Raw genomic sequence first — 56413 nt, forward strand, 5'->3', positions numbered from 1 at the left:
AACGTATCAAAAGAGCACCGCCTTTTCCCCTCCCCCCTCTGCGGAAGAGGGAGACGCGCGGAGCCGCCTTCGCCTCTCCGAGGGAAATGTATGCATCCCGTAGCCCGCTCGGGAGGGGCCAGAGGAGGAGCGCGCTTGCCCGGTGGCTTGATGATCCTGCAAACACCTTGAAAGGGGCTGGGCCGCGCCCGTTCGCTGGCTTTCAGGGCCGAGCCCTGACGTTCCTTGCCGAGGCTTTGTCCTGAACGCGCGAGAGGTCTCGATCCACTGCGGTCGTCCTCGCCGCGGCGCACCGCCCCCGGTAGACCATGCCGGACGGTCGTATCGCGCCGGACGGACTTGCCGAGAGACGCGTCACGCAACCGTGCATAACCCTGTCAGAGAAGCCGGTTCGAGAGCGGTCACCCCGCCTATCCCGCCAACGGCAGCGGCGCGATCCGCGCCGGCGCAGCGGCGCTCTTGCGGTCCAGCAGGCCCGGTGGCGGCACGGGCGCCTCGATGGTGCAGACCACGCCGGACGGTTCGTAGTTCAGCGTCACCGCGCCGGCCAGCTCGCGGGCCAGGCTGCGCTCGATCAGCCGGGAGCCGAAGCCGGTGCGGGTCGGCTTCTTGACCGGCGGCCCGCCGCGTTCGGACCAGCGGAGGTACAGAAGCGTCTCCTCCTCGCGCCGAACCGTCCACGCAATGTCCACCATGCCGCCATCGGCCGAGAGCGCGCCGTACTTCACCGCGTTGGTGCCCAGTTCGTGCAGCGCCATGGCGATCGACAGGGCCAGCCGCGGTGCCAGCCGCAGGGGCGGTCCGGTGACCCGGAACCGCGAGGCGCGGCCATCGCCGGATTCGAGCGGCCGGATCGCGTCCGCCACCACCGCCGACAGTTCGGCGCCCTCCCAGCTCTCGCGGGTGAGCACATCGTGAACCCGGGCCAGCGCCAGCAAGCGCGCTTCGAAGGCGGCACGCGCGGCATCGGCCTCCGCACCTTCGAGCCCGCGCAGGGACTGCACGGCGATCGACTGCACCGTGGCCAGGGTGTTCTTCACCCGGTGATTGAGTTCGTGGATCAGGAGCAGCAGGTGCTCCTCGGCGTTCTTCGCGTCGGTGATGTCGATGTTGCAGCCGGTATAGCCGAGGAAGTTCTGATCGTCGTCGAGGCGCGGCACGCCCTCGCAGCGCAGCCAGCGCGCGATTCGATCCCGGTCGAGCACGCGCACCTCGAGGCGGAACGGCACCCGCGCGTCGAACGCCTCCGAGAAGGCTGCTCGAAACGCTTCGAGATCATCCGGATGGATGATCCGCGCCCAGCCCTCCTCGGCGAGTCTCGCCGCCCTGATCCCGAACATGTGCTCGAAATGCAGATTGGCGAAGCTCACCGCGCCGGTCTCGTCGGTCATCCAGATCAGGGCCGGCGCCGAATCGGCCATGTGCCGAAACCGGGCCTCGCTCTCGCTGAGCGCCGTCAGGCCCCGCCGCGTCTCGGCGAGCGCAAGGTCGCGCTCCTCCTCGCGGGTGCGCAGGCGGAGCGAGGCCTCGGACAGGACGAGGGCGAGGCGCTGGATCTCGTGGACCGGCGAGGAGATCCGCGGGATGGCCTCACCCCGCGCCAGGGCGGGCCCCGTGGCGGCCAGCAGCCTCAAGGGGCGGGAGACCCGCGACCACAGATTGACGGCCAGCAGCGAGGACGTCGCAAGCACCAGCAGGCCGAAGCCCGCGAAGGCCCAGACCCAGCGGCGGACGCGCGCGTCGACCAGAGCCTGGGGGATACTGGTGGCGACCATCCAGCCGGTGAGGCGGGAGCGGGCCTCGATCACCACGACCGGCTTGTGCTGGCGGTCCTGGCCCTCCCAGACCCCCGGTGTCGCGGATTGGACCTGCCGGAGGCTCGCGAGCCGCGGGCGGCCCACCACCGCATCGGGATCGGGCAGCCGCGCCAGCACGATGCCGTTGCGGTCGCTGATGCCCGTCGTCCATCCCGGCACGACCTCACGCGACAGGATGCCCTGAAGGCGGGACAGCGGGACGGTGAAGCTCAGGATGTATCCGACCTCGCCGTCGATCATCACGGGCACGCCGACCGCGTAGGAGGCTTCGTTCGCGGAGGGACCCGGCACGAAGCCGCTCACCATGGCGCGCTGCGTGCCCTTCGCCAGCTCCTGATCGAAGGGCAGCCCCACGACCGGCAGCGGCGCACCGCGCGGCACGCCGGTATTGACCATCGCCTGGCCGTTCGGCCGCCTGAGCAAGACATCGAGATCGATGGACTCACGAACGAGCCGCGCCTGCGCGTCGAACGCTTCGAAATCGCCCTGGCGGATCCGCGGCGATGTGGCCAGCGTCTGCAGCACTGAGACGAGACCCGCCGTATCGCGGTCCAGCGACAGGCCGATGCCGCGCACGTTCTCACGCGCGTCCTGCTCGAAGCGCGCCCGCTCGGCCGACGCGTAGCGCATCAGCAGAATGCCGGTGAACAGGAGGCCCGGCCCGATCAGTGCCACGACGAGGGCGATCAGATAGACCTGCGTCGAGAATCCGTTGCCGGCGAAACGGTGAAGCCGCCGAGACAGCCAGGACCGGCGTGCGGGGATCACCGCCGGGACGTCGCCGCCCCCGGCCTGCCGCTGCGGACTCAAGCGGGGCCCGTCCCCGGCCCGCGGTGCCCCGCAGGCTCCTCGCCGTTCCCTCGCCTCATGGCCGGTCGATATGGCCGAGATCGCGCGCCGGGTCGAGGTGGTCTCGCACCCGCTGTTTGAGCGCCTTCACGTCGGGAAAGCCGCCATCGCGCACCCGCTCCCACACCAAAGCCGTGCCGATCTCGATGCGGAACGCGCCGCCCGAGGCCGGGATCAACGCGACCTCCCCAAGATCGTCGCGGAAGGTGGAGAGAAGCTCCTGCGCCATCCACGCGGATCGCAGAAGCCAGTTGCATTGCGTGCAGTAGGTGATCGCCACGCGCGGCCGTTGCGCCCGGCTCGCGCTGTCCGACGTCACGTCGCTACCGGGATTCACGCCCGCTGGCCCCTCGTGCATCCCGGCACAGCGCACCGGGGCGGCGAACTTGTCAACCATGGGACGCGGAAGAACCTGCGACTTGGGCGTCGCCGGGGCCGTGTCGGCGATGTCGTGAGCCGCCTATGCGTCATGGCTGTCGTGAAAGGTTCTGTTCCGCTTCACTGGTTCGGATGGATAGTGTGCAGGACGAGATCCAGTTTTTCCGGTCGCAGTCGCGAGCGCTGGCTCAAAGCTCGCCCTCCGTGATCGACCGCGTCCACCGGCCAAGCGCAAGAACATCGCGAACCGCGCTTGACGTTCTGGCCCGCCGCGCCCTAGAAGGCCCGCCACCGGTTCGCCGCGCTGGAAAAGCGCGACCGACACGTCTGCCTTGACGCCGGTACGGACGGTTAGCACAGCGGTAGTGCGTTCCCTTCACACGGGAAAGGTCGCAGGTTCGATCCCTGCACCGTCCACCATATCCCCTCAAAGCTCTGACAAACATGTCGGTTTGCCACCCGTAAGGCCCGTGCTAAGGCCGGATCATCGGCGAATGCACAAGCTTGGACCCGGCCCGAACCGGGTCGCAGGTTACCGGCAGGGGAAGGGCGGAAACAGCGATGAAGGATATCCTCGACAAGCTCGAAGAGCGCCGGGCGCAGGCTCGTCTCGGCGGTGGTGAGAGGCGCGTCGAGGCGCAGCACAATCGCGGCAAGCTCACCGCAAGGGAGCGCATCGAACTCCTCCTAGACCATGGGTCGTTCGAGGAATTCGACATGTTCGTGCAGCACCGCTCCACGGATTTCGGCATGGAAAGCCAGAAGATCCCAGGCGACGGCGTGGTGACCGGCTGGGGTACGATCAACGGCCGGACCGTGTTCCTGTTCTCCAAGGACTTCACGGTGTTCGGCGGCTCCCTGTCTGAGGCCCACGCGCAGAAGATCGTGAAGGTCCAGGACATGGCGCTGAAGATGCGCGCCCCGATCATCGGCATCTTCGATGCCGGCGGCGCGCGCATCCAGGAAGGCGTCGCGGCGCTCGGCGGCTACGGCGAGGTGTTCCGCCGCAATGTCATGGCCTCCGGCGTCATTCCGCAGATCTCGGTGATCATGGGCCCGTGCGCAGGCGGCGACGTCTATTCGCCGGCCATGACCGACTTCATCTTCATGGTCCGCGACACGAGCTACATGTTCGTCACCGGCCCCGACGTGGTGAAGACCGTGACCAACGAGGTCGTGACCGCCGAGGAGCTGGGCGGCGCCAAGGTCCACACCACCAAGTCGTCGATCGCGGACGGCTCGTTCGAAAACGACGTGGAGGCGATCCTCCAGATCCGCCGTCTGCTCGACTTCCTGCCGGCCAACAACATCGACGGCGTGCCGGAACTCACGAGCTTCGACGATGTCGAGCGGCTCGATTCGTCCCTCGACACGCTGATTCCCGACAACCCGAACAAGCCCTACGACATGGGCGAGCTGATCCGCCGCGTCGTGGACGAGGGCGACTTCTTCGAGATCCAGGCGACCTACGCGCGCAACATCATCACCGGCTTTGCCCGGATCGAGGGGCGGACCGTCGGCTTCGTCGCCAACCAGCCCCTGGTCTTGGCGGGCGTGCTCGATTCGGATGCTTCGCGGAAAGCCGCGCGCTTCGTGCGCTTTTGCAACGCCTTCGGAATCCCGATCGTGACCTTCGTGGATGTGCCGGGCTTCCTGCCGGGCACAGCGCAGGAATATGGCGGCCTGATCAAGCATGGCGCAAAGCTGCTCTTCGCCTACTCACAGGCGACCGTGCCGCTGGTGACGATCATCACCCGCAAGGCCTTCGGCGGGGCCTACGACGTGATGGCGTCCAAGCATGTCGGCGCAGACGTCAACTACGCATGGCCGACCGCCCAGATCGCCGTGATGGGCGCCAAGGGTGCGGTGGAGATCATCTTCCGCAGCGAGTTGGGTGACCCCGAGAAGATCGCGGCGCGGACAGGCGAATACGAGGATCGGTTCCTGTCGCCGTTCGTGGCGGCCGAGCGCGGCTACATCGACGAGGTGATCATGCCGCATTCCACCCGGCGCCGGGTCGCCCGGGCGCTCGGCATGCTGCGTACCAAGAAGATGGAGCAGCCCTGGAAGAAGCACGACAACATCCCGCTCTGAGGGGGACAGCGAACCGGCGATGCGTGCCGCCGGCCTCAGCTCCGATCGCTGTGCTCGATCACGGCGCAGAGGGTCAGGGGTCCCTTGTCGGGCGAGACCATCGCCGAACACGTGATCCGGGCACCGCCGAGATCGACGTTGCTGTGGCGGAGCCGAACCGCGGCTGCCTGAGCCTTGTGCGCGGCTTCGGTGATCACCTGGGCATCGATCCCGGTCACGGCATGCCCGGCGTGACCGAACGTGTCGTAATAGGTATCGGGCGGATTCGCGCCGCGATACTGCGCGCCGACGGAGGAGAAGTCCGGTCCGCCGCAGGCCAACGTCAGCGTCATGTCGGGACTGGCTGAGAAGCTGGCGTAATCGCTGCGGCGCTCGGTCGCCTGCGCCGATGTCTCGGATGTGACGCGGTCGATGAGTGTGTCGCAGGATTGGGCCCGGGCGGATCCGGACGCCGCGACGAGGCAGGAAAGGGCGAAGAGTGGTATAAGGGCGCGCATGGCAGGCAGGTAGCGCGGCGTGCAGCGGACGACGAGCGGCGCGTCATTCGGGCGCGGAGCTGGTGCATCGCAGCCCTTCGACTCCCCCGAGGTCGCTCAGGCGTCAGGCGCCGGGGCGGTCTGCCCGAGTTCGAGGAGCACGATCTCCGGCGGCACACCAAGCCGCACCGGGATCCGGCTCATGCCGAAACCGCCGGACACGATCATGTGGCGCCGGTCCTGCACGATGTGCCCGTACGCGTAATCATGGCCTTGGACCTTGCGGATCGCGGGCGAGCGTCCGAACATCCGCACCTGTCCACCGTGGGTATGCCCGGCCAGGGTCAGTGAGAATCGGTCCGGAAGGGTGGCGAAGATGTCGGGTTCATGCGCCATCAGGATCACCGGCGCCGAATCGGTAATCGCCGCCAGCGTGCGCGGCACGTCCGCATGGCTGAGCGTCTTCCAGCTACCCATGAAGGGCTGCTGGTCGGCGAGGCCGGCCAGCCAGAACGGGCGTCCGTCCTTGATCAGGCGGACGGCCTGATTCTCCATCACCGGAATTCCCCGCGCCTCCAGCAAACGCTTGGCTGCGGGCGTCCCGCTGCGGGCTGCCTGGACGGTCTCATCATCCCACCAATCGTGATTGCCGAGGATCGCGTGCGTGCCCAGTGGGGCCTTCAGCTCCGCCATCATCCGGGCGAACTGGGTAAGTGGCAGCTTCCGCCATGCGATGAAACCCGCTGGGTAATCGCCGAGCAGAAGCACGAGGTCGGGCTTGAGCGCATTGGTGGCGTCGACGATCTCGGCCACCCGGTCGAACGGCATGTAGGGCTCGCAGATATGGAAATCTGCGAGCACCGCCACGCGCAGGCGCAGAGCCGGATCCCAGCGCGGGAGGGCCGGCGCGTAGGAGGTCACGACGAGGCGGCGCAGCGGCTCGATATCGAGCGCATAGACGCCCGTCGCCGCCGTCAGACCGAGTCCCGCTCCGAGGCCGGTCAGGAACTGCCGTCGGCTCGGCAGAGTCAGCATCGCGCCATGTCCGTTCGCTCTGTCGTGTGCCGAAGTTCCGTTAGGCATGCAGTCCGGCGAAAGCGGGGCGTCGCCACCGGCCTTAATGCAACACGGCCGGTTCAAGAAACCTGAATACCCCTGACCGCAGCGTGACAGGCGGTCTATAAGACCCTGACCCATCCACCCAAGAAGATCCGAAGACAGATGTTGAACCGTCCCTTGCGCATCGGCACCCGCGGCTCACCGATGGCGCTCGCGCAGACCGGGATGGTGCGCGATCAGATCGTCGCGGCCAATCCAGGTCTGGAAACCGAACTCGTTGTCGTCACCACCGTGGCCGACAAGATCCTAGATCGGCCGCTTTCCGAGATCGGTGGCAAGGGGCTGTTCACGAAGGAGCTGGAACAGGCCCTGTTCGCCCAAGAGGTCGATATCGCGGTCCACTCCATGAAGGACGTGGAAACTTGGCTCCCCGACGGTTTGATCATCGCCTGTATCCTGAAGCGCGACGATCCCCGGGACGCCTTCCTGTCACCGCATGCCGACGGTCTAGCCGGGCTGCCCGCGGGGGCTCGGGTCGGCACCTCGTCGTTGCGCCGGGGTGCCCAGGTTCTGATGCGCCGCCCGGATCTGCAGGTGGTGCCGCTGCGCGGCAACGCCAACACGAGGATGCGCAAGCTCGAAGCGGGCGAGTGCGACGCGACCCTGCTGGCCCTGGCCGGCCTCGAGCGTCTCGGGCTCGAACACATGGCCCGCAGCATTCTCAGCGTGGAGGAGATGCTGCCGGCCGTGGCGCAGGGTGCACTCGGCATCGAGTGTCGCGCGGCGGACGGCGCGGTCCGCGATGTGCTGGCGCCGATCGCCTGCGCCCGGACCACGACCGCTATCACCGCCGAGCGCGCCCTCCTGGCCGAGCTCGATGGGTCCTGCCGGACGCCGATCGCCGCTCTCGCGCGAATCGAGGGCGAGACCCTGTCGCTCGACGGCCTACTGTTCCTGCCGGACGGGAGCCGGCACTGGTCGGTGTCGCGCCAGGGACCCGCTGCCGAGGCCGAGCGGATCGGCCGTGAGGCCGGCGCGGCCCTCAAGGCCGATGCGGGCGAGACCTACACGCGCGATCTCAAATAGGACGGTGCTCGCCTCCCCCCTGCCCTTCCTGGGGAGGCGAGCACGTCAGATCAGGGCGTTGAATTTCGCGGCGGCTCAGGACGGCGCGGATCGGCCGAAGGCTTCCCGCTCACGCATCCGTTCGATGAGATCGAGGACGTGGACGACCCGGCCAGTCACGTTCCACCACGGACGCAACGCGGGCCGATTGTCCCGAGAGCTTGGCGGTTGCTGCGCGACCGCCTGGATCAGGAACAGCGTCTGCGGCAGCGCAGGAGCGGCAAAATCCACTTCGTCCGCCGAAGCCCGAAGCGACCGGGCGATCAGCGCGAGCTTGCGGGTACCGCTGACGCGGGCACGGCGAGTGACCGTGTCGTGGTTGGCGATTGCGATCTCGCGCCCGATCTCACGGTAGATCAGGCCTGCGGCGCGGATGGCCGGCCGGCACCGCGGCGGAAGCTGGGCGATCCCGGCTTCGGCGCGGCGGTACAGTCCGTCAGCCTCGGTTAACAGCCGTGCGACGAGGCCGGCGAGCGCCGGGCTCGGCCGGGGATCGGCCAGGAATGCGTCGGGGTCGAGCCCGGCCGCCCGCATCCAATCGAGCGGCAGGTAAATCCGGCCCATGCGGGCATCCTCGCCGACGTCGCGGGCGATGTTGGTGAGCTGCATCGCGGCCCCGAGGTCGCAGGCGCGGGCCAGGGCCTCGGGCGTGCGCACGCCCATGATCAGCGCCATCATCGCGCCGACCGAGCCGGCCACCCGCGCCCCGTAGGCGTGGAGCGCGTCGAGATCGGCGTAAAACCGCCCCTCGGCATCCCAGGCCAAACCCTCGATGAGCGCGCGGGGCAGCGCCTCTGGAATCGCGAAGGCGGTGACGATCTCCGCGAAGGCCCGGTCGGCGGGGGTGTCGGCGGGTTCGCCAGCATAGGCTCTGCCGATCCGGTGATCAAGGCGGGCCACAGCGGCGTGACGGGCCGCCGCGCTCGGCGCCTCGTCGACGAGATCATCCGAGTAGCGGCAGAACGCATAGAGACCGTAAGCCGCCTCGCGGACCTCCCCGGGCAGGAGCTGCCCGGCCGCGAAGAAGCTCTTGGAGCCGTGACGGATCGCGACCCGACAGGCGGTCCGGTCGGCGGCGGCGGCGAATTCAGGCGGTAACGCGGGCATCGGGAACCACGCTGTCGAGGACGCGGGCGGAGGAGAGCACGCCGGGCAAGCCGGCGCCGGGATGCGTACCCGCTCCGACCAAGTAGAGATTGCGCACATGGCCGTCGCGGTTGTGCGGGCGGAACCATGCGGATTGCGTCAGCACCGGCTCCAGCCCGAAGCCGGAACCGCGATAGCTCAGGAAGTCGTCCTGAAAGTCCTGAGGCGTCGTCACCCGGGAGGTCACGATCGCATCCGTCAGACCCGGGAGCAGACTCGTCTCCAGGATCCGGGCGATCCGGCGCCGGTACGAGTCCGCGAGCGTCTGCCAGTCCTGTCCGCCAGCGAGGTTCGGTACCGGCGCCAGCACGTAGAAGGCATCGCATCCCGGCGGCGCGAGGCTCGGATCGGTCGCGGTGGGCCGATGCAAGTAGAGGCTCGCATCCTCGGCCAGGACCTTGCGGTCGAAGATGTCGGACAACAGCCCGCGATAGCGCGGTCCCAGCAGGATCGTGTGGTGATCCACCTCTGGGTAGCGGCGCTTCGTGCCGAAATACCAGACGAACAGGCCCATGGAAGAACGGGCGCGACGAAACCGACCCGGGCTCCAGCGTTGCGCCTCTGGCAGAAGGCGCGCATGCGTCACCGCCGAATCGGCGTTCGAGACCACGAGATCGGCCGCGATCGTCTCGCCGCCTTGAAGCTCGACCCCGGTCGCCGTGCCGTTCTCGACGCGGATGCGCGCGACCTCCGCACCGAGCCGAACACGTCCGCGCTGGCTGCGGATCAGGCGCACCAGCCCGTCGACGAGCTGTCCGGTGCCGCCCATGGCGAAATGGACGCCCCAGCGGCGCTCGAGATCCGCGATCAGGCAGTAGATCGCGCTGGCCTGGAACGGATTCCCGCCGATGAGCAGCGGATGGAAGCTGAACACCGTGCGCAGTCGCTCGTCGCGGATGAAGCGCGCCACCACATTGTATACAGAGCGGTGGCCCGACAGGCGGATCAGGTCCGGGGCGATCTTCAGCATCGCCCCGATCCGCCCGAACGGGACATGGCCGAGCCGCTCGAATCCGATCTCGCAGACGGCCCGGCTGTGGGCCATGAAGCGCTCGTAACCGGCAACGTCGTCCGGCGCGAAGCGGGCGACCTCGGCACGCATGCGGTCGGGATCGCCGCTATAGGCGAAGGACGATCCGTCCGCGAATTGGATCCGATAGAACGGGTCCATCGGGACCAGCGTCACGTCGTCGGATAGGCGCCGTCCGGCCAGCGTCCAAAGCTCCTCGAACAGCTGGGGCGCGGTGACGATGGTGGGTCCGGCATCGAAGGTAAACCCGTCCTGCCGGTGGACCCGCGCGCGGCCTCCCGCCTGTTCCAGGCGCTCCAGCAGCGTCACACGGTAACCGCGGGCGCCGAGCCGGACGCCCGCGGCGAGACCGCCGAAGCCCGAGCCAATGACCACGGCATGCGGCCGCCGATCGCGGACCTGTTCAACGCTGTGATCGACCGCGAGTGTCAGCATGGCTTGACACTATGGCGGCGTTTCGATGGGACGCAAGGGCCTGGGCCCAACAAGCGTCACCATGTGCATCCGCGATAGGATCGGGCCGAGCTATGTGTGGATTGCGTCAAGCCGCTGCGCCGCAGAAATATTGCGCCCGCGCCACGATTCTTCGCCGGTTCGGCGCTATAGGGCCCCGACGACTCTGGGATCGGATAGGAAACGGGACGCGTGATGGACGATCGCGGTCAGACCATCTTCGTGGCGGGCCACCGGGGCATGGTCGGCTCGGCGATCGTGCGGTGCCTGCAGGCGCAGGGCCGCACGCGCATCCTCACGGCCGATCGGCAGAGCCTCGACTTGACCGATCAGGCCGCCGTGCGCCGCTTCTTCGCCGAGCAGCGCATCGATCAGGTCTACCTCGCCGCCGCCAAGGTCGGCGGCATCCACGCCAACAACACCTACCCGGCAGAATTCATTCACGACAACTTGGTGATTCAGACCAATGTCATCAACGCGGCCCATACGAGCGACGTCGACCGGCTGCTGTTCCTGGGCTCGTCCTGCATCTATCCCAAGTTCGCCGAGCAGCCGATGCGCGAGGACGCGCTGTTGACCGGTCTGCTGGAGCCGACCAACGAGCCCTACGCGATCGCCAAGATCGCCGGCATCAAGATGTGCGAGAGTTACAATCGCCAGTACGGGCGGCGCTATCGCAGCGTGATGCCGACCAACCTGTACGGGCCCAACGACAATTTTCACCCCGACAACGCCCACGTGCTGCCCGCGCTGATGCGCCGCCTGCACGAGGCGAAGGCGGCGGGCCGAGACAGCGTCGCGGTCTGGGGCACGGGCCGGGCGATGCGCGAGTTTCTGCACGTGGACGACATGGCGCGCGCCAGCGTGTTCGTGATGGGCATGGACGATGCGGTCTACGCGGCCAACACGCACCCGAACCTGTCGCACATCAATGTCGGCAGCGGAGTGGACTGCACGATCGCCGATCTGGTGCAGATGCTGGCGCGAGTGATTGGCTATGAGGGCCGCCTCACATTCGATGTGACTAAGCCGGACGGCGCGCCGCGCAAACTGATGGACATGTCGCGGCTGGCCGCGATGGGCTGGCGGCCGGAGATCGGCTTGGAAGACGGCCTGCGCCAGACCTACGGCTGGTTCCTCGAACATCAAGCCGAAATTCGCGGCTAGGGCCCTCTTTGCTGCAGCGGCAATCGGTTCGACGCACGAGGGCGCGCTGCAATAGGGTCCTCAGAGCGCCCTCCCCGGCGGACGCCGCCGCAATCACGCCAATCGATCAACCGGCAGGAGAGAGGGACCATGGCCCAGGGGCCGTCCGACGCCGACGAACACGCCCGACGGCAGAAGTTCGTGAAGACATTCCAGAATTTCGACGCGCGAACGCGTTTCCCGGCCCCCTACGTTCAGTTCGCGGGGAAGCCGTTGACTGCCCTGCCGGAAAAAGGATGGCGCTACGACGGCCTCGGTTATTTCAACACGGCCCACGCGGAGGCACGGCCCGCCTCGGAGACGCTGCGCGTCTTCGTCGTTGGCGACAGCACGCTTGTCGACGGGCAGGTCTTCGCCGACACGGTGCCTGGGCGGTTGGAAACGGGGCTGAAGCGGGTCCACGGCGAAGGTGCGCGCGTCTATAACTTTGGTGCGATCTCAGCCTGCCTGAACCAGATGATTGCTCTGATCACGACCCGACTGATGGATCTTCAGCCGGACGTGATCCTGATCGTCGGCGGCGGAACCGATATCTTCCAGCCGTGGAGCTTCGATCCGCGGGCCGGTTTTCCGTTCAATCACTTCATCAATGAATGCCTGCACGATTTCGTCTTGGATTCCGGGCGAACCGAGGCCGAAACGGAGCTGCTCTCCTATGAGAATTTGCAGGCGATGATCTTCAGTCGTCTTGAGAATCTGCGCGCGTTGACCAACTGGCAGTCGGACATCTGGGAATGGGAGGTGGTCCGCCAGTTCGAGTTGTCGCTGAAGCGTCTCACCCGTCTCGCCCCCGGCATCGGCGCGCCGACGCGCTTCTATCTTCAGCCTACCGTCGTTCGCAAAACCGAGCGTGTGGCCGAGGAAGCGAACGCCGCGTCCGGAACCTTTCTGGCCTATCTCGGCCGCCAGTACGACCGCTTCGAGGGCGTGCTCGGCCGCCTCGAACTCGCGACCGACGCGCCTTTCACGGTGCGCGACCTGAGCCGGCTGTTCGAAACCGATGGCCGCTCCCTGTTCACCGACATCGTGCACGTGACGTCGGAGGGCCGGCAGATGATGGCGGACAGGCTTCAGGCGGACGTCGCCGAGATTCTCGGCATTGCGTCATCCGCCTGACCCATGGTGGCGCCGATCGTCTTCATCGGGGACTCGATCACCGAGCAATGGGGCAATCTCCGCGCCAAGACCTTCGCGGCCCACGATCTCATTTCCCGCGGCGGATCGGGCCAGACCGCGCGTTGGATCACCATGCGGTTCCGCCGCGATCTGGAGGAGACGGGTGCGAAGGGCGTCCATCTCCTCTGCGGGGTGAACGATATCGGCCGCAACGAGGGGGTGTTCGTGCCCGCCGACGAGATCGCCAGGATCATCGCCGGCATGCTCGACGAAGCGCGAGCCATGGGCGTGACGGCGTGGGTCGGCTCGATCATGCCGGCTGCCCGGATCCCGTGGAACCCGGAGGTGCCGGATGCTCCGGCGATGATCGCGGCGGTCAACACATGGCTGCGCGACCACGCGCATGAACACGGGGCGACCTACATCGATTACCATTCCGTGCTGGCTGACCCGAAGGGCGGCTTGCGCCGGGCCTACGGCACGGACGGGCTCCACCTGAATACCGCCGGCTACCGGGCGATCGAACCGCTGATGCTGGCTGCGTTGGGCCGCGTCCAGCCGGACGCCGCTGTCGCAGACGTGCGCAGGGCCGCGCGGGGGCGGATCGTCGGGCTCATCGTGGCAGCGGCGGCGGTTCTGGCCGCCGTCGCCACCCTGGCCCTGATGACCCGCTGATCAGACCCGGCGCACGGCCCCATGGGCTGCGCTGGTCGTGAGCATCGCGTAGGCGCGCAGGGCAGCGCTGACCTTACGCTTGCGGGGTTTCGCGGGCTGCCAGCCCGCTGCCGCCTGCGCGGCGCGGCGGCGGTCGAGTTCCCCTGCATCCACGTCGAGCCGGATGCTCCGGGCCGGGATGTCGATCGCGATGGCATCGCCGTCGCGCACCAAGCCGATCAGGCCGCCCTCGGCCGCCTCCGGAGAAACGTGGCCGATCGAGAGGCCGGAGGATCCGCCGGAGAACCGCCCATCCGTCATGAGGGCGCAGGCTTTCCCGAGGCCCTTCGATTTCAGGTAGCTCGTCGGGTAGAGCATCTCCTGCATGCCGGGGCCTCCGCGCGGGCCCTCGTAGCGGATCAGCACCACCTCGCCGGCCGTGACCTTGCCGTTGAGGATGCCGTCGACTGCCGCGTCCTGGCTTTCGAAAACCCGGGCCGTGCCGGTGAAGGTCAGTATCAAGGTATCGACGCCCGCGGTCTTCACGATGCAGCCCTGCTCGGCGAGGTTGCCGTAGAGCACCGCGAGGCCGCCATCCCGCGAATAGGCGTGCGCGGCATCGCGGATCACGCCGCCCGCGCGATCGATGTCGAGTTCGTCGGAGCGCGATTCCTGGCTGAACGCCACCTGGGTCGGCACGCCGCCGGGCGCGGCGCGGTAGAAGGTCTGGACCGAGGCGGACGGGGCACCGCGTACGTCCCAGCGGGCGAGCGCCCCGGCGAGAGTCCCGGCCGAGACGTTGCCCACCGTGGTATCGATCAGGCCGGCCCGGTCGAGTTCGCCCAGAATGCCCATGATGCCGCCGGCCCGGTGGACGTCCTCCATGTGAACGTTGGCCACCGCCGGGGCGACCTTGCACAGCACGGGGACCCGCCGCGACAGCCGGTCGATATCGGCCATCGTGAACGGCACCTCGCCCTCGTGGGCGGCGGCCAGCAGCTGCAGCGCCGTGTTGGTCGATCCGCCCATAGCGATGTCGAGCGTCATGGCGTTCTCGAAGGCCGTGAAGTTCGCCACCGCCCGCGGCAGCACGCTTGCGTCGTCCTGCTCGTAGTGGCGGCGGGCCAGATCGACGATGAGGTGGCCGGCCTCGATGAACAGGCGCTTGCGGTCGGCATGGGTGGCAAGCACCGAGCCGTTGCCCGGCAGGGCCAGCCCCAGTGCTTCGGTGAGGCAGTTCATCGAGTTCGCCGTGAACATGCCCGAACAGGAGCCGCAGGTTGGGCAGGCCGAGCGCTCGATGACCGCGACGTCTTCGTCGGAGATCCGATCGTCGGCGGCCGCAATCATGGCGTCGACGAGGTCGACCTTCCTGGCGATGCCCGGAAGTTGCACCTTGCCGGCCTCCATCGGGCCGCCTGAGACGAACACGGTCGGGATGTTTAGGCGTAGGGTCGCCATCAGCATACCGGGGGTGATCTTGTCGCAATTCGAGATGCACACCATCGCGTCGGCGCAATGCGCGTTGACCATGTACTCGACGGAATCGGCGATCAGCTCCCGCGATGGCAGCGAGTACAGCATCCCGTCGTGGCCCATCGCGATGCCGTCATCGACCGCGATCGTGTTGAACTCTTTGGCGACGCCGCCCGCCGCTTCGATCTCCCGGGCCACGAGCTGGCCGAGATCCTTCAGATGGACGTGGCCGGGCACGAACTGCGTGAACGAGTTCACGACCGCGATGATCGGCTTGCCGAAATCGGCATCCTTCATGCCGGTGGCGCGCCAGAGGCCACGGGCGCCGGCCATGTTGCGACCGTGGGTGGTGGTGCGGGAACGATAGGCGGGCATCGGCAGATTCGACCGTTTCAAGGGTGCTGGGCTTCTGCGCCCCCACTGGTCCGCCTGCAAGCGTCGCCGAGGGCCATGCATCCGTGGCATGCTCCCGGCGGATAGCGAAGCGAAGGCGACATCGCACGATGCAACAAACGGATTTCCTGCGGCGGGTCATCGATCAGGGAACGGGCCGCGCCGAGGCCGACCTCGTCCTCAAGGGCGGGCGGTTCCTCGATCTCGTCACCGGCGATCTCGTGGTGTCCGATATCGCAATCTGCGGCGACCGGATCGTCGGCACCTTCGGGACGTATCGCGGGCGGCGCGAGATCGACATCGCCGGCAAGATCGTGGTGCCGGGTTTCATCGACACGCATTTCCACGTCGAATCCTCGCTGATGCCGCCACAGGAATTCGAGCGGTGCGTCCTGCCGCACGGCGTCACCACGGGGATCTGCGATCCGCACGAGATGGCCAACGTCCTCGGGGTCGACGCCTTCGCGTGGTTTCTCGCCTCCGCGGAGACGCTGGCGATGGACCTGCGGATGCAGCTATCCTCCTGCGTCCCGGCCACCGACCATCTCGAGACCTCAGGCGCCCGGATCGGGGTCGCCGATCTCCTTCCCTTTGCCGCCCACCCGAAGGTAATCGGGTTGGCCGAATTCATGAACTTCCCAGGTGTGCTCGCGGGGGATCCGGGGGTGCTGGAGAAGCTTGCCGCCTTCCAGGGCCGGCACATCGACGGCCACGCCCCCCTCCTGCGCGGTGAACGTCTGAACGGCTACATCGCGGCCGGCATCCGTACGGAGCACGAGGCAACCACGCCCGCGGAAGCGCTCGAAAAGCTCTCGAAGGGCATGACCGTGCTGATCCGGGAGGGCTCGGTCTGCAAGGATCTGCACGCGCTGGCGCCAATCCTTACCGAGCGAACCGCGCCATTCCTGGCCTTCTGCACCGACGATCGGAACCCCCTCGACATCGCCGAGGAAGGACATCTCGACTTCATCATCCGCACGGCCATCGCGCTGGGCGCGCCGCCGCTTGCCGCCTACCGGGCCGCCTCGTGGTCGGCCGCGCGGGCCTTCGGCCTACACGATCGCGGCTTGGTGGCGCCCGGCCAGCGCGCCGACTTGGTCGTGCTCGATGATCTCGAAACCTGTGCGGTCTCCCGGGTCTTCGCAGCGGGCCGGCCGGTGGAAGAACCACTGTTCGCCGGCCGCCCATCGGTCGCCCCGATCGGCCGCAACAGCGTCAGGGCGCGGTCTGTCACGGCAGCGGATTTCAACGCGCCGGGTTCCGGACCGTCGACGCCGGTGATCGGCGTTGTCCCGGGCCAGATCATCACCTTGCGTCACGACCTGTCGCTGCCTTACGCGGGCGGCGAGCGGCACGTCGATCTCGCCCAGGACGTCATCAAGGTCGCGGTCGTGGAGCGCCACGGACGCACAGCGCCGGGCGCGCGCGGGATTGGCGTCGCCTTCGTGAAGGGGTTCGGCCTGCAACGGGGCGCAATCGCGTCCTCGGTCGGGCATGACAGCCACAACATCACGGTGGTCGGCGTCGAAGAGGCCGACATGGCAGTGGCGGTGAACCGCCTGGGGGAGATCGAGGGCGGCTTCGTGGTGGTGGAGGGCGGCCGCGTGCTGGCCGAGATCGCCCTACCGCTCGCTGGCCTCATGAGCCTGATGCCATCCGACGTGATCCGGACGGATCTTCTCACCCTGCGCGCCGCCGCGCAAAGCCTCGGCGTGGTGCTGCCCGAGCCGTTTCTCCAGGTGGCGTTCTTGCCGCTGCCGGTCATCCCGCACCTCAAGATCACCGATCGCGGCTTGGTGGATGTCGATCGGTTCTGCCTCATCGATCCTTGATTTTAGATTGCGCACAATCTAAATTGGGACTATCCAGAGGCTCGCCGGCCCCTAGTTGGCGACCCTCATTCGCAACAGGAGATCCGCATGTCCGTAGACGTGAAGTACCGCACGACCGCGACTGCCACCGGGGGCCGCGACGGCGCCGCCCGCACCGCCGACGGCAGTTTCGAGGTCAAGCTCGCGACCCCGAAGGAGCTTGGCGGCGCCGGCGGTCCGGGCGCGAACCCGGAGCAGCTCTTCGCATCGGGCTACTCGGCTTGCTTCCTCGGCGCGATGAAGGCCGTAGCGCCCTCACTGCAGCTCAAGGTCCCGGCCGACACCAGCGTGACCGCCGAGGTCGGCATCGGCCCGCGCTCCGAAGGCGGTTTCGGCATCACCGCCGATCTGACGATCAGCCTGCCTGGTCTCGACCACGCCGATGCGCAGAAGCTCGTGGACGCCGCCCATCAGGTCTGCCCGTACTCGAACGCCACCCGCGGCAACGTCAATGTCGGGCTGAAGATCGCCTGAAGCATCTACCGATGCGGGCTTCGCTTAGGCGAAACCCGCATCGAAGGCGCCGCAGGCCATCTCTCCGGATGGAGCCTGCCGATTCTCATGCGGCCTTCCGACTAGACTTTCAGCAACGCCATTCAATGCGACGCTCAAATGCTTCGCCGCGTTCACTGACGGCGGCTCGATCCCAGCTTCACTCGGCCGCGCGCAGTGTCGGTGGTCCGCGGACCTCCTCCACCGGCTCGGCTTCGGTTCCTTCGTGCGCGGCATCTACGGTCGCCGGCTTGTCCCCATAGGAGAAGCGGTGGGCCAGCCGGTCGAGGTAGATGTAAATCACCGGCGTCGTGAACAGCGTCAGGATCTGGCTGACGGCCAGGCCACCGACCATCGCGTACCCCAGCGGCTGCCGGATTTCGGATCCGGTCCCATGGGCGAACATCAGCGGGATGCCGCCCAGCAGCGCCGCCATGGTGGTCATCAGGATCGGGCGGAAGCGCAGCAGGGCAGCCTTCCGGATTGCCTCTTCGGGGCTGAGACCCTCCTCGCGCTCGGCCACGATCGCGAAGTCGACCAGCATGATGCCGTTCTTCTTCACGATGCCGATCAGCAGGATGATCCCGATGAGCGCGATCAGGCTGAAATCGTACCCCGCCCACATCAGCACCGCGAGCGCGCCGACGCCGGCAGAGGGCAGCGTCGACAGGATGGTGATCGGGTGGATGAAGCTCTCGTACAGGATGCCGAGGATCAGGTAGACCACGAACAGGGCCGCGAGGATCAGCAACGGCACGGTCGAGAGCGATTGCTGGAACGCCTGGGCGGTGCCCTGGAATCCGCTCATCACCGTGGGCGGCACCTGCAACTCGCGCATCGCCTGCGCGATCGCCTCGGTGGCCTGCCCCAGCGCTACGTCGGGGGCGAGGTTGAAGCTGATCGTCACCGCCGGAAACTGGCCCTGATGGTTCACGGCCAGCGGCGCCACCGGCACGGTCGTCCAGTGCGCGAAGGCTGCGAGCGGCACTTGCCCACCGCCGTTGGGCGCCTTGATGTAGATCTTGTCGAGGCTTTCGACCGTACCCTGCAAAACGGGCAGCACCTCCAGCACCACGTGATAGCTGTTGAGCTGTGTGAAGTACTGGGCGATCTGCCGCTGGCCGAACGCGTCGTAGAGCGTGTCGTCGATCAGCTGGGGCGTGATGCCGTACCGAGAGGCCGCGTCGCGGTCGATCGACAGGGTCAGGGTCGTGCCGCGGGTCTGCTGGTCGGTGGCGACGTCGCGCAGCTCGCGCAGGGTCTTCATTTTGTCGAGGATTTTCGGCGCCCAGGTGTTCAGCTCACCGAGATCTGGATCCTGAAGTGTGTACTCAAACTGCGTGCGCGAGGTGCGCCCGCCGGTGCGCACGTCCTGCGTCGCCTGGATGTAGGTGCGGATGCCCTCAACCTGTTCGAGTTTCGGGCGTAAGCGCCCGATGACCTGGAAAGCATTGACGTCACGTTCGTCGCGCGGCTTGAGCGTGATGTACATCCGCCCGGAATTGAGTGCCTGACCATTGCCGCCGAGCGACATGCCGACGGTGGCAATCGCCGGATCGGCCTGGACGATGGCGCCGACCTTTTCCTGCAGCGTCTTCATCGCCGAGAACGAGATATCTTGCCCTGCCTCGGTGACGCCGATCATGAAGCCGGTGTCTTGCTGCGGGAAGAAGCCCTTCGGGATCGCCACGAACAGGTAGCCGGTCAGCGCCAGCGTGGCGAAGAAGACCAGCAGCGTCACCTTGCGGAAGCGCAGGGCCACGTCGAGGGCATCCTCGTAGACGGACAGCAGCCAGTCGAAGCCGGCCTCGCTCATCCGGTAGAGGCGGCCGTGCCGCTCGGCGCCGTGAGCTTTCAACAGGCGCGAGGCCATCATCGGTGTGAGCGTCAGCGACACGAAGGCCGAAACCGCGATCGTCATCGACAGCACCACGGCGAATTCGCGGAACAGCCGGCCGATGATGCCGCCCATCAGCAGTAGCGGGATCAGCACCGCGATCAGCGACACCGAGATCGACACGATGGTGAAGCCGATTTCGCCCGCGCCCTTGAACGCGGCCTCCATGGGCCGCATCCCCTCCTCGATGTAGCGGCTGATGTTCTCCAGCACGACGATGGCGTCGTCGACCACGAAGCCCACCGAGATGGTCAGCGCCATCAGCGAAAGGTTATCGAGCGTGTAGCCGGCCATCCACATCAGCGCGCAGGCGCCGAGCAGCGCGAGCGGCACCGTCACGCTCGGGATCACGGTCGCCCAGAAGCTGCGCAGGAACACGAAGATCACCGCCACCACAAGCACGATGGTGAGCAGCAGCGTGAACTGCACGTCCTCGACCGACGCGCGGATGGTCTGCGTGCGGTCGCTCAGGATGCCGATCTTGATGCCGGCCGGCAGCGTCGCGGTCAGCTGGGGCAGCTGCGCCTTGATGCTGTCCACCGTGTCGATGACGTTGGCGCCCGGCTGCTTGAACACCACGAGGAAAACGCCGCGCTTGCCGTTGGTCCAGCCCGCCTGCTTGGTGTCCTCCGGCCCGGCAACCGCGTGGCCGATGTCGCGCACGCGCAAGGGTGCGCCGTTCTGGTAGGCGACGATCACGTCGTTCCAGTTCTTCGCCGCCGTGAGCTGGTCGTTGGCGTAGATCGTGTAGCTGTGGCTGCCGCCGTCGATGCTGCCCTTGGGGTTGTTCACCGTGGTCAGGGTGAGCTGCGTGCGCACGTCCTCGAGCGAAAGATTCTTCGCCACGAGCTTGGCCGGATCGACCTGGATGCGGATCGCCGGCTTCTGCTGGCCGCCGATGAAAACCTGCGCCACGCCGGAAATCTGGCTGATCCGTTGGGCGAGCTGCACGTCAACCGCATCGTCCACGTCGATGAGCGGCATCGTGTCGGATGTGGCCGAGAGCAGGAGGATCGGCGAGTCGGCCGGGTTGACTTTCCGATATGTCGGCGGTGTCGGCAGGTTCTTCGGAAGCTGGCCGCTGGCGGCGTTGATCGCCGCCTGGACGTCGCTCGCCGCTCCATCGATGTTTCGGTTGAGGTCGAACTGAACCGTGATCGACGAGATCCCGAGGGAACTCTGCGACGTCATCTGTGCGACGCCGGGAATCTGCGAGAACTGCCGTTCCAGGGGCTGCGCCACGGAAGACGCCATGGTCTCCGGGCTCGCGCCGGGCAGCTGCGCCGTGACCTGGATCGTTGGAAAGTCCACCTGCGGCAGCGGCGCGACGCCCAGCAGCGGATAGGCCACCACCCCGAGGAACAGGATGCCGACCATGATCAGCGTGGTCGCGACCGGGAAGCGGATGAAGGGCGCCGAGATGCCGCCTTTCATCGCCGGGCCCCGCGCATGTGCCGATCCATCGTTTGAGCGAATCGGCGCATCAGCGGTGCGCCTCCATCTTGGGTGTGGACGTCGCCGCCTGCGTTGCCCCGGGGGCATGCGCCTCAGCGACGAGACTGCCGTCCTGCACCTTGTACTGGCCGGCCGTGATCACGCGCTCGCCCGGCTTCAACTCGTCGCCGAGGATCTGCGTACGGCCGGCATCGGACCGCCCGGCCTTGAGGGACACCTGATGCGCGTGATCGGACTCGTCCACCACGAAGGCGAACAACCCGTCGGGCCCGTGCTGGATCGCATTGTCGGGCACGGTCGTGGCCAGCGCAACGATCCCGACCCGCATCTTTGTCGAGACCGACAGGCCCGGCCAGAGCGCGTGGTTCTGGTTCTCGTACACGGCCTTGAGGCGAATGGTGCCGGTCGCGGTGTCGACTTGATTGTTGAACAAAGCGAGCTTGCCGTCCGCCAGCTTGGTGAGCCCGTCCGTACTCCAGGCCTCAACCGGAACGTCCCCCGTCCGCATCGCGGCAGTGATCGCAGGAAGCTGATCCTCCGGCGCGGTGAACACCACGAAGATCGGCTCGACCTGGGTGATTGTCACGATCGGGGTCTGGCCCGCGGCGGTGACGATGTTGCCGATATCGACCTGCCGGAAGCCCGTCACACCCGCGATCGGAGCGCGGATCGTGGCGTAGCCGAGCTGGGTCGTAGCGTTGTCGATCGAAGCCTGATCGGAGACGACCTGCGCGGTTAGTTGCGCGACGAGCGCGGTCTGCGTCTCGGTCTGCTGCCGCGACGCGTAGGCTCCGAGGCCCGTGTAGCGGACAAGATCCGCCTTGGCGTTGTTCAGGGTTGCGGTGTCCTGATCCTTCTTGGCCTTGGCCTGATCCAGGGTTGCCTGATAGGGGCGCGGGTCGACCTGAACGAGCACATCGCCTTTGTGCACGGTCTGGCCCTCGCGGAAGGCGACCTGCTGGATCTCACCGTCGACGCGGGTTCGGACCTGCACGGTGTTGTAGGCCTGCACCGTTCCGAGACCGTTGGTCATCAGCGCGAACGGACCTTGTGCAACGGTCCCGAGTGTGACCGGCACCGATCGCGGTGCTGCGACCTTCGGTTTCGCCACGGGCTGGTTGACGCGCGTGTAGCCATAGGCTCCACCGCCCGCGACGGCGAGCAGGACCAAGATCAGGCCGAAGCCGCGAGACCGCTTCGGCCTCCCGCCGGACGCGTTACGCCGCGATTCACTTGCGCCAGGCACCGCCTCGATCGCATCGGATCGATATCCGGCACGATGATCCGCATCGTCGCTCAGCATGCGTTCACGCCCGCTCTCCGAGCCGCCCGTCGAGCGGATTGACGTATTTTGCATTCATTAGCATACAATCCGAGCGATCGTCACCGATGCGGTCGATTGACCTGGCTGATCCTGCGCGACGCCGACCGCTGCGAGAAGCCTGTTCGCGAAGCTCAACAGCGATACGAGAGCATTGTACCGCGCCGGTTTTATGCCATCCCTTTTTCCGGATCGCCTATCATGAATCCGGAGGCGTAAATCCCACGCCGCGCGCTCCACCGAACACCGAGAACGCACCGAGCAGGTGCAAATGAGAGTGCAGCAGGATAGCTTCGACGCCTCCGCATTCCTCTCTCCCTCAGGCCATCGCCGTCGCGATGCCGTTCCAAAATCCGAAAGCTGCATGGCCCAGACGCTGGAACTGGACGGGTTGAACGAACTGCGTGCCGCGCTCGTCGAGGAGCGGCAGATCATCGTAGCGTCGGTGCGAAAGCTGCGCGAGACGCGGCGGCAGAAGGGCTCGTTCGTTCTCGGCGACGGATCCGAGGCCGGGCCGCGCTTCGTGGCGGTGCAGCAGCAGATCGATGTGATCGAAGCCGTCATCGCCACGTTGACCGGATCCCAGGCTTGAGTCGCCGCGCTCGTGGAGCGTCCGGCGATCCGGGCGCGGGCTGCTCACGGCGCAAGTCCGTAAAGTGCTCCGGTGTCCGAGATGTTTCTGTCACCGCGTGGCCTAGAAACGCAGCGTCGGGCTTGTCCGAGGCTCGGGTCAACTCTATCCGACAATAGATGGTCGCTTTCCCCGCCGACGAACAGATTTACCTCGCTTTCGTGCTGTAAAAACTTCGCAATCAGAGGCGGCTAAGTCGCTTTATTTGTGATTCAGCTGTTATTTGTCCATCGGCACAGCCGAGCCGGCGCGGCGTCGCATCTGCGGCCTGAGCCGCTTTCCGCGTGACGATGGGGCCCTTTGTCGAATACCTTGGGCAGGTCGAGCTGGACCGGCTGGGCGCTGGCCTGTAGCGGACAGCGGATCGAAGCACGGAAAGCTTACGATGGACGCCGTCGATAAAACCCTATCGCCCCGCGATGTCGACGCCCACGATGCGTTGCGGCGCGACCCCGCCACGATCGCGCTTTGGCACGCCCTCGACATGAATCGGCAGGCGCGCGACGAGCGCACGGAACGGCTGCGCACGATGCGGCTGGTCTGCGGCGAGGACGAGCGGGCCTAGTCCAAGGGCTGTACGCGGACGCCGGTTCGGCGTGAGAGCGCGCGTCTGCGCGATGTCTTCGCGCTGTGTCCGATTGCGATGCGCACGGTACATGTCGGTCGTCTGGCGAAAGGGTCGGTGAGCGCGACGGGACCATTTTCCCCATGCGGGCTACGACATCCACATTTCGGGGTCGAATCCCGCGATGCCACCTAGACCTGGCACGCGGGGCCAGGGGTTCTGGGTCTCCGCACCGGCGCTTGAGGCGCCCGGCATCGTGCGAAGTCGCAAGCCCGCACAAGACCCGGGGTTTGCGCCTCATTCGGCGACGGCAGCCGCACGGTCGTGCAGCGATCGCAGGGGGATCGCCCACGGCTCACCCCTCGTGCGAAACACTATCCTCGACCCGGGATGCCAGCGCGAACCCCACAGCCATGGCCATGGCCTCGGCATGGGCGATCAGCGCGGGATCCCCGGCTTCTCTGGCCGCCTGGAGGAGTTCGATCGCGTGATGTCCAAGGCGGAGGTCGATCTCGGTATCGCCCGCGCGCAAAGCTGCATCGCCGGCACCGTCGTTCTGGATTCGATCAATCATTGGCATGGGTCGAGTTGGGGGCGAACGCAGACGGGCTGAAGGGTGACGAAGCAGCAATCCAGCTTTGGGTGCTCATGACATCGCCGAAGGCGCGCAGGACCGCGCTGACCGAACGGTGGATATCGGCGGGGGTGATCCCGTCGAGGCCGTGGCTCGCCGAGGCGTCGCTCAGGAAGGTGATGTCCTGGCCGCGGTGGAAGCCGTCGATTGCGGTGGCGAGGCATGCGGCCTCGCCGGCGAAGCCCGCGATGACCAGTGGCGGAGAGCCCCGCTCCATCACGTCGGCGAAGGCGGGGCTGGCGTAGCAGGAGGGCCGGTCCCGATCGAAGATCATGTCGCAGCCCTGCGGCTCGAAGCCCTCGATCCAGCGGGCGAAGCGGGTGCCCGCCTGGAACAGCGGCCCCCCGATCCAGCGGACGTAGGCGACCTGGATGCCGCTTTCTCGGGCATGGTCGAGGGCAAGCCGGCAATTCGAGAGCGCCGGGCCGATGCTCGGAAGCGCCAGCGGCCGGCCCGCGACCTCGTATTCTTGCTGCATGTCGACCAGCACCAGCACCGGGACGCTGCGCGGTCGCCGGTAGAGCGCCGGATTGATCTGGCGCGTCACAGGGCAGCCGTCCTGTCGATGGAGGGCCGGGTCACGGCGCGGGTCCGCGAGCGGTCGAGTGCACCCGCCCGGTGCCAACGCCCCTCCGGCCGGATGATGACGTAGGGATCGACGCCGATGCTAATGGCCTGAGGGTGGCGCTCGGCTTCGAGCAGCATCTCAACGTAGTCGAAGTCGGAGAAGACCAATTCCTGAGCGCCCTCGAACACCCGGAAGCCGAAGCGGCTCCAGAAGCCGACCAGGCGCTTCTGCGCGTGACCGTAGAGGCGGCGGTAGCCCTTGACCCGGGCGAGTTCGATGCCGGCGCGAACCAGGGCGAAGGCCATGCGGGTGTTGCGATATTCGGCCCGCACCGCCAAACGTTCGATCTTGGCGAAATCCGCGAAGAAGCGGATACGCAGGCAGCCGGCGGGCTCGTCGCCGACGTAGCCGATCAGGTGGGTGGCCGAGAGGTCGTTGCCGTCGAACTCCTCCTCGTACGGGCAGGCCTGCTCGGCCATGTAGACGGCGGAGCGCAGGGCGATGACACGGGCGAGATCCTCCATGCTTCGCGCCACGGCGACGCTGGTTCCATGGCCGCCGGGGCGGTGGCTGTCGTAGCTCGGCGCGGCCTCGGGCTTCGATCCGCGGGCGAAGTGGTAGAGGCCGCCCTGCGCAGCGCTCGGCGGAGCGAAGCCCAGCGTCGTCAGAAGCGCGGCACCCTCCGGCGTGGCGGCGCGGGCGTAGAAATCGACGCCCTGATAGTTCGGGCTGGACAGGCGATCGAAAACCAACCCGACTCCGCCGGCTAAGCGTCGGCGCGCATAGACCGCCCAGACATAGATGCCCGCCGGACGTTCGTGCTGACCCGCGAGCATCGCCACCGGCGGCTCGGCCGCGTCGAAAGTGCCCGCCTTGAGTGCGGAGAGCCCTGCCGCGTTCAACATCAAGCAGGCGACGAAGCCCTCACCCTGGGGTGCCGCAGCGTCGAACTTGTGACGCTGCGCAATCGCCAAGACGCTATCTGGATTGTGCGACATCACCCGCTGCACGGTCCGGAGCGGCGCAAGATCCGGCAGGTCGGTCCCAGCGGCCGCGATGAGCCGATCGAGGTCGCCCGGCGCAGGCATGAAGATCACCAGATGGCGGGCCAACCGATCGATCCGGAGGGCGCCGAGGTCATGCCGGTGCCGTGGGGAGATCTGGGACGGATCAAGTCGTGCCGGGTCTCCGGCAACGAATAGGGATCGATCGATGTGCACCGTCATCGGATGACCTAACATTCGCCTGCGGATTGACGGTTCAGCACTTCGCATCTAGCGCTCGCGCTGTATGTGCAAAAATTGGAACAGGGGTGTTCCGTAAATGGAACAGGTCGCGGCAGCCTTGGGCGCCATGCCCGACTGGCAGAGCATCCGGGTGTTCCTGATCCTCGAACGCGCCGGGAGCTTCCGGTCGGCGGCCGCCCAACTCGGCGTGTCGGTCAACTCGGTCCGCCGGAGGGTCGGCGATCTCGAAGCCCTGATCGGCGCGCCCCTGCTCACCCGCCACGTGGACGGCATTCGCCTGACCGCTGAGGGACGCGCGATCTTGGATGCCGCCAGCCGCATGGAGGAGGCAGCGTTCGGGCTTGTTCGGGCGGGCGAGTCGGCGCCGTTCTCAGAAGCCGGGGAGGTTCGGATCGCGGTCACCGAGGGGCTCGGCGCTTTCTGGCTCGCGCCGCGGCTGGTCGAGTTCCAGCGGGCGAACCCGCGCCTCACCGTCGATCTACGCTGCGCGATGGAATCCGCCGATGTCCTTCGGCTCGAAGCCGACATCGCGATCCAGCTGACGCGGCCAACCAGCCCGGACTTGAGGATCGTCAAGCTCGGGCGGATCCACCTGCTCCCCTACGCGGCCAGGGAGTACGAGGAGACCTACGGTCTTCCCGCGGCTCCGGAGGATCTCGCGCGCCACAGGATTGTTGTTCAGGCAAGCAGCCAGACGATCCGCCTGGAGGATTACAACCGCGACATCCCCGGTTTCCCCGCCTCGATCCCCATCGCTTTGAAGATCAATGTCAGCAGCGCGTATTATTGGGCGATCGCCAAAGGGGCGGGGATCGGCCTGCTACCGACTTACGCGAGCGCGATCGGGGCTCGAGTCGTCCCGGTGGACAATCTCGGCCGGTACAGCCTCGATATCTGGCTGACTTACCATCCCGACGTCGAACGGATCGAGCGGGTACGCCGGACCATCGCCTGGGTTCGCGCCGCCTTTGATCCCAAGCGGTATCCCTGGTTCCAGGACGCGTTCATCCACCCTCGGGACCTGCCGAGCGCCATCAAGGGCGCGCCCCTGCCTGATTTGTTCGCCGGCTTTACCGGCATGACGCCCTGAGCGGAGCCGGCTGCGACACCCTTGACCGCGCCGCGCGCATGATCCTTGCTCCCGCCGTCACGACGACGAGGTTGCCCGTGCTGCTGACACCCCGCGAGAAGGACAAGCTGCTGATCGCCATGGCGGCCCAGGTGGCGCGCAACCGCCTGGCACGCGGCGTGAAGCTCAACCATCCGGAGGCCGTGGCGCTGATCAGCGACTTTGTCGTCGAGGGCGCCCGGGACGGCCTCACCGTTGCCGAGCTGATGCAGGCGGGCGCCACCGTGCTGACCGTCGATCAGGTGATGGAGGGTGTGTCCGAGATGATCTCCAACATCCAGGTCGAGGCGACGTTCCCGGACGGAACCAAGCTGGTCACCGTCCATCACCCGATTCGCGGCGCGGCCTCGTCCGACGTGCCCGGTTCGGTGACGACGCTGCCTGGCGAGATCGTCTTCAACGCCGGCGCGGAACGCACCGTGATCGAGGTCGCCAACACGGGCGATCGGCCGATCCAGGTCGGATCACATTATCATTTCTTCGAAGTCAATCCGGGCCTCGTCTTCGCGCGCGAGCAAGCCCGCGGCAAACGCCTCGACATCGCCCCCGGAACCGCCGTCCGTTTCGAGCCCGGCTCGACCCGGGAGGTTGCGCTGGTGCCGCTCTCGGGCGGACGCACTGTCTACGGCTTCCGTGGCGACGTGATGGGCAAGCTGTGAGCATGGCCAACACTCCGAAGCCAGCGAGTCTCCCCCGCGCCGCCTATGCCGACATGTTCGGCCCCACGGTCGGCGACCGCATCCGCCTCGCCGATACGAGCCTGGAGATCACCGTCGAGCGCGATTTCACCACCTATGGGGAGGAGGTAAAATTCGGCGGCGGCAAGGTCATCCGCGACGGCATGGGCCAGAGCCAGGTGACGAATGCCGGCGGCGCCGTCGACACCGTGATCACCAATGCCGTCGTGCTCGATCACTGGGGCATCGTGAAATGCGATGTTGGGATCGTGCATGGCCGGATCTTCAGGCTTGGCAAGGCCGGAAATCCGGACGTTCAGCCGGGCGTCGACATCGTGGTCGGCCCCGGCACCGAGGTCATCGCGGGCGAGGGCAAGATCCTCACCGCCGGCGGCTTCGACAGCCACATCCACTTCATTTGCCCGCAGCAGATCGAAGAGGCTTTGTGCTCGGGCGTCACCACGATGCTCGGTGGCGGCACCGGGCCGGCGCACGGCACCTTCGCTACCACATGCACCCCCGGCCCCTGGCACATCGCCCGGATGATCGAGGCTGCCGACGCCTTCCCGATGAACCTCGCCTTTGCCGGCAAGGGCAACGCCGCCCGGCCGGAAAGCCTCGTCGAGATGGTCCGGGCCGGCGCCTGTGCGCTGAAGCTCCACGAGGATTGGGGGACGACGCCGGCCGCGATCGATACCTGCCTATCGGTGGCCGACGCCCACGACATCCAGGTCATGATTCACACCGACACGCTCAACGAGTCGGGCTTCGTCGAGGATACGATCGCGGCCTTCAAGGGCCGGACCATCCACGCCTTCCACACCGAGGGCGCGGGCGGCGGCCACGCACCCGACATCATCAAGGTGGCCGGGCTGCCCAACGTGCTGCCCTCCTCCACCAACCCGACGCGGCCGTACACGCGCAACACCATCGACGAGCATCTCGATATGCTGATGGTGTGCCACCACCTCGACCCGTCGATCCCAGAAGACCTTGCCTTCGCGGAAAGCCGGATCCGGCGCGAGACCATCGCGGCCGAGGACATCCTGCACGATCTCGGCGCACTCTCGATGATGTCCTCGGACAGCCAGGCCATGGGCCGGGTCGGCGAGGTCATCATTCGTACGTGGCAGACCGCCGACAAGATGAAACGGCAGCGTGGCGCGTTGGCCGGCGACAGCTCGGGGACCGACAACCTGCGCGCCCGCCGCTACATCGCGAAGTACACGATCAATCCCGCCATCGCGCACGGGATCTCCAAGCACATCGGTTCGGTGGAACCGGGCAAGCTCGCCGATCTGGTCCTGTGGACCCCGGCGTTCTTCGGGGTGAAGCCCGATCTCATCCTCAAGGGCGGCAGCATCGCAGCGGCGCCGATGGGTGATCCCAACGCCTCGATCCCGACGCCCCAGCCGGTGCATTACCGCCCGATGTTCGGCGCCTACGGCCGGGCGCCCTTTGCCACCGCCCTCACCTTCGTGTCCGGCGCCGCCATCGCGGACGGCCTGCGTGAGCGCCTCGGCGTCCAGAAGGAGCTGGTCGCGGTGGAGAACGTCCGGGGCGGCATCTCCAAGGCCAGCATGGTGCTGAACGATGCCACACCGGTGATCGAGGTCGATCCCGAGACCTACGATGTTCGTGCCGACGGAGAATTGCTGGTCTGCGAGCCCGCCGAGGTGCTGCCGATGGCGCAGCGCTACTTCCTGTTTTGAAGTTCCATTGGTCAAGGTAACAATAGGCCCGGAATGACCAAGGCCGACTTGAGCGGCTGGGCCAAGGACCAGGCACAGCTTCTGCGTGAAATGCGCTTCGACGAACGCGATGTGCCGAACCTGACCGATGAGGTGCTGACCTTGGATTTTATGCCACTTGCGCTGAGTTCCCTGGCGCCATGAACCGCGCCACCCGCGTTCTCCGTTGCGATACCCTCTCGGGCGGCGAGATCATCGACCGGGTGGTCCTCGACCATGGCGACCGCCATCGGAGGCGTGTTGCCATGCGGGGCGTCGGCGGGCTCGGCTTCCTGCTCGATCTGCCCGCACCTGCCGTGCTGGAGGACGGCGACGCCCTCGTCCTCGACGACGGCCGCTTAGTCTGGGTCGAAGCGGCGGTGGAACGCCTTCTTGAGATCCGGGCGCCGAACGATCTGACCCTCAAGCGCCTCATCTGGCACATCGGCAACCGGCACATTCCGGCCGAGATCGGTGCGGACGCAATCTGGATCGCCGACGATCACGTACTTGCCGCGATGGTCAGGGGCCTCGGCGGCACCGCGGTCCACGTGGAGCGGCCCTTCCAACCCGAAGGTGGCGCCTACGCGGGCGGTCACGATCATGGCCACCACGACCATTCCCATGCTGGTAGTTGAAATGCCGGACGCGCTCCGATTGATGGCTTGGCTGTCGCCGGGCTATCCGGTCGGCGCCTATGCATATTCGCATGGCCTGGAATGGGCCGCCGAAGCCGGCGACATCCGTGACGAGGCGAGTCTCCTGAGCTGGCTGGGGGATGTCTGCGCGTACGGATCGCTGCGCAACGACCTCATTCTGGCGCGCCATGCCCATCGGGCCGCGCACGCTGAGGATGGAGACGCGCTGTCCTCGCTCAACGATCTCGCCCTGGCTTTGGCCCCGTCTCGTGAGCTGCATCTGGAGACGAGTCAGCAGGGCCGCAGCTTCCTGGACGCGACCCTCGGGGCGTGGCCCTGCCCATCCCTGTCGGCCGTGGCCCCTCACCTGTCGGGCCCGGTCGCCTATCCCGTAGCGGTCGGCGCTTCCGCCGGAGCGCACGGCTTGGCACCCGAGGCTACGCTCGCCGCCTATGGGCTCGCCTTCATGCAGAACCTCGTCTCGGCGGCCCTACGGGCGGCACCGGTCGGTCAAACGGCCGGCACACGGATCATCGCAGCCCTTGCTCCGCGCTTAGTCGCATTGGCGATCCGGGCCAAGGACGCGGATCTCGATGCTCTCGGCGCGGCAACGATCCGCCTCGATCTCGGCTCCTTCCGTCACGAGACCCAGTATTCCCGCATCTTCCGATCTTGAGCGCGCAGCATGACCCCATCGAACGGACCACTTCGCGTCGGAATCGGCGGTCCTGTCGGATCCGGTAAGACCGCCCTTATGGAGCAGCTCTGCAAGCGCTTTCGAGACCGCTACGAGATCTGCGCGATCACCAATGACATCTATACCAAGGAGGATGCGCGGATCCTCACCGTGGCGGGCGCGCTTCCGGAGGAACGCATCCTCGGCGTTGAGACCGGCGGCTGTCCGCACACGGCGATCCGCGAGGACGCCTCCATCAACCTCGCCGCCGTGGCCGAGATGAGTCGGCGCTTTCCGAAGCTCGATCTGGTCCTCATCGAATCCGGCGGCGACAACCTCGCGGCGACCTTCTCGCCGGAACTTGCCGATATCACCCTCTATGTGATCGACGTCGCTGGGGGCGAGAAAATTCCGCGCAAGGGCGGTCCCGGCATCACGCGGTCTGACTTGCTGATCGTCAACAAGACCGACCTCGCGCCGTTGGTCGGAGCGGACCTGTCGGTCATGGAGGCTGATACGCAGCGGATGCGGGGGACACGGCCCTACGTGTTCGCGTCCCTGCGCGAAGGAACTGGCGCCGACAGAGTCGCGCGTTTCATCGAGGAAGCGGGTGGGTTGGGTGCGGGCCGCTAGTGCATCGATCCAGACGGAGGCGTCAGCAGAGTCTGGAAAAATTTATGCAAAACCAAAGAACTAGTGCTCACTCGCATGAACGAGGTGAATGCGTCAGAGCACTAGCGACCCGCCTGAGCGGAGCGCGACCGTACCGCATGGGCCGTTGGCACGCCCATCAACCCATCCAGGCGGCTCATGCGGGCGTCGAAGTCGCGGAGCACAGTGTCGCGCGTTTTGAGGGCGGCGTTGGGCGGAGGCTTGATCGGTCCCCGTGCCGGCTGGGCTTCGGCGACCGGGGCGACGAGACAAGCAATCAGGGTAATCAGGGTCAGCGTGCGGGCCATGGGTGACGTGCCTCACCATCTGCCGTGTCTGAGACGGGTCTCACATCCATAAGCGCGGCCAAACCGTAGCCGTGTGCGGCAGCACACGATTCGGTGATTGATGCTGTCCGCGCGCTGCGACTGACAGCCAATGAAGACTGATCCAACCCGAATTATCAGGCACTTTTGGATAGTATAGCGCATACAAAATATGCAGCCGCTCTCCGTTAAATTTTTGATCGGTATCCTAATAGGCTTTTTATTGCTGAGCCAGGTCTAGTTTTCGTCTTTGGGCTCCCGCTTCTCCTGCCTTGATTGGTCTCGAGTGTTCCGGCCACCTCGGCTCGATGGCGCTGATCATCTAGGCAGACCTGGGGATCGTAAGCGCGAAATTCGGCGATGAGCATCGCGCTTCCCACTGCTCTGGTCCGCTTCGCGCTGACGATTGGCTTCCATACGCGTCAGTCGTGAGATGGGCCTGGAGCCAGGGTCCGCGTGAAGGCTCGGCGTCAGCGGTTTTCCTGGCGCGCCGTCAGCCAGGACGCGACCAGCACCGCCGCGCTCACAAGGCCGACAAGCATGGTCGAAGCCGCGTTGATCTCCGGGTTCACGCCGAGCCGGACGCGGCTGTAGAGGCGCATCGGCAGCGTCGTCGAGCCTGGACCCGAGACGAAGCTTGCGATGACCAGATCGTCAAGCGACAGGGTGAAGGCGAGGAGCGCCCCGGCCACCAGGGCCGGCGCAAGCAGCGGCAGGGTGATGGTCATCAGCACCTGCATCGGCCCAGCGCCGAGGTCGGCCGCGGCCTCCTCCAGTGACCGGTCGAGGCCGCGCAGGCGCGCCGCCACCACTACGGCCACGAACCCGGTACAGAAGGTGGCGTGCGCGATCACGATGGTGAGCAGGCTGCGGTCGAGACCGATGCCGATGAACATCAGCAGGAGCGACAGGCCGATCATCACCTCCGGCATGACGATCGGTCCGAGAACGAGGCCGGTGAAAAGGGCCCTGCCCCGGAAGCGGCGCTGCCGCTCCAGCACCAGCGCGGCCAGTGTGCCGAGCAGAGTCGCGATCAAGCTCGCCAGAACCGCGACCTTCAGCGACACCCAGGCCGAGGCGAGCAGCGGCGCGTCGGACAGCAGTTCAACGTACCAACGGGTCGAGAATCCCCCCCACACGGTGACCAGCGGCGAGGCGTTGAACGAGTAGCCGATCAACACCAAAATCGGCGCGTAGAGGAAGATGAGCCCGGCCATCAAGGCGGTGCGCGTCACCCAGGTCACGAACCCTCCTCGCCTGCCTGCAGGCTGTCGCGGAACAGCACGACCGGGACGATCACGATGGCGAGGATCAGGACGGCGACCGCGGAGGCCAGCGGCCAATCCCGGTTCGAAAAGAACTCGGTCCACAGCACACGGCCGAGCATCAGGGTCTCCGAGCTGCCGAGGAAATCCGGGATGATGAACTCGCCCACCATGGGGATGAAGCACAGGCCGGCACCGGCCACGATACCCGGCACGCTGAGTGGCAGCGTCACGCTCCAGAACACCCGCGTCGGCGAGGCGCCGAGATCCGCGGCGGCGTCTCGGAGGGTGGGATCGAGACGGTTCATCACCGCGTAGAGCGGCAGCACCATGAAAGGCAGATAGGCGTAGACGAGGCCGATCATCACCGCCGCGTCGGTGTTCAGGATTGTCAGCGGCGCGCTGATCAGTCCGAGCCGGAGCAGAATGAGGTTGAGGAGTCCTTCGGACTTCAGGATCGCGATCCAAGCGTAGACGCGGATCAGGAAGCTCGTCCAGAACGGGACGACCACGAGCGCGACCAGCAAGGGCTGCCAGCGCGATGGCGCCCGCGCCAGTGCGTAGGCCAGCGGCGTGCCGGTCGCCACGAGGATGGCGCTTGCGAGCGCCGCATAGCCCAGGGAGCCGAGGGCGGCGTCGCGGTAGAACGGGTCGGCATAGAGGGTAGCGTAATTGTCGAGGTTCAGGGCTTCGAGGAAACTCGACCAACCGTCGAGGCCACCGTGCCAGTCGAGGACCGGCAGGTAGGGCGGTATGGCGGTCGCCGGCTCCGACAGGCTGATCTTGAGCGTGATCGCGAAGGGCAGAAAAAAGAAGATGGTCAGCCACAGGAAGGGCGGCAGGCGAAGCAGCCGATCGAACACAGGGCGCCGCAATTCCCTCATGCCGGAAGGATCATCGCTGCCTTGACTGCGAAGCTAACGTGGGTCTCCGACCCTGACGGTATAGGCGCGTTGGTCGAGCGCGTGCTCGCCCGCAAGGGGGATCCGTCCGGCAGGCGCAGGGTGGAGCGCAGGCGATCGCCCAGGAAGGTCGTCTCGGTGACCGTGACCGGGAGGCCCTCAGCGCCGAGCACCAGGTCCTCCGGGCGCACCGCCACCACCACCGCGGCACCCTTGGCCAAAGAAGCCGCCACGATCCCTTGGATCGGACCATGCGCGGTCTCAACGAAACGGTCGTCCCCGGATCCGTGCCGGCCGAGGCGCCCGGGTATCAGGTTCACATCGCCCAGGAGGCCTGCGACGTATCGGTTGGCCGGCCGCCTGTAGAGCTCGGCCGGCGGCCCGATCTGGACCAGCCGTCCGGCCTCCATGACGCCGATCCGATCGGCAAGCATCATCGCCTCTTCGGGATCGTGCGTTACGACCACGAAGGCGGTCCCGAGGCGACGCTGCACGGCGCGCAGTTCGCCCTGGGTTTCCTCGCGCAGGCCCCGGTCGAGGGCACCGAGGGGCTCGTCGAGGAGCAGAAGCTTCGGTTCTCGAGCGAGCGCCCGAGCCAGGGCGACACGCTGCCGCTGGCCGCCCGAAAGCGTCTCGGGACGGCGTCCGCCGAAGCCTTCGAGGCGCACGAGGCGCAGAAGATCTGCCACCCGCGCGGCGACAGCGGCCTTACCGATTCCCTTGAGGCCGTAGGCGATATTGTCCGCCACGCTCATATGCGGGAACAGCGCGTAGGACTGGAACATCATGTTCACCGGGCGCCGATGCGGCGGCAGCCCGGAGAGATCTTGGTCGCCCAGCTGGATCCGGCCGGCACTCGGCCGCTCGAATCCTGCGATGAGGCGCAGGAGGGTGCTCTTGCCGCAGCCGGATGGCCCGAGCAGGCAGAAGAACTCGCCGGGTTCCAGCGTGAGCGTTACGTCATCGACGGCCCGGTCGTGGCCAAAATCCTTGGTCAGGCCGTCCAGGACTAATCGCGGCGGCGGGCTCGACAAGAGATCAGGAATCCTCGCGCAGCGCTTCGGCAACGCGCGCTTCGAGCAGATCGGGCCTGCGCAGAACGAGCGCGCCGCGGGTTCTGTCGACCAAGCCCTCGGCGGCCATCGCGGTAAATTCGCGGGTGACCTGCTCACGTCGGCAGCCGATCCGCGCCGCCAGCACGTGATGGTAAGGCGGCGGCGAGACCACCCGCTCGCCCGAGGTGCCCGACCGGGGCACCGAGAGGCGCAGCAGCTCGGCATAGAGGCGGTGCTTCAGGTCGAGCAACGCGTGTTCCATCAGCCGGGTGTTCAGCTCGCGCACGCGCTTGGCCAGCAGGCGGAATAGACGATCGGCGATGGCCTCCGAGGCGAACACCATCTGCCGGAACACCGAAGCTGGCACCACGCAGACCTCGCCGCGGGTCAGCGCCGTCACGTTGGCGGAACGGCCGATCCCGTCGATGGCGGCCAACTCGCCGAAGAACGCGCCGCCCCGCATCTCGCCGAGGATCACCTCCTTGCCGGATTGGGTCCGATTGAGGATGCGGACCTCGCCGGAGGCGATGAAATAGACGTCGGTCGAGATGTCGTCGAAGTCGACCAGGACTTCGTTCTCGTCGAAGCGACGCCAGTGGCAGCGGGACTCGTACGCGCTGAGCTCGATTCCCGGATCCTTGAAGAAGGGTATCGTCCCCAGCCGCGCCATCAATCCGGTTCCCTCAACGCCAGTCCGGCCTTCATTCCTGCCCGAACGGGTGCCGGCCGCAGATCTGGGGACGAAGGCAGCCCGGGCACCGCCGCAATGGCGCTCAGCCCTCGGGCCGAGGGGATCGTGACCGTCACGGGCTGGCCGGTCAAGCCGGCCTCGGGTGAACAGGAGTTTATTAGCGTGGATCAGGATATTTGAGCTACACGCCGAAGCCGCCGCAGCGGGCGGTGCCGATTCATCGTGCCTTGTCGATCACACGTCTCAATCCTGGCGCGATCTGGTTCGCCCCGCACAACCAGGCTAACCGGCAACAAGCCACGCTGGCGCTACCCTTCGAGCGATCCGGGCGAAGCCTCCATTCCGGTCGATACGCCACTGTCCGGGTTTGTCCGGCACCGGTGGGTCACGGCATCGTCTTCCGCCGCCGGCTGAAGGATGGACGCACCATCGACGTGCCGGCTCTCTGGCAGTACCGCGAATCGCAGCCCCTGTCCTCGGCACTCCGGCGCGAGGGCGTCCTCGTTCGTACGATCGAGCACCTCCTGGCATCGCTGAGTGCCCTCCAGATCGACAATGCGCTGGTCGAGATCGACGCCGACGAGTTGCCGATCTTCGACGGCAGCGCCACGCCCTGGTGCGAGGCGATCCGCGCAGCGGGGCGACGCGAGCAGCCACACGGCTGCCGGCCCATTCGGGTGCTGCGCGCCGTGTCGGTCAGGAGTGGGCGGCGGTCTATCCGGATCGAACCCGGCACCGGCCTCCACGTCACGGGACATATCGAGCTGGCGTATATCGGGGCCCTTGACTGGTCCGGCGCGATCACGCCCGAGACGTTCGAGCGGGAGATCGCACCGTCGCGGAGTTTCGGCCGATACGTGCGCGCCATGGCGGGGCGGGCCTTCGGCTACGTGACGGGCCGGGATTTCTTGCAGGGCGTCTCGACCGCCTCCGCCGCGCTCCTGATCCGCGATCGGGTGCTCGGCGGCCTACGCATCCCGGACGAACCCGTGCGTCATCGCGTCCTCGACCTCGTCGGTGACCTCGCTCTGACGGGCCATTGGGTCGAGGGCAAAGTCACTGCCTGCCACACCGGGCATGAGTTGAATCACGCCCTCGTGGCGGCGCTGATGCTGGACCGGGCAGCCTGGGAGCTGGCCTGAGGCCGGGGGGCTGGTGAGCCTTCGGCGGTCAGGCCGAGGCGCGCTGCGGCACGTCGCACGCGCTGGCGACAGCCGCGAAGGCGCGCACGAGATCGCCGTCGAGCTTCGCCCCCATAGACTTGAGGATCGCATAGGCCTCCCGAGCCGGTTTCGGAGCCTTGTAGGGCCGCGCCTCGATCAGCGCCGCGAAGATGTCGGCGATCGTGATCAGACGCACGAGGTCTGGGATCTCCTGACCGCAAAGGCCATCCGGGTAACCCGACCCGTCGAGGTACTCATGATGCGAGCGAACGACCGCCATGGTCAGGGGATCGTAATTCCCGTTCACCAGCATCGCGTGGCCGATGGCGGGGTGGCGATCCATTTCCCGCCGCTCCTCGGGCGTCAGCGGCGCCGGCTTGTTCAGGATGGCGCGCGGGATCTTCGCCTTACCGATATCGTGGAGCAGCGCGCCTTTGACCAGATGGCGCGAATCAGACTCGTTGAGACCCAGCGTCCGCGCGAATTCCGCAGCCAGTCCGGCCACACTCAGGCAATGGCGATGCGTGTTGTCGTCGAAGCTCGCGACCACCGCGAGCCAGTCGCGGATCTTAGTCTCGCGGATCGCCTGATTGACGAGCGCGGCGCCTGATTCGACCGTCGCCGCGCTCGGCGGTCCGTCGGCGCGGAAGATGCTGGCAAAGACCTCCCGGGCTGCCGCGGCCTGTTCATTCAGATTGATGCGCTTTGTTGGCTGCGCCGCGCCGACCGCCGTCAGGCCGGCGACCGTATTCAGCAGCAGGGCATGCGCTGCGGAGGCCGGCAGAACCCGGGTCGCACCCAGAGCTATAGCCTGGATCTCGCCGCGACCGAGATTGCCGTGGACGAGCGCCAGGAACGGCGTATCTGGGCTGCGCGCGACCGTAAGGGCCTGGCGCAGGCGACGAACGGACTCGGAGGTCAGCGCGCTGACGTCGCTGATGATCAGACCGGATCCCGCAGGCGGTGCGTCATCGCCGTAGAGGTCATGCAGCAAAACGCCCGCATCGGCGCCGAGATTGCGGGCCAATCGTTCGCCGCGGCCCAAATCGTCGGTCAGGATCAGAGTCCGACGCAAGACTTGATTCCTTTCAATCCCGGGCCAAGCCCGAATCGGTCAGATCAGGGCAGGACCAACCAAAGCATGCAATGGCGCTGCGGTCTGCTGCTATGTCCGACACCATACCTGCGATGGGCTCTGAATTGTGAAACTGGCTCGATGAAAGACCTTGCTTCGGGAGTGATGCGATTCCGTTAAAAGGCTGCCCCCTCGAAGCAGCTTTCAGCGACGAGGTCATTTTCCATACCGTTTGCGGCGCTGCACGTGGTACGGCCAGTGGCGGGAGCTTGCCTCTCTGCCTCCGGACAGCCAGAACGCCGCCATGCTGCGCGTCAACGACCTCACCTACCGCTTCGGCGACCGCCTGATCCTCGATGCCGCGAGCTTCACGATCCCGGAGGGCGCGCGCGTCGGCCTCGTCGGGCGCAATGGCGCCGGCAAGACCACGCTGTTCAAGGCGATTCTCGGCGACCTTCCGGTGGACGCGAAATCGGTCTCGTTGCCCAAGGGCATGCGGATCGGTGCGGTCGCCCAGGAGGCCCCGGCCGGCCCGGAGACGCTGCATGCGGTAGTGCTCGCCGCCGACACCGAGCGCGCCCGGCTGATGGCGGAGGCGGAGACCGCCGATGGTCTCCGCCGCGCCGAGATCGAAACGCGGCTCGTCGATATCGGCGCTCACTCGGCGCCGGCCCGCGCCGCTGCGATCCTGCATGGCCTCGGGTTCGATGCCGCCGCGCAGGGCCGGCCCTGCGCGGATTTCTCGGGCGGCTGGCGAATGCGAGTGGCGCTGGCTGCCGTACTGTTCTCCGAGCCGGACCTACTGCTCCTCGACGAGCCGACCAACTACCTCGATATCGAGGGCACGCTGTGGCTCTACGACTACCTCGAGCGCTACCCGCGCACCGCGATCATCATCAGCCACGACCGGGACCTGCTCGACACCAGCGTCGACCACATCCTGCATCTCGACCGGGGCAAGCTGACGATCTACCGCGGCGGCTATACGAGCTTCGCCAAGCAGCTCTCCGAGAAGCGCGTGCTCCAGGCCAAGGCAAAGGCCAAGCAGGATGTCGAGCGGGCGCACCTGCAGAGCTTCATCGACCGGTTCAAGGCCAAGGCCACCAAGGCGCGCCAAGCGCAGTCGCGGATGAAGCGCCTCGCCAAGATGGAGCCGATCGCGGCTTTGCTCGACGACGACGTGCCGGTGATCCACCTGCCGAGCCCCGAGAAGCCGCTGTCGCCGCCGATCGTCGCGATGGAGCGGGTGAAGGCCGGCTATGGCGACCGGATCGTGCTGACGGGCCTCGATCTCAGCCTGGCCCCGGACGACCGGGTGGCGCTGCTCGGTGCCAACGGCAACGGCAAGTCGACATTCTGCAAGCTGATCGGTGGACGTCTCGGGCCGGTCGCCGGCGAGGTAAAGCGCTCTTCCAAGATGGAGGTCGCCTATTTCGCCCAGCACCAACTCGATGAGCTGCGCCCCTCCGAGAGCGGCTATGCGCATGTTCGGACCCTGATGCCCGACGTGCCCGAGGCGAAGGTTCGCTCCGCCACCGCCCGGCTCGGCTTCGGCGCCAACAAAGCGGACACGCCGGTCGAGAAGCTTTCGGGCGGCGAGAAGGCGCGGCTGCTGATGGGGCTGGCGGCCTTCCATGGACCGCATCTGTTGATCCTCGACGAGCCCACCAACCACCTCGATATCGAGAGCCGGCAGGCGCTGGTCGAGGCCATCAACGACTACGAGGGGGCCGTCATCCTTGTCTCGCACGACCGCTTCCTCGTGGAGGCCTGCGCAGACCGGCTGTGGCTGGTGGCCGACGGCACCGTGAAGACCTTCGACGGCGACATGGACGATTACCGCCGCCTCGTTCTGGCGGGCCCGGACCGGGACGACGAGCGGGAGGCGGAGCCCGCCGGCGGCCAGAAGGCCGAAGCACGCCGGGCGGGGGTCGAGCGCCGCGCTGCCCTAGCACCGCTGCGCAAGCGACTCGAAGCCATCGAGGCGCGCATGGCGAAGTTGACCGCTGCCATTCAGAAGATCGATGCGGCCCTGGAGGATGGTTCTGCCTTCCGGGAGAACGCCGCCAAGGCCGGCGAGATCGCCAAGATGCGTGCGGACGCGGCCAGCGCGCTCGCTGCCGCCGAGGAGGAATGGCTGGTGGTCAGCAGCGAGATCGAGGCGGCGTGAGCGCTGGCTACGTACAGGAATCCAGCGCGCGCTCGAGAATGTCGACGCCCAGGTCGATCTCAACGTCTGTGGCGGTGAGCGGCGGCGCGATGCGGAACACGCCGCCCAAGCCGGGCAATTGAACGATGTTCATGCTGAGGCCGAATTCCAGGCAGCGCCGGGTGATGGCGTCGCCAAGTTCCGGCGCTGGAGCCTTCGTGGCCCGGTCCGCTACGATCTCGACACCTTGAAGCAGTCCGCGGCCGCGCACGTCCCCAATGCAGGCGAAGCGTTGCTGGAGGGCGCGCAACCGTGTGGCGAGCCGGGCGCCAGCTTCTTCAGCCCGCGCAACCAATCCGTCCCGCGCGACGATCTCCAGCACCTTCAGACCCACCGCCGCCGGGAGCGGGTCGGAGACGTGTGTGGTGTAGAAGAGGAAGCCGCGCGCGTGGCAGAGATCCTCGATTGCCGGCGTGGTCAGGACGGCCGCGAGCGGCAGGCCGGCGCCCAGCGTCTCCGAGAGTGTCAGGATATCGGGCACCACGCCGTCGCGCTCGCAGGCGAACATCAGTCCCGTGCGACCAATCCCCGTTTGGGCCTCGTCGAGGATCAGCAGCATGCCGCGCTCGGTGCATTTACCCTTCAGTGCGGCGAGGTAGCCCGGCGGCAGGTCGATGATGCCGCCTGAGCTCAGGATCGGCTCTGCGAGAAAGGCCGCGAGGTTGCCGGTCGATTGCCGATCGATCAACGCGAACGCGTAATCGAGTTCAGTCCGCCAGTCGGGCACGCCGTCCTTCTCGAAGGCCGGGCGATAGGCGTTCGGCGCCGGGATCGCGAAGGACCCGGTCGGGGCCGGGCCGTAGCCCTTCCGGCCGGCGCTGTAGGTCGCCGAGGCCGCCCCCGCGGTCATCCGGTGCCAGGACTGGGCGAAGCTCACCACCTCCCAGCCGCCCGCGGCAAGCTTGGCCATGCGGAGGGCGGCCTCGTTGGCCTCGGCCCCGGTGGTCAGCAACAGGGCTCGTTCGAGTTCGCCGGGCGCGAGTCGGGCCAATTCGGTGGCGAGGTCGACAACAGGCCGGGTCAGCATCCCGCTGAACAGATGGTCGAGCCGGCCAATGTGATCCGCAACCACGGCGGCGATCTCGGGATGGCCATGGCCCAGGATCGCGCTCATCTGGCCGGAGGTGAAATCGAGTATTTTTCGGCCGTCGGCGTCGTAGACGAAGCTGCCTTCCGCGCGCTCGATGATCAACGGCGCGAAGGCCCCGCCGTAACGGATCAGGTGTCGGCGCGCCCGTGCCCAGAAATCCGGATCGTCGTTCCGCGTCATGGCTGCTCCTTCTCGCTGCCGGCCATGTTAGGGGAGTCGTGGATCGCCAAGCAGCTTATAGTTTTGGAGGGAGCATTCAGCGGCGCTGATGACACGCAGCCTCCACATCGACCTCCTGCGCAGCTTCGCTAGCGTGGCCGAGACGGGCGCGCTCAGCCGGGCGGCGAGCCGAATCGGCCGGAGCCAAGCTGCGCTCAGCATGCAGATGAAGCGGCTGGAGGATCTCGTCGGCCAGCCGCTCGTGACGCGGACCGGCCGCGGCGCCGTGCCGACCGTGCAGGGCGAGCGCTTTCTGATCCACGCCTGCCGCATCCTGTCGTCGCACGACGAGGCCCTGGCGGAATTTTCCGACGGGAGTTTGAGCGGGACGCTGCACTTCGGCTGCCCGGACGACGACGCGCAAGCCTTCCTGTCGAACCTGCTGCGCGGTTTCGCACAACACCACCCGGCGGCGGCGATCGAGGTGATCTGCGGATCGACGCCCCGTCTCCAGGCGTAGTTCGATCGCGGCGGCCTCGACCTCGCCCTCGTGTCGGTCCCGCTCGCGGCCGACCGAGCGATCCTGCGGTGCGAAAATCTCGTCTGGGTGGTGCCACGCGACCAGTCAGGTCTCTGGACTGATCCCGTCCCGCTGGCGCTGGGCGATCCCGATACCCTCGACCACCGGGCCGCCGTCGCCGCCCTCGACCGCGCCGGACGCGGCTACCGCATCGCCTACGCGAGCGGCAGCCGGTCCAGACTTCTGGCCGTGGTGCGCTCCGGCCAGGCCGTCGCGGTGCTGACCCGTTCCGCGGTCCCGGCCGATTTGCGGATCCTCATAGCCGCCAGCGGTTTACCGCCGCTGGCGCGAATCGGTATAACGATCTGAATCGAGGAGCGGCATGCCTCGCCCCTGGCACGCGCTTTCGCTCGGCATGCCAGAGAAATCCTTCCGGCTCTGTGAGGCCGCGTCGATCAACCCTCCTCAGGCGGACGGTGGACCGGTTTACTCAATCCATGCGCCTCGTCCCCGATGCGATCGTTCGGCCAGAATAGAAGGATCTCTTCGTTGTCCACGGGAATCCAATTGATGTGCGTGTCCGGGTGAGTGTCGCTGAAGGCCTTGTAATTCTCCGTGTCACAAAGCAGGTAGATATTTTTTTCAAGTATGGTCTGCTCTTTGATGGTCGATCCTTTGCGCGTCTCGGGCTTGACGTTCGTGTCCGCCATCGTGAGGCCGCGAAACTTCCGGTCCGGCACATCCGGAAAAGCCGCACTGCACGCCGCCATGACCCGCGGATTATCGTATTGCACGATCGTGTCGGCCCCGACCTTCCTGGTCAGGCTGTGTTCGAGCCGAACATCCTCGATCCAATTCCGGTTCGACGCACTGACCGCCTTGGCGGGCTCCGGCGAAACGACAGGCGCTGTCACGACGGCCGCAGCGGCCTCCGTGATCTGGGAGGCGTGGACGTATCGTGTCTCAAACTCCGCTGTGCTGACCGCTTGCGTCTTCGTGTTTGCCAGCGACAGCATGGCGTCGGCAGTTCCCGGCGCCAGCGTGTAGGTCGGCCGCGGATCGATTGCCTTGGGCTGAACCAGCGCAACGGCTTTCAATGATGCCAACGCGGCCGCATCGTCCGGCTGAGATTTCTGCGCGGCTGCTGCGACCGCGGCCGTCGACGGTACGTAATCCATGTCCCATTCCCCCACCCGCAGAGCCAATCGGAAACTAGCAACCTCCCCGCTTGAGCTTGTCTTATTGATTGTCGTTGGGCCATAAGGATATAAACTTGAGCATATATTGGACTTTCGCCAATATATCTTCCAGTGTTGTTTCTGCGCGCGGCACATGCCGATGATGTCGCGTCACGTATCGATCTTTAGGTCGCGGCGTCGGCAACGGAAGAATTCGTTTTCGGATCCGCGTACCGAACACTGGCTGGCCTTCGTTCAGGAAGGCGCAGATAGATATTTCGACCCATGGTAAGAGACCGGCCGATGGCGCTGGCCTGCAGGCCGATGCGATGCCGCTATCGTTGCACGATAATTGGGCGGACGAGCATTGATGCCTCGACCATCAGCAACCCAGCGGCCATCATGTCCGCGGGCAGCGCATCTTGGAGCTTCATGCTCCAAGTTCGTAATGTTACGCCTGAATGCTTGCATGTCAACGATGTGACGCGTCCTAAAAACACCGTCCGAACAAGATTTTCTGCGGAAGCGGCGAGTACTTTTTCTTGACCATGACCAGGCTACGGGCCTAGCAGCTTGGACGAGTACATTCCTGATCGGTGCCGTGTCGAGGCACCATCAGGTACAATCGTTCGTTATTTCATTTCGGCTGGTTTTCCCGTCTCGGATGCAGCACGTCCGGTCAGGCCCGAATGACCTGCGCCGGCGGCTTCCGCCCGCGGCCGAGTCCGAGCACGAGGAGGCACACCAGTCCCGAAAGGACGACCAGGGGGAGGAGCCCCAGCGGATAGCTGCCGGTTGCGTCCTTGATGACGCCGAGCATGTAGGTCCCGACGAAACCGCCTATATTCCCGATCGCATTGATCTGCGCGATGCCGGCCGCGGCGGCCCCGGCCGAAAGCCATTCCGTGGACAGCGCCCAGAACGGCCCCTTCACCGTATAGGTCGCGGTCACCGCGAGGCTCAGAATCAGGATCGTGGGCAGCAGCTGCGTCGTGGCGATCGCGGCGGCAAGGCTCAGTGCCAGCAATCCCAGGGGGAGCGCCGTGTGCCACACCCGCTCGCGGTTCCGGTCCGAGGAGCGGCCCCACAGGATCATCAGGGCCGAGGCCACGCCAAACGGGATCGAGTTCAGCAGGCCAGTCTGCAGGTTGGTCAACCCGAAGGATTTGATGATCTGCGGCTGCCACAACGACAGGCACTGGCTGGCCCCTGAGGCACCGGCATAGATCAGCGAAGCGGCGAGCACGTAACGGTTGCGCATGACCTGCCAGACCGAGAGGTGCCGCGCCGGCGCAGCCTCACCCAGCACCACGGAGGCGCGTTCGGCGGCGAGCCTCTCCTGAAGCCACGCGCTCTGCTGGGGCGTCAGCCACCGTGCCGAGCCGGGGCCATCGGGCAACAGGAAGAAGGCCGCGAAGCCGAGCAGAACCGCCGGCACCGCCTCCAGGATGAACAGCCATTGCCAGCCGCGCAGACCCAGCATGCCGTCGGTGTCGAGGATCGCGGCTGAGATTGGCGAGCCGAGGAAGCTGGAGATCGGGATCGCCACCATGAAGACGGCCACGATCCGCCCCCGATAGGCGCGCGGGAACCAGTAGGTCAGGTACAGGATCACGCCCGGAAAGAAGCCGGCCTCCGAGGCACCCAGGAGAAGGCGCACCGCGTAGAAGGAATACGGCCCGACCACGAACGCCATGCAGGCTGAGACCAATCCCCAGGTGATCATGATCCGGGCGATCCAGATCCGGGCGCCGAACCGTTCCATGGCGAGATTGCTCGGCACCTCGCACAACACGTACGACACGTAGAACAGGCCACCGCCAAGCCCGAACTGTGCGGCCGAAAGCCCGATATCGTGGTTCATCTGCAAGGCCGCAAAGCCGGCATTCACCCGGTCCACGAACGCCACGAAATAGGCGAGCATCAGGAATGGCAGGATGCGCCCGGTCACCCGACGCAGCGTCGCGCGCTCGATCTCCGGGATCGCCTCCGAAGGCTGCGTCGGGGCCATGCCTGTTCTCCTCGCGTCGTCGTTAGGCATGAGCGAGTCATTCCGCGCAGGCCAGCCGTGAACGGCGACAGCGTTGTGGGTCTGTGATTTCGTGGCATCCACCGAGGGATGAAAACGCCGAGGCTTCGCCAAGGATCTCAACCGACGGCTGCGGTTTGCCCACGGCGTACGGACATGCGAGAGAAGCGGCATGTTAACCGTCGATAGCCTTTGGCGCGCGCGGCACCGCCTCGCGCAGTTCGGGAAGAAACGGACCGGAGCGCCGCGGATCCTCGTCATCGGCGTGTGCCAAGCTGGCGCGATCGCGAAGGCGATGCGCTATCTGCTGCCCGATGCGCAGGTGGATTTCGTGTCGGCCTTCACGGCGGCACGGCGTTTTCCGCGGCTTGCCGACCTGATGGCGCATGCGGACGGGTACGACCACGTCTTCTCAAGCATTTACCTGCCGCGCTTCAAGGGCGGTGGCACGATCGACACCCTGCGAACCCATCCGAAGGTGCGGCTGATCCCGACGATCGTGTTCGGGGCCTACCACCCGGACCTGATCCATGTCGGCGTGCAGGACGCCGTGACGCTGAACGGCCTGATCTCCGGCCCTATGGGGCATTCGCATTCGGCGATCACGCTCTACGCCTACCTCGCCGGCTTCTCGCAGGCTCAGGCCCTGCGTCTGTTCTCCGAGCCGGTGTTCGAGCGCCTCGGCTACTTCGATCTCTGGGATGAATCGGTGGCCTACCTGCGGAGTTTGGGCCGGCAGGCGGATTACGACCTCGACACCCATCTGACTCGCTGGGCGCGGCGCGGGTGCTTCATGCACTCGATCAACCACACGAAACTGTTCGTCGTGTCCGATCTTGCCCGGGGTTTGCTGACCAAGGCCGGTATTCCGTTCGAGGAATGTGATCTTGATGCTTTCCTGCCGGACGATCTGGGCGGCCAGGGGAGCTGGCCGGTCTACCCCGAGATCGCGCAGCATTACGGCATTCCCGGCAGCGCCATGTTCTTTAAAGCTGAGACCCGGCGTTCCGGGCCGGCCCGCACGATGAGCCGCGCCGCGTTCGTGGCGGCCGCCTACGCCAATTATGATCGACGCGAGCGCAATCTTCTGGTGTCCCAACGCGTCCAAGGTTGGCGCAACGATGCGCCGACGGTCGACTTCCTGCGCGAGGCGGCAGGCCGCGGCGACGCTCCCACCCGGCCAGCGACGCGGGTTCCCTCGGTCAGCGCAGGTGGGTCCGGCAGCTTCGCCGGACACGCCTCGTAGCGCATCACGGCACGGGCGATCGCGAGGCGTCGGCCCGGCACTTCCCGCGTCCAGCGGCGTTGTCGCCCGACGCCTGAACCGGCGTGCCCGATATGAGGTGCCCGATGGACCTTCAGCCTCGGCGACGCAGCGGCCGCTCCGCAGCTGCGGCCGCCCTGACGCTTGCCGGCTCGGCTGCCGGTCTGTTCGCTTGGAGCCGGCTCCGCGTCGCCCAACGAATGCCCCTTCCGCCGGCGCTGCCGGGCCGTCGCGAAACGATCGCAACGCAGCGCGCCGGGGACCTCTCGTTCTACGCGTCGACCGAAGCCGAGGGCGTGCCGCTCCTGCTGATCCACTCGATCAACGCCGCAGCGAACGCCTACGAAGTCCGGCCGCTTTATCTGCATTTCCGGACGACGCGGCCGGTCTACGCCCTCGACCTCCCCGGCTTCGGTTTCTCTGAACGGTCGCGCCGCCGCTACACACCGCGGCTGATGGTGGAGGCGATCCACGCCATCGTGGCGGAGATCCGGCATCGCCACGGGGGCATCCCAGTCGACGCCATGGCACTGTCCCTGTCCGCCTCCTTCCTGGCGCGGGCGAGCCTGGAACAGTCCGATGCCTATCGCAGCCTCGCGCTCATCAGCCCCACGGGCTTCGACGGGCAACTTTCCGGCGATGGACCGCCGGATGGTCACCGCGGGCGCGACTGGCTGCTTAATCTCCTCGACCGGCTGCCCTTCGGCCGGCCGCTGTTCGATGTGCTGGTGACGCGGCCGAGCATGCGCTTCTTCCTGCAGAAGACCTTCGGCTCGAAGAAAATCGACGAGGCGCTCCTCGATTACGACTACGCTTCGGCCCACCAGCCCGGGGCGGAGCACGCACCGTTCTGCTTCGTGTCGGGCCACCTCTTCCCGACCGACACCACGCGCCTCTACGAGCGACTGCGCCTGCCGGTCTGGATGGTCCATGGCGAGCGCGGCGACTTCGTCGACTATCAGCACGAGACGCGCGTCGCTGGTCGTCCGAACTGGCGGATCGACACTTTGACGACCGGGGCGTTCCCGCATTTCGAGCGGCCCGGGACGGTCACGGCCGCCTACGAGTCGTTTCTCGCGAGCATCACGGGCGGTCTGGCGGATCGCCCGGCGTGATCCCGCCAGACGGCACAGGACGATGCGCATCACGTTTACCGGACCTGTCGGCACACACGGTCGTGTCCCGTGCTCCCCGGCGGTGGACCCGCCGCAACACCACCCATAAGGTCGCGATCACCGCTCAAAACGACGCAAGTTCTGGACACCGATGATCGACCTGACCCTCGAAGCCGCCCGCACCATCGTCGATACGGCACTCCGGGAGGCCAGGACACGGAGCCTGAAGCCGCTGGCCGTCGTGGTCTACGACGCCCGCGGGGCGCTGAAATGCGTCTCGGTCGAGGACGGTACATCCCTGCGCCGGGCCGAGATCGCCTGCGGCAAGGCCAACGGCGCGCTGGCATTGGGCCTCGGCTCCCGGGCGATCCATGCCCGCGCCGAAGCGCAACCCTACTTCGTAGCGGCCGTGACCCATGTGGCTGGTCCCGCCGCGCTAGTGCCGGTGCCCGGCGGCGTCCTGATCCGTTCCGGTGAAGGCCGTCTTCTGGGCGCGGTCGGCATCTCGGGCGACACCTCAGACAACGACGAGATCTGTGCGGTCGCAGGCATCGAGGCGGCCGGCCTCGCGCCGGAGACCGGCGCCTGATCATGCGCCCGCGCCGACGCGACTGGCTTGCGGGCGCTGCCGTGCTCGCAACTGTGCGTCCGGCCGCAGCATCGGAGTCGATCTACCGCCGCGGCAACGATGCCGATCCCGAAACCCTGGATCCACACCGTTCCTCCACGGTGGCGGAAGCCCATATCCTGCGCGACCTCTGCGATGGGCTCCTTACCTACGACAACGAGGGCGCGATCATTCCGGGGGCCGCGCGGGCTTGGAGCGTCTCCGAGGACGGCCTGACGCTCAGGTTCGATCTCAATCCCGACGGACGCTGGTCGAACGGCGGACCGGTCACCGCTGCGGATTTCGTCTTTTCGCTGCGCCGGATCCTCGACCCGGCCACGGGGGCGAAATACGCCGAGATCCTGTTCCCCATCCGCAACGCCGCTTCGGTCAATCGCGGCGAGAAGCCGGTGGACGCCCTCGGCATCACCATGGAAGGCCCGCTCCAGCTCACGATCACACTCGAACAGCCGACACCCTATATCCTCGAACTCCTCACCCATCAGACCGCCGTGCCGGTGCATCGGGCCTCGGTGGAGCACTACGGCGACGCCTTCACCCGGCCGGGCAACCTCGTCACCAACGGGCCCTATCGGCTCACGGGGAGCGTGCCGGGCGGCGCGGTCCAGCTGGAAGCCAATCCGCATCATCCCGACGCGGCGTCCATCGCGATCCGGCGGGTCGACTTCGTGCCCACCTCCGACCTGGCGGCGGCCGTGCGCCGTTACGCTGCCGGAGAACTCGACTCCCTCGCCGACCTGCCCGCCGATCAGATCGGCGACTTGCGCCGCCGGTTCGGCACCCAGGTGGTGCTCGGACCTTCGCTCGGGCTCGCGGCCCTGGCGGTGAACACCCGCAAGGCGCCGTTCTCGGACCGGCGTGTCCGTCAGGCGCTGTCCCTCGTGATCGACCGGGAATATCTGGCCCTTGGGCTGAACGGCGGGACCATGAGCCCGGCCTATTCCCTGTGCCCGCCCGGCCTCGACAATTACCGGACGCCGCCCGAGACCCCGGGCGGCTCAGGGCTCCCGATTGACCATGAGGAACAGGCCCGCCGGCTGCTGGGCGAGGCCGGTTTCGGCCCGGACCGGCCCCTCACGGTGGAGTACCGGTTCAACGCCAGCGACAACAACCGCACCGTCGCGGTGGCGATCGGCGAGATGTGGCGCGACCTCGGGATCGTGACCCGCTACGTCTACACCGATGCCAAGACCCATTTCGCCTACCTGCGCGACGGCGGCGACTTCGACGTGGCGCGGATGAGCTGGATCGCCGACTATGCCGATCCGCAGAACTTCCTGTTCCTGCTCCAGACCGGGAACGACGGTTTCAATGCCGGCCACTGGTCTGATCCGGCCTACGACGCGCTCCTGGCACGGGCCGCCGCCGAACGCGACCTCGCCCGCCGGGCCGGCCTGCTCTACGACGCGGAGGCGATCGCGCTGCGCGAACTGCCCTGGATCCCGCTGATGCACTACCGCTCGAAGGCGCTGATTGCGCCGCGGTTGCACGGCTATCGCCCGAATGTCCGCAACGCGGCGCCGACGCGCTTCCTGAGGCTCGACGCGTGATCCGCTTCATCGTCCGCCGCCTTGCCCAATCGATACCGACGCTGCTCGCCGTCATCACCGTCAGCTTCTTCCTGATGCGGCTCGCGCCCGGCGGCCCGTTCGACTTGGAACGGCCCCTGGCACCGGCCGCGATGGAGAATCTGAGACGGGTTTACGAACTCGACCGGCCGTTGATCGTACAGTTCGGCAGCTATCTCGCGTCACTCGCGCACGGCGATCTCGGGCCGTCCTTCTCGTTCCGGGACATGCCCGTGCTCGACCTGATCGCCCGGGGCCTGCCGGTTTCGGCGACGCTTGGGGGACTGGCACTCCTGCTGGCGGCGGGGCTCGGCGTCGGGATCGGGATCGCGGCGGCGCTCCAGCGCGGCGGCGCGATCGACCGCCTCCTCGGCATCGGCGCGGCGCTGACCGTGTCGCTGCCGAGCTTCGTAGTCGCGCCACTCTTTCAGATCGCCTTCGGACTCACCTTACGCTGGCTGCCGCTGAGCGGCTGGGGCGATGGCGCGCCGAGCCATCTCGTCCTGCCGGTGATCACCCTGGCCCTGCCGCAGGTCGGCGCCCTGGCGCGGCTGACCCGGGCTTCGCTCGGCGAGGTGCTGCGCACGCAGCCGATCCGAACCATGCGCAGCCTCGGCCTGCCGCCGATGCGCGTCACCCGGCACGCGCTGCGGGGGGCACTTCTGCCCGTGGTCGCCTATCTCGGGCCGCTGGCCGCATCCCTGCTCACCGGATCCGTGGTGGTCGAGACGATCTTCGGCCTGCCCGGAATCGGCCGCTACTTCGTCGAAGGCGCGCTGAACCGCGACTACACCCTCGTCATGGGGACGGTGCTGCTGGTCGCCGGGCTGGTGATTACCCTCAATTTCTTGGCCGACCTCGCCTGCGCCTGGCTCGATCCGCGCCTGCGGGTCGCAACGTGACGGCAGCGCCGCGCCCGGCGAGCCGGATCTTTACCCGCCTCATTCGGATGCGCAGCGCGCTAGCAGCCCTTGCCGTGCTGATCCTGATCGCGCTGACCTGTCTCACCGGCCCCGGCTTGACCGGCCACGATCCGGACCGCACCTATCCGGACCTGCGCCAATTGCCGGCCGGTGTGGCAGCGCAGCCGGATGAGGCCCATCTCGGTCCGGCGCTGGTACGCCTCGCTTTCCGGATGCGGGTTCGGCTCGAGGCGGTGGTGCGCGACCGCGATACCCTGCGTCTCACCCTCGGCTCCGACTCGGGCGTGGACCGGCGCAGCCTTGTCTACCTTCCGCGCTCCGGGCTGTTCGGCACCCCCACGATCGCGGAGGAGCGCGACGGCGGCCGCAGCCTCGTGGTGGCGGTGCCGATCCGGCGCCTGCATTTCCTGCTCGGCACCGACGTGCAGGGTCGCGACCTGCTCACCCGGTGCCTGACGGCTGGAAGGGTGTCCCTGGCGATCGGCCTCGCGGCCAGCCTCGTGGCCCTGCTGATCGGGGTCGCCTACGGCGCAACGGCTGGCTTCCTAGGCGGGGCGGTGGATGCTGCGATGATGCGGTTGGTGGATGTGCTGTACGCCCTCCCCTTCGTGTTCTTCGTCATCCTGCTGCTGGTTTTCTTCCGCCCGAGCCTCACGCTGATGCTGGTGGCGATCGCGGCCGTGGAATGGCTCGACATGGCCCGCGTGGTCCGCGCCCAGACGCTGTCGCTGCGCGAGCGCGACTTCGTTCGCGCCGCTCGAGCGCTCGGCGTCGGGGCGCCTGGCATCATCGCGCGCCACATCGTGCCCAACACCCTCGGTCCGGTCGCGGTGACCGCGACCTTGCTGGTCCCACAGGTGATCCTGCTGGAGAGCTTCCTGTCGTTCCTTGGCCTCGGTGTGCAGGAGCCGCAGACGAGCTGGGGAGTCTTGGTCGCAGATGGCGCGCGTTCGATCGAGGCGGCGCCCCACATGCTGGCCGCCCCGGCCCTGTTCCTGATCGCCACACTGGTGGCGCTCAACCTGTTCGGCGACGGGCTCGCCGACGCGCTGGATCCGCAGGCCGGATAAGGGTTCAGGTCAGGGTCCGGATCGGGGAGCCGGCGAGCCAAGCCTCGATGTCGTCCACCGCCTGGGTGAAGTACGTCCGGTAATTGTCCCGCGTGACATAGCCGAGATGCGGCAGCGCCAACACGTTCGGCAGCCGGCGGAATGGGTCATCAGCGGGCAGCGGCTCGGTCTCGAACACGTCGAGGCCTGCGCCGGCGATCCAGCCCTCCTCAAGTGCCCGCAGCAAAGCCGCCTGATCGACGATCGGGGCCCGCGACGTGTTCACCAGATACGCGCTCTTCCGCATCCAGCGCAGCTCGGCCTCACCGAGGAGGCCGCGAGTCCGCTCGCCCAACACGAGGTGGATCGAGACGACATCGCTCGCCTCCAGCAGGGCTTCCTTCGAGGCCGCGCGCTCGACGCCGGCCACGGCTGCCCGGCCCTCGTCGAGGTTCGGGCTCCAGGCGATCACCCGCATGCCGAAGGCGCGCCCAATCGCGGCGACCCGTGTTCCGATCTTGCCGAGCCCCAGCAGGCCGAGTGTTGCCCCCGCGAGATCGGTCCCGAGGGTGCTCTGCCAGGGGCCGCCGGTGCGCAGCGCATGGCTTTCCTGAGTGACGTGGCGGGCAAGGCCCAGGATCAGCGCCCAGGTCAGTTCGGTCGGCGGCGTCGGGCTCGAATCCGTTCCGCAAACCGTGATGCCCTGCGCCTTCGCCGCTGCGACATCGATCGCGAGGTTGCGAAGACCGCTCGTGACCAGCAGTTCGAGCCGCGGCAGCCGTTCGAGCAAAGCGGCCGGGAACGGTGTACGCTCCCGCATGATCACCAAAATCTCGGCCTGATCGATCCGCGCGACCAGAGACTCGCGATCCGGGATAGGCTCCGAGATCGCGGAGACCGCGACCCGGTCGGCGAGGCGTGTCCAGTCAGCCAGCGGCAGGGCCACCTGCTGGTAATCGTCGAGGATCAGGCAGGTCCGCATGGCGATGGCGTAGGCCGCGTCTGACCAGGGGTCAATCGCGGCACGCTACACGCTGGCCAGGGCTGCAAACGCCTCCGCGACTCCGGCGGCTCCGGGATCCTGCACCCCGGCGAGATCCCCGCTGGCGAGGTAGCTGGAGCGCCCGGCACCGGCTCGATCCATCCCGGCGGTGGCCTCGGCACCTGCGTGAGCCGCCTGGGCCGCCGCGCTGAGGTCGCCACCCTTCACAGCATCGACAGCGGGGATCAGCGCATCGAGGAGCGTGCGGTCGCCCTGCTTGGCGCCGCCATAGCCCTGCACCCGGGCCACACCCAGCGCCAACGCATCCGGCCAAGCGGCGCCGTCGGCGAACGCAGCGGCGGCCGCAGCGAAGAAGATCGAGCCGAGCACGCCGCTCGATCCGCCGACCGCCCGGCCGATCCGCTCGGCCAGCGCTCGGCACAGGGCAGCGGGATCGGCCTGCGGCAGCCCTTCGAGATCGGCCAGCACGGCGCGAGCTGCGCCCGCGAAGGTCGTGCCGGCATCGCCGTCGCCGACCTTGGCGTCGAGGGCATTGAGCTTTGCCTCAGCGGCGATCAGGGCCCGCGCGACCGCGGCGATCCGGGCGCTCGTGACCGGATCCTGCGACGGTGTGAACGTCTCGCCAGCCAGCCCCTCCGGTATCGGGTGGAGGGTCGGCGGTACGATCCGTACCGCGCCGGGCCAAGCAGGCAGCGGCACCGGCGCGACCAGGGCGGCTTCGAGCGCATCATCCAGCGGCAGGACCGAGAGTGAAGCCCCGTGCATGTCGAGCGCCGTCATCAGCGGCGCGGGCCCGATCAGCAGGCGGACGCGCTTGCCAAGATCGGTGGCCAGCACCGCCCGGGTCAGAATCTGCATCTCAAGCGCGGAAGTGGAGCCGAGATTGTTCACGAGCAGCGCCAGCCGGTCGCCTGTCACAGTACCGGACAGGCGCTCGGCCATCATCAGGGCTAGCTCGCCGGCCGGGGGCAACGCAATGCGTTCCACGCCGGGCTCGCCATGTATGCCGAGGCCGAGCTCAGCCTGCCCCTCCTCCAGACGTTCGCTGCGCGGCGAGCCGGGGATCGTGCAGGTCGAGACCGCGATGCCGAGCGATTTCGCCGCCTCCGCTGCCCGGCGGGCGAGGGCCGCCACGTCCTCCAGCGGGACGCCCGCCTCGGCTGCGTGACCGGCGACTTTGTGGACGAACAGAGTGCCGGCGACACCGCGGGGCTGCTTGGCATCCGGAAGGGCGATGTCGTCGGATACGATCACGGTCTCGACGCGGTGTCCCAAGGCCCTGGCACGCTCCGCGGCCAGTCCGAAGTTCAGCCGGTCGCCCGCATAGTTCTTGACGACGAGCAGGCATCCGGCTGGCCCCGTTACGGCAAGGATCCCGGCCAGCACCGCATCGACGCTCGGCGAGGCGAAGACATCGCCGCACACGGCGGCGCTCAGCATCCCGGGCCCGACGAAGCCGGCATGGGCCGGCTCGTGACCGGAGCCGCCCCCGGACACCACCGCGACCTTGCTGGAATTCAACTCCGCACGCAGCACGACGCGGATGCCGGGATCGCCGTCGAGCCGAGCGAGGCGTCCACCGCTCGCGGCGATCAGGCCGTCGAGGGCGTCGTTGACCAGGGTGGCGCGGGCGTCGATGAAATGGGCCATGGCGTGACCTTCGGTGGTGCGGTCCGCGATTCTGTGTCAGCGGCGGTGCGTATTGTCTGCGCAATCCGGCTGTTTGGGCAACCGTCACGGTCGTTGCGAGCCGAACGATCGCGCCGCGCCACCAGCCCCTTCAAGGTGCTGGGTCAAGCACGAGGGCTCACGGCGGGCGACCCCATCCCGGACAGGGGGATCGGCAGCGGAACCTGATCCGGGATCCGGCGCGCTTCTCGGATCACCGCACAACATCCTGAAAGGGATGGCTGCGCCTGCGTCTCCAACACGCGCCCTCGTCCTGAGCTTCAGCGCTGCGCTTCGGCACATCGGGATGAGGTGGAGCGATGCACGGCCCGTAAATTGAGGTCCCGTCCGAACGTCACTCCTTCACCGCACCGGTGAGGGCCGAGACGTAATATTCCACGAAGAACGAGTACAAAATTACCAGCGGCAGCGATCCGAGCAGAGCGCCGGCCATCAGGGAGCCCCACTTGTAGACGTCGCCGTCGACGAACTCGCTTACAACCGCGATCGGCACGGTCTTGTTCTGCGTCGAGGACAGGAAGGTCAGCGCGTAGATGAACTCGTTCCAGCAGAGCGTCAGGGAGAAGATCCCGGCCGAGATCAGGCCCGGGAAGGCCAGCGGCAGGATGATCTTGGTAAGGATCTGCCAGCGGCTCGCGCCATCCATCAGCGCGCACTCCTCCAGCTCGTAGGGAATGGTCTTGAAGTAACCCATCAGGAGCCACGTCGAGAACGGGATCAGGATTGTCGGATAGGCGAGGATCAGGGCGATCGGTGAGTCGAACAGCCCGTAGGCCTGAACGATGGTGGCCAAAGGGATGAACAGGATCGAAGGCGGTACGAGATAGGCCAGGAAAATCGCCGCCCCGACCCAGCCGGCGCCTCGATAGCGCACGCGGACGCAAGCGTAGGCGGCGAGCACGCTCGCGAACAGAGACAGCGCGGTGGCGGCCACCGACACGTACATCGTGTTCCAAAGCCAGCGCGGATACTGCGTCTCGAACAGCAGCTTGTGAATATGCTTGAACGTCGGTTGCACCACCCAGAATGGGTTGTAGTGCTCCATGTCGATCAGCTGCTCGTCCGGTTTGATGGCGGTCAGCGCCATCCAGTAGAACGGGAACAGCAGCACAACGAGAATGATCGCGAGCGGCAGGTAAGTCGTCACCAGCCGCCGCGGTAGACGCTCCAGATAGGCCATGCCCTCCGAATTATCGGTGAGGCCAACCGGCTGGGCGGCCAGGACGGGATTGAGATGCGGATCGGCATGGGCGGGCGGTGCGGGTGCGCTCAACGGTCGGACTCCCCGGCCTGCCAGGCCCGGCGCTGCAGGCCGAACCACGAGATTCCGATGGCGGCGAGCAGGAACGGCACCATGGCGGTGGCGATGGCGGCCCCCTCCCCCAGCGTGCCCGATAGGATGCCGCGCTGATACGACAGGGTCGCCATCAGGTGCGTGGCGTTGACCGGGCCGCCGCGGGTCATGGCCCAGATCAGCTGGAAATCCGTGAAGGTGAACAGCACTGAGAAGGTCATCACCACGGCGATGATCGGCGTCAGAAGCGGAAGGGTTATTCGCCAGAAGATCTGCCAGTTCGAGGCGCCGTCAAGCGTCGCGGCCTCGTAGAGGGAGGGCGAGACCGTCTGGAGCCCGGCAAGCAGCGTGATCGCGATGAACGGTACCCCGCGCCAGATATTGGCGAAGATCACGCAGGCCCGGGCCATGGCCGGCTCGCCCAGGAAGTCGATGTTGCCGTCGATCACCCCGAGATGCCGCAACGACCATGAGATGATCGAGAACTGGCTGTCGAAGATCCACCAGAACGCGATGGCTGACAGCACGGTCGGGACCACGAAGGGGATCAGCACGATCGACCGGACGATCGCCTTGAACGGCATGTTCTTGTTGAGCAGCAAGGCGAGGTAGAGCCCCACCGCGAACTTCACCGCCGAGGCGACCGCCGTGTACAGGCAGGTGTTGAACACCGAGAGCCAGAACACGTCGTCGTCCCAAAGCCATTCGTAGTTCTCCAGGCCAATGAACACCCCATCCCGGCCGATCCGCGTATTGGTGAAGGA

51 protein-coding genes and 1 tRNA gene (1 of these 52 cut by a window edge) are annotated in these 56413 nt (G+C 66.9%); 27 read left to right on the forward strand and 25 right to left on the reverse strand.

Annotated features, from left to right (window positions below; translation table 11 throughout):
• Window positions 1–410: 410 nt before the first annotated feature.
• Both OXS49_RS01755 and OXS49_RS01760 read right to left on the reverse strand, forming a co-directional pair.
• Window positions 411–2585 (reverse strand): HWE histidine kinase domain-containing protein, encoded by a 2175-nt coding sequence (locus tag OXS49_RS01755; RefSeq protein ID WP_267421476.1) that lies wholly within the window; start codon window positions 2583–2585, stop codon window positions 411–413.
• Window positions 2586–2682: 97 nt separating this feature from the next.
• The gene (locus tag OXS49_RS01760; protein ID WP_267421479.1) at window positions 2683–3024 is read right to left on the reverse strand and encodes a SelT/SelW/SelH family protein; all 342 of its coding nucleotides are present in this window, start codon (window positions 3022–3024) and stop codon (window positions 2683–2685) included.
• A 365-nt stretch (window positions 3025–3389) separates the two neighbouring features.
• Here OXS49_RS01760 and OXS49_RS01765 point away from each other — a divergent pair.
• Window positions 3390–3464 (forward strand) — tRNA-Val (locus OXS49_RS01765).
• Window positions 3465–3605: 141 nt separating this feature from the next.
• On the forward strand, window positions 3606–5138 hold the full coding sequence (locus tag OXS49_RS01770; RefSeq protein WP_244007588.1) for an acyl-CoA carboxylase subunit beta: 1533 nt from the start codon (window positions 3606–3608) through the stop codon (window positions 5136–5138).
• A gap of 35 nt (window positions 5139–5173) precedes the next feature.
• Here OXS49_RS01770 and OXS49_RS01775 read toward each other — a convergent pair whose 3' ends face one another.
• Window positions 5174–5635 (reverse strand): ABC transporter ATPase, encoded by a 462-nt coding sequence (locus tag OXS49_RS01775; RefSeq protein ID WP_244007586.1) that lies wholly within the window; start codon window positions 5633–5635, stop codon window positions 5174–5176.
• A gap of 96 nt (window positions 5636–5731) precedes the next feature.
• Window positions 5732–6649 (reverse strand): metallophosphoesterase, encoded by a 918-nt coding sequence (locus tag OXS49_RS01780; RefSeq protein ID WP_267421205.1) that lies wholly within the window; start codon window positions 6647–6649, stop codon window positions 5732–5734.
• A 186-nt stretch (window positions 6650–6835) separates the two neighbouring features.
• Here OXS49_RS01780 and hemC point away from each other — a divergent pair, with 186 nt between their 5' ends.
• Window positions 6836–7759 carry a hydroxymethylbilane synthase gene (hemC, locus tag OXS49_RS01785; RefSeq protein ID WP_267421207.1) on the forward strand — a complete coding sequence of 308 codons (924 nt, stop codon included), beginning with the start codon at window positions 6836–6838 and terminating at the stop codon, window positions 7757–7759.
• Between the two features lie 75 nt (window positions 7760–7834).
• On the opposite strand, the gene OXS49_RS01790 is transcribed toward hemC, so the two are convergent.
• Window positions 7835–8905, reverse strand: a complete 1071-nt coding sequence (locus OXS49_RS01790; RefSeq protein ID WP_267421209.1) for a phytoene/squalene synthase family protein — start codon at window positions 8903–8905, stop codon at window positions 7835–7837.
• Window positions 8886–10409, reverse strand: a complete 1524-nt coding sequence (locus tag OXS49_RS01795; protein ID WP_267421211.1) for a phytoene desaturase — start codon at window positions 10407–10409, stop codon at window positions 8886–8888. The genes OXS49_RS01790 and OXS49_RS01795 overlap by 20 nt, the downstream gene beginning before the upstream one ends.
• Window positions 10410–10622: 213 nt before the next feature.
• Between OXS49_RS01795 and OXS49_RS01800 the strand changes: the two genes are divergently transcribed.
• From OXS49_RS01800 to OXS49_RS01810, 3 genes are all read left to right on the forward strand, one after another.
• Window positions 10623–11594: a GDP-L-fucose synthase gene (locus tag OXS49_RS01800; protein ID WP_267421480.1), complete on the forward strand. Its 972-nt coding sequence runs from the start codon at window positions 10623–10625 to the stop codon at window positions 11592–11594.
• Between the two features lie 129 nt (window positions 11595–11723).
• Window positions 11724–12749: an SGNH/GDSL hydrolase family protein gene (locus OXS49_RS01805; protein WP_267421212.1), complete on the forward strand. Its 1026-nt coding sequence runs from the start codon at window positions 11724–11726 to the stop codon at window positions 12747–12749.
• Between the two features lie 3 nt (window positions 12750–12752).
• The gene (locus tag OXS49_RS01810) at window positions 12753–13424 is read left to right on the forward strand and encodes a GDSL-type esterase/lipase family protein (RefSeq protein WP_244007572.1); all 672 of its coding nucleotides are present in this window, start codon (window positions 12753–12755) and stop codon (window positions 13422–13424) included.
• Here OXS49_RS01810 and ilvD read toward each other — a convergent pair whose 3' ends face one another.
• Complete coding sequence (ilvD, locus tag OXS49_RS01815; RefSeq protein ID WP_267421213.1) at window positions 13425–15254, reverse strand: dihydroxy-acid dehydratase; 1830 nt, start codon at window positions 15252–15254, stop codon at window positions 13425–13427. It lies immediately after the preceding gene.
• A gap of 128 nt (window positions 15255–15382) precedes the next feature.
• Between ilvD and ade the strand changes: the two genes are divergently transcribed.
• Both ade and OXS49_RS01825 read left to right on the forward strand, forming a co-directional pair.
• On the forward strand, window positions 15383–17104 hold the full coding sequence (gene ade, locus OXS49_RS01820; protein WP_267421216.1) for an adenine deaminase: 1722 nt from the start codon (window positions 15383–15385) through the stop codon (window positions 17102–17104).
• 87 nt (window positions 17105–17191) lie between these two features.
• On the forward strand, window positions 17192–17617 hold the full coding sequence (locus OXS49_RS01825; RefSeq protein WP_244007565.1) for an organic hydroperoxide resistance protein: 426 nt from the start codon (window positions 17192–17194) through the stop codon (window positions 17615–17617).
• Between the two features lie 178 nt (window positions 17618–17795).
• On the opposite strand, the gene OXS49_RS01830 is transcribed toward OXS49_RS01825, so the two are convergent.
• Both OXS49_RS01830 and OXS49_RS01835 read right to left on the reverse strand, forming a co-directional pair.
• On the reverse strand, window positions 17796–20966 hold the full coding sequence (locus OXS49_RS01830; RefSeq protein WP_267421220.1) for an efflux RND transporter permease subunit: 3171 nt from the start codon (window positions 20964–20966) through the stop codon (window positions 17796–17798).
• A gap of 49 nt (window positions 20967–21015) precedes the next feature.
• Window positions 21016–22290, reverse strand: a complete 1275-nt coding sequence (locus tag OXS49_RS01835) for an efflux RND transporter periplasmic adaptor subunit (protein ID WP_267421222.1) — start codon at window positions 22288–22290, stop codon at window positions 21016–21018.
• A gap of 382 nt (window positions 22291–22672) precedes the next feature.
• Between OXS49_RS01835 and OXS49_RS01840 the strand changes: the two genes are divergently transcribed.
• The gene (locus OXS49_RS01840) at window positions 22673–22900 is read left to right on the forward strand and encodes an HOOK family protein (protein ID WP_244007559.1); all 228 of its coding nucleotides are present in this window, start codon (window positions 22673–22675) and stop codon (window positions 22898–22900) included.
• 424 nt (window positions 22901–23324) lie between these two features.
• Window positions 23325–23504, forward strand: coding sequence for a hypothetical protein (locus OXS49_RS01845; RefSeq protein WP_244007557.1), 180 nt, complete (start codon window positions 23325–23327; stop codon window positions 23502–23504).
• A gap of 355 nt (window positions 23505–23859) precedes the next feature.
• On the opposite strand, the gene OXS49_RS01850 is transcribed toward OXS49_RS01845, so the two are convergent.
• From OXS49_RS01850 to OXS49_RS33505, 3 genes are read right to left on the reverse strand one after another with little or no spacing between them, the layout of a single operon-like run.
• On the reverse strand, window positions 23860–24078 hold the full coding sequence (locus OXS49_RS01850) for a hypothetical protein (protein ID WP_244007555.1): 219 nt from the start codon (window positions 24076–24078) through the stop codon (window positions 23860–23862).
• A complete protein-coding gene (locus tag OXS49_RS01855) occupies window positions 24071–24685 on the reverse strand; it encodes a cysteine hydrolase (RefSeq protein ID WP_267421226.1) in 615 nt (204 codons plus the stop codon). The genes OXS49_RS01850 and OXS49_RS01855 overlap by 8 nt, the downstream gene beginning before the upstream one ends.
• Window positions 24682–25818 (reverse strand): GNAT family N-acetyltransferase, encoded by a 1137-nt coding sequence (locus tag OXS49_RS33505; RefSeq protein ID WP_276081337.1) that lies wholly within the window; start codon window positions 25816–25818, stop codon window positions 24682–24684. The genes OXS49_RS01855 and OXS49_RS33505 overlap by 4 nt, the downstream gene beginning before the upstream one ends.
• A gap of 211 nt (window positions 25819–26029) precedes the next feature.
• Between OXS49_RS33505 and OXS49_RS01865 the strand changes: the two genes are divergently transcribed.
• From OXS49_RS01865 to ureG, 7 genes are all read left to right on the forward strand, one after another.
• Window positions 26030–27043 (forward strand): LysR family transcriptional regulator, encoded by a 1014-nt coding sequence (locus OXS49_RS01865; RefSeq protein ID WP_244007551.1) that lies wholly within the window; start codon window positions 26030–26032, stop codon window positions 27041–27043.
• Window positions 27044–27120: 77 nt separating this feature from the next.
• Window positions 27121–27741, forward strand: a complete 621-nt coding sequence (locus OXS49_RS01870) for an urease subunit gamma (RefSeq protein ID WP_267421229.1) — start codon at window positions 27121–27123, stop codon at window positions 27739–27741.
• A 2-nt stretch (window positions 27742–27743) separates the two neighbouring features.
• Window positions 27744–29471: an urease subunit alpha gene (gene ureC / locus OXS49_RS01875; protein WP_244007547.1), complete on the forward strand. Its 1728-nt coding sequence runs from the start codon at window positions 27744–27746 to the stop codon at window positions 29469–29471.
• A 33-nt stretch (window positions 29472–29504) separates the two neighbouring features.
• Window positions 29505–29654: a DUF29 family protein gene (locus OXS49_RS01880; RefSeq protein WP_267421232.1), complete on the forward strand. Its 150-nt coding sequence runs from the start codon at window positions 29505–29507 to the stop codon at window positions 29652–29654.
• Complete coding sequence (locus tag OXS49_RS01885; RefSeq protein ID WP_267421234.1) at window positions 29651–30127, forward strand: urease accessory protein UreE; 477 nt, start codon at window positions 29651–29653, stop codon at window positions 30125–30127. Before OXS49_RS01880 ends, OXS49_RS01885 begins: the two co-directional genes overlap by 4 nt.
• On the forward strand, window positions 30114–30803 hold the full coding sequence (locus OXS49_RS01890; protein WP_267421260.1) for an urease accessory protein UreF: 690 nt from the start codon (window positions 30114–30116) through the stop codon (window positions 30801–30803). The genes OXS49_RS01885 and OXS49_RS01890 overlap by 14 nt, the downstream gene beginning before the upstream one ends.
• Window positions 30804–30812: 9 nt before the next feature.
• Window positions 30813–31436, forward strand: coding sequence for an urease accessory protein UreG (gene ureG / locus OXS49_RS01895; protein WP_244006802.1), 624 nt, complete (start codon window positions 30813–30815; stop codon window positions 31434–31436).
• Between the two features lie 101 nt (window positions 31437–31537).
• On the opposite strand, the gene OXS49_RS01900 is transcribed toward ureG, so the two are convergent.
• From OXS49_RS01900 to OXS49_RS01920, 5 genes are all read right to left on the reverse strand, one after another.
• The gene (locus OXS49_RS01900) at window positions 31538–31762 is read right to left on the reverse strand and encodes a hypothetical protein (RefSeq protein ID WP_267421271.1); all 225 of its coding nucleotides are present in this window, start codon (window positions 31760–31762) and stop codon (window positions 31538–31540) included.
• A 488-nt stretch (window positions 31763–32250) separates the two neighbouring features.
• Entirely contained in the window at window positions 32251–33024 is a 774-nt protein-coding gene (locus OXS49_RS01905; RefSeq protein WP_244006803.1) for an ABC transporter permease subunit, read from the reverse strand.
• Window positions 33021–33929 carry an ABC transporter permease subunit gene (locus OXS49_RS01910; RefSeq protein ID WP_267421274.1) on the reverse strand — a complete coding sequence of 303 codons (909 nt, stop codon included), beginning with the start codon at window positions 33927–33929 and terminating at the stop codon, window positions 33021–33023. The genes OXS49_RS01905 and OXS49_RS01910 overlap by 4 nt, the downstream gene beginning before the upstream one ends.
• Window positions 33926–34981, reverse strand: coding sequence for an ABC transporter ATP-binding protein (locus OXS49_RS01915; protein ID WP_267421275.1), 1056 nt, complete (start codon window positions 34979–34981; stop codon window positions 33926–33928). Before OXS49_RS01915 ends, OXS49_RS01910 begins: the two co-directional genes overlap by 4 nt.
• Window positions 34982–34985: 4 nt before the next feature.
• On the reverse strand, window positions 34986–35672 hold the full coding sequence (locus OXS49_RS01920) for a Crp/Fnr family transcriptional regulator (protein ID WP_243920013.1): 687 nt from the start codon (window positions 35670–35672) through the stop codon (window positions 34986–34988).
• Between the two features lie 230 nt (window positions 35673–35902).
• On the opposite strand from OXS49_RS01920, the gene OXS49_RS01925 reads away from it, so the two are divergent.
• Window positions 35903–36835 (forward strand): UDP-3-O-acyl-N-acetylglucosamine deacetylase, encoded by a 933-nt coding sequence (locus OXS49_RS01925; protein WP_267421486.1) that lies wholly within the window; start codon window positions 35903–35905, stop codon window positions 36833–36835.
• A gap of 28 nt (window positions 36836–36863) precedes the next feature.
• On the opposite strand, the gene OXS49_RS01930 is transcribed toward OXS49_RS01925, so the two are convergent.
• On the reverse strand, window positions 36864–37931 hold the full coding sequence (locus tag OXS49_RS01930; RefSeq protein WP_267421277.1) for an HD domain-containing phosphohydrolase: 1068 nt from the start codon (window positions 37929–37931) through the stop codon (window positions 36864–36866).
• 304 nt (window positions 37932–38235) lie between these two features.
• Here OXS49_RS01930 and OXS49_RS01935 point away from each other — a divergent pair, with 304 nt between their 5' ends.
• Window positions 38236–40101 (forward strand): ABC-F family ATP-binding cassette domain-containing protein, encoded by a 1866-nt coding sequence (locus tag OXS49_RS01935; protein WP_267421279.1) that lies wholly within the window; start codon window positions 38236–38238, stop codon window positions 40099–40101.
• A gap of 7 nt (window positions 40102–40108) precedes the next feature.
• Here OXS49_RS01935 and OXS49_RS01940 read toward each other — a convergent pair whose 3' ends face one another.
• Window positions 40109–41410, reverse strand: coding sequence for an aspartate aminotransferase family protein (locus OXS49_RS01940; protein WP_267421281.1), 1302 nt, complete (start codon window positions 41408–41410; stop codon window positions 40109–40111).
• 88 nt (window positions 41411–41498) lie between these two features.
• Here OXS49_RS01940 and OXS49_RS01945 point away from each other — a divergent pair, with 88 nt between their 5' ends.
• Both OXS49_RS01945 and OXS49_RS01950 read left to right on the forward strand, forming a co-directional pair.
• Window positions 41499–41909 (forward strand): LysR family transcriptional regulator, encoded by a 411-nt coding sequence (locus tag OXS49_RS01945; RefSeq protein WP_267421284.1) that lies wholly within the window; start codon window positions 41499–41501, stop codon window positions 41907–41909.
• Window positions 41910–41939: 30 nt separating this feature from the next.
• Complete coding sequence (locus OXS49_RS01950) at window positions 41940–42278, forward strand: hypothetical protein (RefSeq protein WP_267421286.1); 339 nt, start codon at window positions 41940–41942, stop codon at window positions 42276–42278.
• A gap of 86 nt (window positions 42279–42364) precedes the next feature.
• Here OXS49_RS01950 and OXS49_RS01955 read toward each other — a convergent pair whose 3' ends face one another.
• Entirely contained in the window at window positions 42365–43087 is a 723-nt protein-coding gene (locus tag OXS49_RS01955; protein WP_267421288.1) for a hypothetical protein, read from the reverse strand.
• A gap of 679 nt (window positions 43088–43766) precedes the next feature.
• Entirely contained in the window at window positions 43767–45098 is a 1332-nt protein-coding gene (locus OXS49_RS01960) for an MFS transporter (protein ID WP_267421290.1), read from the reverse strand.
• Between the two features lie 190 nt (window positions 45099–45288).
• Between OXS49_RS01960 and OXS49_RS01965 the strand changes: the two genes are divergently transcribed.
• From OXS49_RS01965 to OXS49_RS01990, 6 genes are all read left to right on the forward strand, one after another.
• Window positions 45289–46362, forward strand: a complete 1074-nt coding sequence (locus OXS49_RS01965; protein WP_267421292.1) for a WcbI family polysaccharide biosynthesis putative acetyltransferase — start codon at window positions 45289–45291, stop codon at window positions 46360–46362.
• 104 nt (window positions 46363–46466) lie between these two features.
• Entirely contained in the window at window positions 46467–47495 is a 1029-nt protein-coding gene (locus tag OXS49_RS01970; protein WP_267421294.1) for an alpha/beta hydrolase, read from the forward strand.
• Window positions 47496–47646: 151 nt separating this feature from the next.
• On the forward strand, window positions 47647–48084 hold the full coding sequence (locus OXS49_RS01975; RefSeq protein ID WP_244006817.1) for a heme-binding protein: 438 nt from the start codon (window positions 47647–47649) through the stop codon (window positions 48082–48084).
• A gap of 2 nt (window positions 48085–48086) precedes the next feature.
• Window positions 48087–49673 (forward strand): peptide ABC transporter substrate-binding protein, encoded by a 1587-nt coding sequence (locus OXS49_RS01980; RefSeq protein ID WP_267421297.1) that lies wholly within the window; start codon window positions 48087–48089, stop codon window positions 49671–49673.
• On the forward strand, window positions 49670–50593 hold the full coding sequence (locus OXS49_RS01985) for an ABC transporter permease subunit (RefSeq protein WP_267421299.1): 924 nt from the start codon (window positions 49670–49672) through the stop codon (window positions 50591–50593). Before OXS49_RS01980 ends, OXS49_RS01985 begins: the two co-directional genes overlap by 4 nt.
• Window positions 50590–51684, forward strand: a complete 1095-nt coding sequence (locus tag OXS49_RS01990; RefSeq protein WP_346016922.1) for an ABC transporter permease — start codon at window positions 50590–50592, stop codon at window positions 51682–51684. The genes OXS49_RS01985 and OXS49_RS01990 overlap by 4 nt, the downstream gene beginning before the upstream one ends.
• A gap of 4 nt (window positions 51685–51688) precedes the next feature.
• Here the strand turns inward: OXS49_RS01990 and OXS49_RS01995 are convergent, their stop codons facing one another.
• The 4 genes from OXS49_RS01995 to OXS49_RS02010 all read right to left on the reverse strand — a co-directional run.
• The gene (locus OXS49_RS01995) at window positions 51689–52645 is read right to left on the reverse strand and encodes a D-2-hydroxyacid dehydrogenase family protein (RefSeq protein WP_244006822.1); all 957 of its coding nucleotides are present in this window, start codon (window positions 52643–52645) and stop codon (window positions 51689–51691) included.
• A gap of 45 nt (window positions 52646–52690) precedes the next feature.
• Window positions 52691–54316 (reverse strand): dihydroxyacetone kinase subunit DhaK, encoded by a 1626-nt coding sequence (locus OXS49_RS02000; protein ID WP_267421302.1) that lies wholly within the window; start codon window positions 54314–54316, stop codon window positions 52691–52693.
• A gap of 373 nt (window positions 54317–54689) precedes the next feature.
• Window positions 54690–55535 carry a carbohydrate ABC transporter permease gene (locus OXS49_RS02005; protein ID WP_267421490.1) on the reverse strand — a complete coding sequence of 282 codons (846 nt, stop codon included), beginning with the start codon at window positions 55533–55535 and terminating at the stop codon, window positions 54690–54692.
• Between the two features lie 89 nt (window positions 55536–55624).
• Window positions 55625–56413: the 3' portion of a sugar ABC transporter permease gene (locus OXS49_RS02010; RefSeq protein ID WP_267421304.1), read on the reverse strand. It continues 168 nt past the right edge of the window; the window shows 789 of its 957 coding nt (coding positions 169–957); its start codon lies beyond the right edge, outside the window; its stop codon occupies window positions 55625–55627.

The organism is Methylobacterium sp. GC_Met_2, from assembly GCF_026540795.1.
GTDB lineage: Bacteria > Pseudomonadota > Alphaproteobacteria > Rhizobiales > Beijerinckiaceae > Methylobacterium.

What these genes read in the sequence shown, in the direction of transcription:
- OXS49_RS01760 (WP_267421479.1), bottom strand. Translation starts at nt 3,024, where the DNA reads ATGCACGAGGGGCCAGCGGGCGTGAATCCCGGTAGCGACGTGACGTCG.
- OXS49_RS01770 (WP_244007588.1), top strand. Translation starts at nt 3,606, where the DNA reads ATGAAGGATATCCTCGACAAGCTCGAAGAGCGCCGGGCGCAGGCTCGT.
- OXS49_RS01775 (WP_244007586.1), bottom strand. Translation starts at nt 5,635, where the DNA reads ATGCGCGCCCTTATACCACTCTTCGCCCTTTCCTGCCTCGTCGCGGCG.
- OXS49_RS01780 (WP_267421205.1), bottom strand. Translation starts at nt 6,649, where the DNA reads ATGCTGACTCTGCCGAGCCGACGGCAGTTCCTGACCGGCCTCGGAGCG.
- hemC (WP_267421207.1), top strand. Translation starts at nt 6,836, where the DNA reads ATGTTGAACCGTCCCTTGCGCATCGGCACCCGCGGCTCACCGATGGCG.
- OXS49_RS01790 (WP_267421209.1), bottom strand. Translation starts at nt 8,905, where the DNA reads ATGCCCGCGTTACCGCCTGAATTCGCCGCCGCCGCCGACCGGACCGCC.
- OXS49_RS01795 (WP_267421211.1), bottom strand. Translation starts at nt 10,409, where the DNA reads ATGCTGACACTCGCGGTCGATCACAGCGTTGAACAGGTCCGCGATCGG.
- OXS49_RS01800 (WP_267421480.1), top strand. Translation starts at nt 10,623, where the DNA reads ATGGACGATCGCGGTCAGACCATCTTCGTGGCGGGCCACCGGGGCATG.
- OXS49_RS01805 (WP_267421212.1), top strand. Translation starts at nt 11,724, where the DNA reads ATGGCCCAGGGGCCGTCCGACGCCGACGAACACGCCCGACGGCAGAAG.
- OXS49_RS01810 (WP_244007572.1), top strand. Translation starts at nt 12,753, where the DNA reads ATGGTGGCGCCGATCGTCTTCATCGGGGACTCGATCACCGAGCAATGG.
- ilvD (WP_267421213.1), bottom strand. Translation starts at nt 15,254, where the DNA reads ATGCCCGCCTATCGTTCCCGCACCACCACCCACGGTCGCAACATGGCC.
- ade (WP_267421216.1), top strand. Translation starts at nt 15,383, where the DNA reads ATGCAACAAACGGATTTCCTGCGGCGGGTCATCGATCAGGGAACGGGC.
- OXS49_RS01825 (WP_244007565.1), top strand. Translation starts at nt 17,192, where the DNA reads ATGTCCGTAGACGTGAAGTACCGCACGACCGCGACTGCCACCGGGGGC.
- OXS49_RS01830 (WP_267421220.1), bottom strand. Translation starts at nt 20,966, where the DNA reads ATGAAAGGCGGCATCTCGGCGCCCTTCATCCGCTTCCCGGTCGCGACC.
- OXS49_RS01835 (WP_267421222.1), bottom strand. Translation starts at nt 22,290, where the DNA reads ATGCTGAGCGACGATGCGGATCATCGTGCCGGATATCGATCCGATGCG.
- OXS49_RS01840 (WP_244007559.1), top strand. Translation starts at nt 22,673, where the DNA reads ATGGCCCAGACGCTGGAACTGGACGGGTTGAACGAACTGCGTGCCGCG.
- OXS49_RS01845 (WP_244007557.1), top strand. Translation starts at nt 23,325, where the DNA reads ATGGACGCCGTCGATAAAACCCTATCGCCCCGCGATGTCGACGCCCAC.
- OXS49_RS01850 (WP_244007555.1), bottom strand. Translation starts at nt 24,078, where the DNA reads ATGATTGATCGAATCCAGAACGACGGTGCCGGCGATGCAGCTTTGCGC.
- OXS49_RS01865 (WP_244007551.1), top strand. Translation starts at nt 26,030, where the DNA reads ATGGAACAGGTCGCGGCAGCCTTGGGCGCCATGCCCGACTGGCAGAGC.
- ureC (WP_244007547.1), top strand. Translation starts at nt 27,744, where the DNA reads ATGGCCAACACTCCGAAGCCAGCGAGTCTCCCCCGCGCCGCCTATGCC.
- OXS49_RS01880 (WP_267421232.1), top strand. Translation starts at nt 29,505, where the DNA reads ATGACCAAGGCCGACTTGAGCGGCTGGGCCAAGGACCAGGCACAGCTT.
- OXS49_RS01885 (WP_267421234.1), top strand. Translation starts at nt 29,651, where the DNA reads ATGAACCGCGCCACCCGCGTTCTCCGTTGCGATACCCTCTCGGGCGGC.
- OXS49_RS01890 (WP_267421260.1), top strand. Translation starts at nt 30,114, where the DNA reads ATGCTGGTAGTTGAAATGCCGGACGCGCTCCGATTGATGGCTTGGCTG.
- ureG (WP_244006802.1), top strand. Translation starts at nt 30,813, where the DNA reads ATGACCCCATCGAACGGACCACTTCGCGTCGGAATCGGCGGTCCTGTC.
- OXS49_RS01900 (WP_267421271.1), bottom strand. Translation starts at nt 31,762, where the DNA reads ATGGCCCGCACGCTGACCCTGATTACCCTGATTGCTTGTCTCGTCGCC.
- OXS49_RS01910 (WP_267421274.1), bottom strand. Translation starts at nt 33,929, where the DNA reads ATGAGGGAATTGCGGCGCCCTGTGTTCGATCGGCTGCTTCGCCTGCCG.
- OXS49_RS01920 (WP_243920013.1), bottom strand. Translation starts at nt 35,672, where the DNA reads ATGGCGCGGCTGGGGACGATACCCTTCTTCAAGGATCCGGGAATCGAG.
- OXS49_RS01935 (WP_267421279.1), top strand. Translation starts at nt 38,236, where the DNA reads ATGCTGCGCGTCAACGACCTCACCTACCGCTTCGGCGACCGCCTGATC.
- OXS49_RS01940 (WP_267421281.1), bottom strand. Translation starts at nt 41,410, where the DNA reads ATGACGCGGAACGACGATCCGGATTTCTGGGCACGGGCGCGCCGACAC.
- OXS49_RS01945 (WP_267421284.1), top strand. Translation starts at nt 41,499, where the DNA reads ATGACACGCAGCCTCCACATCGACCTCCTGCGCAGCTTCGCTAGCGTG.
- OXS49_RS01955 (WP_267421288.1), bottom strand. Translation starts at nt 43,087, where the DNA reads ATGGATTACGTACCGTCGACGGCCGCGGTCGCAGCAGCCGCGCAGAAA.
- OXS49_RS01960 (WP_267421290.1), bottom strand. Translation starts at nt 45,098, where the DNA reads ATGGCCCCGACGCAGCCTTCGGAGGCGATCCCGGAGATCGAGCGCGCG.
- OXS49_RS01965 (WP_267421292.1), top strand. Translation starts at nt 45,289, where the DNA reads ATGTTAACCGTCGATAGCCTTTGGCGCGCGCGGCACCGCCTCGCGCAG.
- OXS49_RS01970 (WP_267421294.1), top strand. Translation starts at nt 46,467, where the DNA reads ATGGACCTTCAGCCTCGGCGACGCAGCGGCCGCTCCGCAGCTGCGGCC.
- OXS49_RS01975 (WP_244006817.1), top strand. Translation starts at nt 47,647, where the DNA reads ATGATCGACCTGACCCTCGAAGCCGCCCGCACCATCGTCGATACGGCA.
- OXS49_RS01980 (WP_267421297.1), top strand. Translation starts at nt 48,087, where the DNA reads ATGCGCCCGCGCCGACGCGACTGGCTTGCGGGCGCTGCCGTGCTCGCA.
- OXS49_RS01995 (WP_244006822.1), bottom strand. Translation starts at nt 52,645, where the DNA reads ATGCGGACCTGCCTGATCCTCGACGATTACCAGCAGGTGGCCCTGCCG.
- OXS49_RS02000 (WP_267421302.1), bottom strand. Translation starts at nt 54,316, where the DNA reads ATGGCCCATTTCATCGACGCCCGCGCCACCCTGGTCAACGACGCCCTC.
- OXS49_RS02005 (WP_267421490.1), bottom strand. Translation starts at nt 55,535, where the DNA reads ATGGCCTATCTGGAGCGTCTACCGCGGCGGCTGGTGACGACTTACCTG.